This is a genomic window from Buttiauxella noackiae ATCC 51607 (assembly GCF_001654865.1).
In the GTDB taxonomy this organism is placed as follows: domain Bacteria; phylum Pseudomonadota; class Gammaproteobacteria; order Enterobacterales; family Enterobacteriaceae; genus Buttiauxella; species Buttiauxella noackiae.
The window spans coordinates 57,672-115,342 of record NZ_LXEO01000068.1 but is presented as its reverse complement, the minus strand read 5'-3'; the positions used below and the strand labels follow the sequence as shown (position 1 = coordinate 115,342).

44 protein-coding genes and 1 pseudogene are annotated in these 57,671 nt (G+C 51.2%); 22 read left to right on the top strand and 23 right to left on the bottom strand.

Features of this window, described 5'->3' with window-relative positions:
• Nucleotides 1-25: 25 nt before the first annotated feature.
• The 4 genes from map to M979_RS21430 all read left to right on the top strand — a co-directional run bounded on the left by map (nucleotide 26) and on the right by M979_RS21430 (nucleotide 4,924).
• The gene (gene map / locus M979_RS21445) at nucleotides 26-820 is read left to right on the top strand and encodes a type I methionyl aminopeptidase (protein ID WP_064556322.1); all 795 of its coding nucleotides are present in this window, start codon (nucleotides 26-28) and stop codon (nucleotides 818-820) included.
• A 62-nt stretch (nucleotides 821-882) separates the two neighbouring features.
• Nucleotides 883-3,555 (top strand): bifunctional uridylyltransferase/uridylyl-removing protein GlnD, encoded by a 2,673-nt coding sequence (gene glnD, locus M979_RS21440; RefSeq protein ID WP_064556335.1) that lies wholly within the window; start codon nucleotides 883-885, stop codon nucleotides 3,553-3,555.
• A gap of 45 nt (nucleotides 3,556-3,600) precedes the next feature.
• Nucleotides 3,601-4,425 (top strand): 2,3,4,5-tetrahydropyridine-2,6-dicarboxylate N-succinyltransferase, encoded by an 825-nt coding sequence (gene dapD, locus M979_RS21435; protein ID WP_034461055.1) that lies wholly within the window; start codon nucleotides 3,601-3,603, stop codon nucleotides 4,423-4,425.
• Between the two features lie 109 nt (nucleotides 4,426-4,534).
• A complete protein-coding gene (locus M979_RS21430; RefSeq protein WP_034460862.1) occupies nucleotides 4,535-4,924 on the top strand; it encodes a DUF3461 family protein in 390 nt (129 codons plus the stop codon).
• 31 nt (nucleotides 4,925-4,955) lie between these two features.
• Here the strand turns inward: M979_RS21430 and M979_RS21425 are convergent, their stop codons facing one another.
• The 3 genes from M979_RS21425 to dgt all read right to left on the bottom strand — a co-directional run bounded on the left by M979_RS21425 (nucleotide 4,956) and on the right by dgt (nucleotide 9,387).
• Nucleotides 4,956-6,113: a CdaR family transcriptional regulator gene (locus M979_RS21425; RefSeq protein ID WP_064556321.1), complete on the bottom strand. Its 1,158-nt coding sequence runs from the start codon at nucleotides 6,111-6,113 to the stop codon at nucleotides 4,956-4,958.
• A gap of 167 nt (nucleotides 6,114-6,280) precedes the next feature.
• Complete coding sequence (gene degP, locus M979_RS21420; protein ID WP_034460864.1) at nucleotides 6,281-7,729, bottom strand: serine endoprotease DegP; 1,449 nt, start codon at nucleotides 7,727-7,729, stop codon at nucleotides 6,281-6,283.
• A gap of 143 nt (nucleotides 7,730-7,872) precedes the next feature.
• Entirely contained in the window at nucleotides 7,873-9,387 is a 1,515-nt protein-coding gene (dgt, locus tag M979_RS21415; RefSeq protein WP_064556320.1) for a dGTPase, read from the bottom strand.
• Nucleotides 9,388-9,479: 92 nt separating this feature from the next.
• Here dgt and mtnN point away from each other — a divergent pair, with 92 nt between their 5' ends.
• The 3 genes from mtnN to M979_RS21400 are packed head-to-tail and all read left to right on the top strand — an operon-like array spanning nucleotide 9,480 to nucleotide 11,617.
• Nucleotides 9,480-10,178 (top strand): 5'-methylthioadenosine/S-adenosylhomocysteine nucleosidase, encoded by a 699-nt coding sequence (gene mtnN, locus M979_RS21410; protein ID WP_064556319.1) that lies wholly within the window; start codon nucleotides 9,480-9,482, stop codon nucleotides 10,176-10,178.
• The gene (gene btuF, locus M979_RS21405; protein ID WP_064556318.1) at nucleotides 10,171-10,971 is read left to right on the top strand and encodes a vitamin B12 ABC transporter substrate-binding protein BtuF; all 801 of its coding nucleotides are present in this window, start codon (nucleotides 10,171-10,173) and stop codon (nucleotides 10,969-10,971) included. The genes mtnN and btuF overlap by 8 nt, the downstream gene beginning before the upstream one ends.
• 25 nt (nucleotides 10,972-10,996) lie before the next feature.
• Complete coding sequence (locus M979_RS21400) at nucleotides 10,997-11,617, top strand: TRIC cation channel family protein (RefSeq protein WP_034460869.1); 621 nt, start codon at nucleotides 10,997-10,999, stop codon at nucleotides 11,615-11,617.
• A gap of 138 nt (nucleotides 11,618-11,755) precedes the next feature.
• On the opposite strand, the gene erpA is transcribed toward M979_RS21400, so the two are convergent.
• Together erpA and clcA are read right to left on the bottom strand one after the other, a co-directional pair.
• A complete protein-coding gene (erpA, locus tag M979_RS21395; RefSeq protein WP_034460870.1) occupies nucleotides 11,756-12,103 on the bottom strand; it encodes an iron-sulfur cluster insertion protein ErpA in 348 nt (115 codons plus the stop codon).
• 81 nt (nucleotides 12,104-12,184) lie between these two features.
• On the bottom strand, nucleotides 12,185-13,606 hold the full coding sequence (gene clcA, locus M979_RS21390) for a H(+)/Cl(-) exchange transporter ClcA (protein WP_034460871.1): 1,422 nt from the start codon (nucleotides 13,604-13,606) through the stop codon (nucleotides 12,185-12,187).
• Nucleotides 13,607-13,744: 138 nt separating this feature from the next.
• Between clcA and hemL the strand changes: the two genes are divergently transcribed.
• Nucleotides 13,745-15,025: a glutamate-1-semialdehyde 2,1-aminomutase gene (hemL, locus tag M979_RS21385; RefSeq protein WP_064556317.1), complete on the top strand. Its 1,281-nt coding sequence runs from the start codon at nucleotides 13,745-13,747 to the stop codon at nucleotides 15,023-15,025.
• A gap of 87 nt (nucleotides 15,026-15,112) precedes the next feature.
• Here the strand turns inward: hemL and fhuB are convergent, their stop codons facing one another.
• The 6 genes from fhuB to hrpB all read right to left on the bottom strand — a co-directional run bounded on the left by fhuB (nucleotide 15,113) and on the right by hrpB (nucleotide 26,290).
• On the bottom strand, nucleotides 15,113-17,098 hold the full coding sequence (gene fhuB, locus M979_RS21380) for a Fe(3+)-hydroxamate ABC transporter permease FhuB (protein WP_064556316.1): 1,986 nt from the start codon (nucleotides 17,096-17,098) through the stop codon (nucleotides 15,113-15,115).
• Complete coding sequence (gene fhuD / locus M979_RS21375; RefSeq protein WP_064556315.1) at nucleotides 17,095-17,994, bottom strand: Fe(3+)-hydroxamate ABC transporter substrate-binding protein FhuD; 900 nt, start codon at nucleotides 17,992-17,994, stop codon at nucleotides 17,095-17,097. Before fhuD ends, fhuB begins: the two co-directional genes overlap by 4 nt.
• Complete coding sequence (fhuC, locus tag M979_RS21370; RefSeq protein ID WP_034460877.1) at nucleotides 17,994-18,791, bottom strand: Fe3+-hydroxamate ABC transporter ATP-binding protein FhuC; 798 nt, start codon at nucleotides 18,789-18,791, stop codon at nucleotides 17,994-17,996. Before fhuC ends, fhuD begins: the two co-directional genes overlap by 1 nt.
• Before the next feature lie 47 nt (nucleotides 18,792-18,838).
• Nucleotides 18,839-21,010, bottom strand: a complete 2,172-nt coding sequence (fhuA, locus tag M979_RS21365) for a ferrichrome porin FhuA (protein WP_064556314.1) — start codon at nucleotides 21,008-21,010, stop codon at nucleotides 18,839-18,841.
• Nucleotides 21,011-21,222: 212 nt separating this feature from the next.
• A complete protein-coding gene (gene mrcB / locus M979_RS21360; RefSeq protein ID WP_034460881.1) occupies nucleotides 21,223-23,778 on the bottom strand; it encodes a bifunctional glycosyl transferase/transpeptidase in 2,556 nt (851 codons plus the stop codon).
• Nucleotides 23,779-23,857: 79 nt separating this feature from the next.
• Nucleotides 23,858-26,290, bottom strand: coding sequence for an ATP-dependent helicase HrpB (gene hrpB, locus M979_RS21355; protein WP_064556313.1), 2,433 nt, complete (start codon nucleotides 26,288-26,290; stop codon nucleotides 23,858-23,860).
• Nucleotides 26,291-26,362: 72 nt separating this feature from the next.
• On the opposite strand from hrpB, the gene thpR reads away from it, so the two are divergent.
• The 9 genes and pseudogenes from thpR (at nucleotide 26,363) to panD (ending at nucleotide 33,468) form a co-directional block, all read left to right on the top strand.
• Entirely contained in the window at nucleotides 26,363-26,902 is a 540-nt protein-coding gene (gene thpR, locus M979_RS21350) for an RNA 2',3'-cyclic phosphodiesterase (RefSeq protein ID WP_064556312.1), read from the top strand.
• A complete protein-coding gene (sfsA, locus tag M979_RS21345) occupies nucleotides 26,903-27,610 on the top strand; it encodes a DNA/RNA nuclease SfsA (RefSeq protein WP_064556311.1) in 708 nt (235 codons plus the stop codon).
• Between the two features lie 296 nt (nucleotides 27,611-27,906).
• Nucleotides 27,907-28,362, top strand: a complete 456-nt coding sequence (dksA, locus tag M979_RS21340; RefSeq protein WP_034460885.1) for an RNA polymerase-binding protein DksA — start codon at nucleotides 27,907-27,909, stop codon at nucleotides 28,360-28,362.
• 77 nt (nucleotides 28,363-28,439) lie between these two features.
• Nucleotides 28,440-29,335: pseudogene (gluQRS, locus tag M979_RS21335) on the top strand (tRNA glutamyl-Q(34) synthetase GluQRS).
• A gap of 56 nt (nucleotides 29,336-29,391) precedes the next feature.
• Complete coding sequence (gene pcnB / locus M979_RS21330) at nucleotides 29,392-30,789, top strand: polynucleotide adenylyltransferase PcnB (RefSeq protein WP_209439645.1); 1,398 nt, start codon at nucleotides 29,392-29,394, stop codon at nucleotides 30,787-30,789.
• Nucleotides 30,786-31,265: a 2-amino-4-hydroxy-6-hydroxymethyldihydropteridine diphosphokinase gene (gene folK / locus M979_RS21325; protein ID WP_064556309.1), complete on the top strand. Its 480-nt coding sequence runs from the start codon at nucleotides 30,786-30,788 to the stop codon at nucleotides 31,263-31,265. The genes pcnB and folK overlap by 4 nt, the downstream gene beginning before the upstream one ends.
• Nucleotides 31,266-31,331: 66 nt before the next feature.
• On the top strand, nucleotides 31,332-32,126 hold the full coding sequence (gene panB, locus M979_RS21320) for a 3-methyl-2-oxobutanoate hydroxymethyltransferase (RefSeq protein ID WP_034460888.1): 795 nt from the start codon (nucleotides 31,332-31,334) through the stop codon (nucleotides 32,124-32,126).
• Nucleotides 32,127-32,139: 13 nt separating this feature from the next.
• The gene (gene panC, locus M979_RS21315; RefSeq protein WP_064556308.1) at nucleotides 32,140-32,994 is read left to right on the top strand and encodes a pantoate--beta-alanine ligase; all 855 of its coding nucleotides are present in this window, start codon (nucleotides 32,140-32,142) and stop codon (nucleotides 32,992-32,994) included.
• Nucleotides 32,995-33,087: 93 nt separating this feature from the next.
• A complete protein-coding gene (panD, locus tag M979_RS21310; RefSeq protein WP_034460890.1) occupies nucleotides 33,088-33,468 on the top strand; it encodes an aspartate 1-decarboxylase in 381 nt (126 codons plus the stop codon).
• Between the two features lie 53 nt (nucleotides 33,469-33,521).
• Here panD and M979_RS21305 read toward each other — a convergent pair whose 3' ends face one another.
• From M979_RS21305 to M979_RS21290, 4 genes are all read right to left on the bottom strand, one after another.
• Complete coding sequence (locus M979_RS21305) at nucleotides 33,522-34,772, bottom strand: polysaccharide deacetylase family protein (RefSeq protein ID WP_064556307.1); 1,251 nt, start codon at nucleotides 34,770-34,772, stop codon at nucleotides 33,522-33,524.
• A gap of 84 nt (nucleotides 34,773-34,856) precedes the next feature.
• Nucleotides 34,857-35,288, bottom strand: a complete 432-nt coding sequence (locus M979_RS21300; protein WP_064556306.1) for a PTS sugar transporter subunit IIA — start codon at nucleotides 35,286-35,288, stop codon at nucleotides 34,857-34,859.
• A gap of 118 nt (nucleotides 35,289-35,406) precedes the next feature.
• Nucleotides 35,407-36,177: an ABC transporter permease gene (locus tag M979_RS21295; protein ID WP_064556305.1), complete on the bottom strand. Its 771-nt coding sequence runs from the start codon at nucleotides 36,175-36,177 to the stop codon at nucleotides 35,407-35,409.
• A complete protein-coding gene (locus M979_RS21290) occupies nucleotides 36,174-37,100 on the bottom strand; it encodes an ABC transporter ATP-binding protein (protein ID WP_064556304.1) in 927 nt (308 codons plus the stop codon). The genes M979_RS21295 and M979_RS21290 overlap by 4 nt, the downstream gene beginning before the upstream one ends.
• Before the next feature lie 120 nt (nucleotides 37,101-37,220).
• On the opposite strand from M979_RS21290, the gene can reads away from it, so the two are divergent.
• Nucleotides 37,221-37,901 (top strand): carbonate dehydratase, encoded by a 681-nt coding sequence (gene can, locus M979_RS21285; RefSeq protein WP_034460898.1) that lies wholly within the window; start codon nucleotides 37,221-37,223, stop codon nucleotides 37,899-37,901.
• A 55-nt stretch (nucleotides 37,902-37,956) separates the two neighbouring features.
• On the opposite strand, the gene hpt is transcribed toward can, so the two are convergent.
• Entirely contained in the window at nucleotides 37,957-38,493 is a 537-nt protein-coding gene (gene hpt / locus M979_RS21280; RefSeq protein ID WP_034460899.1) for a hypoxanthine phosphoribosyltransferase, read from the bottom strand.
• 160 nt (nucleotides 38,494-38,653) lie between these two features.
• On the opposite strand from hpt, the gene M979_RS21275 reads away from it, so the two are divergent.
• Entirely contained in the window at nucleotides 38,654-41,068 is a 2,415-nt protein-coding gene (locus M979_RS21275; RefSeq protein WP_420535625.1) for a glucose/quinate/shikimate family membrane-bound PQQ-dependent dehydrogenase, read from the top strand.
• 76 nt (nucleotides 41,069-41,144) lie between these two features.
• Here the strand turns inward: M979_RS21275 and cueO are convergent, their stop codons facing one another.
• Nucleotides 41,145-42,722 carry a multicopper oxidase CueO gene (gene cueO / locus M979_RS21270; protein WP_064556302.1) on the bottom strand — a complete coding sequence of 526 codons (1,578 nt, stop codon included), beginning with the start codon at nucleotides 42,720-42,722 and terminating at the stop codon, nucleotides 41,145-41,147.
• Nucleotides 42,723-42,878: 156 nt separating this feature from the next.
• Between cueO and M979_RS21265 the strand changes: the two genes are divergently transcribed.
• On the top strand, nucleotides 42,879-43,226 hold the full coding sequence (locus M979_RS21265) for a YacC family pilotin-like protein (protein WP_034460902.1): 348 nt from the start codon (nucleotides 42,879-42,881) through the stop codon (nucleotides 43,224-43,226).
• 85 nt (nucleotides 43,227-43,311) lie between these two features.
• Here the strand turns inward: M979_RS21265 and yacL are convergent, their stop codons facing one another.
• The 3 genes from yacL to M979_RS21250 form a co-directional block, all read right to left on the bottom strand.
• Nucleotides 43,312-43,677 carry a protein YacL gene (gene yacL, locus M979_RS21260; protein ID WP_034460903.1) on the bottom strand — a complete coding sequence of 122 codons (366 nt, stop codon included), beginning with the start codon at nucleotides 43,675-43,677 and terminating at the stop codon, nucleotides 43,312-43,314.
• 152 nt (nucleotides 43,678-43,829) lie between these two features.
• On the bottom strand, nucleotides 43,830-46,427 hold the full coding sequence (acnB, locus tag M979_RS21255) for a bifunctional aconitate hydratase 2/2-methylisocitrate dehydratase (protein WP_157093285.1): 2,598 nt from the start codon (nucleotides 46,425-46,427) through the stop codon (nucleotides 43,830-43,832).
• A gap of 393 nt (nucleotides 46,428-46,820) precedes the next feature.
• Nucleotides 46,821-48,251 carry a 6-phospho-beta-glucosidase gene (locus tag M979_RS21250; RefSeq protein ID WP_064556300.1) on the bottom strand — a complete coding sequence of 477 codons (1,431 nt, stop codon included), beginning with the start codon at nucleotides 48,249-48,251 and terminating at the stop codon, nucleotides 46,821-46,823.
• 486 nt (nucleotides 48,252-48,737) lie between these two features.
• Between M979_RS21250 and M979_RS21245 the strand changes: the two genes are divergently transcribed.
• Together M979_RS21245 and M979_RS21240 are read left to right on the top strand one after the other, a co-directional pair.
• Complete coding sequence (locus M979_RS21245) at nucleotides 48,738-50,354, top strand: DUF3300 domain-containing protein (protein ID WP_064556299.1); 1,617 nt, start codon at nucleotides 48,738-48,740, stop codon at nucleotides 50,352-50,354.
• Between the two features lie 12 nt (nucleotides 50,355-50,366).
• Complete coding sequence (locus tag M979_RS21240) at nucleotides 50,367-51,215, top strand: DUF2950 domain-containing protein (RefSeq protein ID WP_157093284.1); 849 nt, start codon at nucleotides 50,367-50,369, stop codon at nucleotides 51,213-51,215.
• A 50-nt stretch (nucleotides 51,216-51,265) separates the two neighbouring features.
• Here M979_RS21240 and lpdA read toward each other — a convergent pair whose 3' ends face one another.
• The 3 genes from lpdA to aceE form a co-directional block, all read right to left on the bottom strand.
• Nucleotides 51,266-52,690: a dihydrolipoyl dehydrogenase gene (gene lpdA, locus M979_RS21235; protein WP_034460910.1), complete on the bottom strand. Its 1,425-nt coding sequence runs from the start codon at nucleotides 52,688-52,690 to the stop codon at nucleotides 51,266-51,268.
• 214 nt (nucleotides 52,691-52,904) lie between these two features.
• Complete coding sequence (gene aceF / locus M979_RS21230) at nucleotides 52,905-54,794, bottom strand: pyruvate dehydrogenase complex dihydrolipoyllysine-residue acetyltransferase (RefSeq protein WP_064556297.1); 1,890 nt, start codon at nucleotides 54,792-54,794, stop codon at nucleotides 52,905-52,907.
• 15 nt (nucleotides 54,795-54,809) lie between these two features.
• Nucleotides 54,810-57,473: a pyruvate dehydrogenase (acetyl-transferring), homodimeric type gene (gene aceE / locus M979_RS21225; protein ID WP_064556296.1), complete on the bottom strand. Its 2,664-nt coding sequence runs from the start codon at nucleotides 57,471-57,473 to the stop codon at nucleotides 54,810-54,812.
• Between the last annotated feature and the right edge of the window lie 198 nt (nucleotides 57,474-57,671).

The following is a 57,671-nucleotide window of genomic DNA, read 5'->3' as shown; positions in this document are numbered from 1 at the left end:
ATGACGACACCTGCGGATCGAATTAATGGCTATCTCAATTAAAACACCTGAAGAAATCGAAAAAATGCGCATCGCGGGCCGACTTGCCGCTGAAGTGCTGGAAATGATTGAACCCCATGTACAACCGGGCGTTAGCACTGGTGAACTGGACCGTATTTGTAACGATTACATCGTTAACCAGCAGCAAGCTATTTCCGCGTGCCTGGGTTACCACGGCTTCCCAAAATCAGTGTGTATCTCTATTAACGAAGTGGTCTGCCACGGCATTCCTGATGACGCTAAGATTTTGAAAAATGGCGACATCGTCAACATTGACGTCACTGTCATCAAAGACGAATACCACGGTGACACCTCAAAAATGTTCATCGTCGGTAAACCGACCATTCTGGGTGAGCGCCTGTGCCGTGTTACCCAGGAAAGCCTGTATTTGTCCCTTCGCATGGTAAAACCAGGTATTCGCCTGCGCACTCTGGGTGCTGCAATTCAGAAATTCGTCGAAGCTGAAGGTTTTTCTGTGGTTCGTGAATACTGTGGACACGGTATTGGCCGCGTATTCCACGAAGAACCACAGGTGCTGCATTACGATGCTGATGACGGTGGCGTAGTGCTACAACCGGGCATGACTTTCACCATCGAGCCGATGGTGAACTCTGGCGATTACCGTATTCGTACCATGAAAGACGGTTGGACAGTGAAAACCAAAGATCGCAGCTTGTCTGCACAATACGAGCATACTATTGTGGTGACAGATAACGGCTGCGAGATTCTCACTTTACGCAAGGATGACACCATCCCCGCGGTGATTTCGCATAACGAGTGATATGCCTGGCGAAAGTCAGCAATCGAAGCCGGCTTATGCCGGCTTTTTTTATGGATGGCGACATGACACCGAGCTTACCCGAGCAGTACGCAACCACTGTGCTTCCTGAGATTTCCGGGCAACCTGAGTACCCCGTCAACTGGGCAGATTCAGAGCTTAATTGCGCCGAAATTAAAGCCCGCCTTGACACTTTCCAGCAATGGTTAGGAACAGCATTCGACGACGGTAATTCCGCCGAAAAACTTATCGATGCCCGCACCGAGTTTATCGACCAGTTACTGCAACGGTTATGGGTAAAATACGGTTTCGGTGATGTTACTGAAACCGCACTTGTCGCGGTGGGCGGCTACGGACGCGGAGAACTCCATCCGTTATCTGACATTGATTTGTTGATACTCAGCCGTAAACGTCTGAGCGAACCGCAATCCCAAAAAATCGGTGAACTTCTCACGCTGCTGTGGGACGTAAAGTTAGAAGTCGGGCACAGCGTACGCACGCTTGAAGAGTGCCTGCTTGAAGGTCTGTCTGATTTAACGGTTGCCACCAACCTGATTGAGTCGCGCTTACTGATTGGCGATGTCGCCCTCTTCCTTGAACTGCAAAAACACATTTTCAGTGACGGCTTCTGGCCATCCGCCAAATTCTTTGCTGCAAAAATTGATGAGCAAAATGTTCGTCATCAGCGTTACCACGGCACAAGTTATAACCTCGAGCCAGATATCAAAAGCAGCCCCGGCGGTTTGCGTGACATCCATACTTTGCAATGGGTCGCTCGTCGCCACTTTGGCGCCACATCCATGAGCGAAATGGTCGGTTTTGGTTTTTTAACCGAAGCGGAAAGAAATGAACTGGATGAGTGCCAGCACCTACTGTGGCGTATTCGCTTCGCTTTGCATCTCGAAGTGAATCGCTATGACAACCGTTTGTTATTCGACAGGCAGCTCAGCGTTGCTCAGCGTCTGGATTACAACGGTGAAGGCAACCAGCCAGTCGAACACATGATGAAAGATTTCTATCGTGTGACCCGACGCGTCGGTGAGCTTAACCAAATGCTGTTGCAGCTGTTTGATGAAGCGATTCTTGCGCTAGATGCCAGCGAAAAACCGCGCCCATTGGACGATGACTTCCAGTTACGTGGCACGCTTATCGATCTGCGTGACGAAACGCTATTTATGCGTGAACCGCAGGCCATTTTGCGCATGTTTTACATGATGGTGCGTAACCGTGACATCACCGGAATTTATTCAACCACCTTACGCCATTTGCGCCATGCACGTCGCCATTTAGTACAGCCGCTTTGCTACATTCCAGAAGCGCGCGATCTCTTCCTCACGATATTGCGCCATCCCGGTGCCGTGAGCCGCGCTTTACTGCCAATGCACCGCCACAGTGTGTTGTGGGCGTATATGCCGCAGTGGTCGCATATTGTCGGCCAGATGCAGTTTGACCTGTTCCATGCTTACACGGTCGATGAACACACCATTCGCGTACTGCAAAAACTGGAAAGCTTCGCGAAAGAAGAAACCCGCCCGAAGCACCCACTATGTGTGGATCTCTGGCCCCGTCTGTCGCATCCGGAGCTGATCCTGATTGCAGCCCTGTTCCATGATATCGCCAAAGGTCGTGGCGGGGATCACTCCGTTCTTGGCGCTCAGGACGTCTTAAAATTTGCCGAACTGCACGGCCTGAACTCACGCGAAACACAGCTCGTCGCATGGCTTGTGCGCCAACATTTGTTGATGTCAGTCACCGCGCAGCGCCGTGATATCCAGGACCCGGAAGTCATTAAGCAGTTTGCCGAAGAAGTGCAGACTGAAAACCGCCTGCGTTATCTGGTTTGCCTGACCGTCGCTGATATCTGTGCGACCAACGAAACCTTGTGGAATAGCTGGAAACAGAGCCTGTTGCGTGAGCTCTATTTCGCTACCGAAAAACAGCTGCGCCGCGGAATGCAAAATAGCCCGGATATGCGTGAGCGTGTGCGCCACCACCAGCTTCAGGCGCTGGCGTTGCTGCGTATGGATAATATCAACGAAGAGGCGCTGCATAACATCTGGCGTCGCTGTCGGGCGAACTATTTTGTTCGCCACACCCCAAATCAAATCGCCTGGCATGCGCGCCACTTGCTGAAGCACGACCTCAGCAAGCCGATGATTTTGCTTAGCCCGCAGGCAACACGGGGGGGTACCGAAATCTTCATCTGGAGCCCTGACCGCCCTCACCTGTTTGCCGCCGTTTGTGCCGAGCTGGACAGGCGCAATCTCAGCGTTCATGACGCACAAATATTTACGACGCGCGATGGCATGGCAATGGATACCTTTATTGTGCTGGAGCCGGATGGCAGTCCGCTTTCCGCCGACAGGCATGATCTTATCCGCCACAGCATTGAACAAGCCATTACGCAGACCAGTTGGCAAACACCTCAGCCGCGCCGCCAGTCTGCCAAACTACGTCACTTTACCGTCGATACTGAGGTGAATTTCCTGCCAACGCATACCGACAGAAGAACGTTCCTGGAGCTGATAGCTTTAGATCAGCCAGGTTTACTGGCTCGTGTGGGAGAAGTGTTTGCCGATCTCGGAATTTCGCTTTACGGGGCCAGAATTACGACAATTGGCGAGCGAGTAGAAGATTTATTTATAATAGCCACCGCCGACCGGCGTGCTCTTAATAATGAGTTGCAAGAGGAAGTACAGCAACGGTTGACAGCGGCCCTTAATCCAAACGATAAATAACAGTCTGTTAATTTCGTCACAATCAGGAAAATGTTCACAATGCCAATGCAGCAGCTACAAAATGTAATTGAAACCGCTTTCGAGCGCCGCGCCGAAATCACTCCGGCAAATGCTGATACCGTCACTCGTGAAGCGGTAAACCAGGTCATCTCCCTGCTCGACAGCGGTGCGCTGCGCGTTGCCGAAAAAATTGATGGCCAGTGGGTTACCCACCAATGGCTGAAGAAAGCCGTTCTGCTCTCTTTCCGTATCAATGACAACCAGGTTATTGATGGTGCCGAAAGCCGCTACTTCGATAAAGTGCCGATGAAATTCGCCAACTATGACGAAGCACGCTTCCAGAAAGAAGGCTTCCGCGTTGTGCCACCAGCGGCCGTTCGCCAGGGCGCATACATCGCACGTAACACCGTTCTGATGCCGTCTTACGTCAACATCGGTGCATACGTTGATGAAGGCTCAATGGTTGATACCTGGGCGACTGTTGGTTCTTGTGCGCAGATTGGTAAAAACGTTCACCTGTCTGGTGGCGTCGGCATCGGTGGTGTTCTGGAGCCATTACAGGCTAACCCAACTATCATCGAAGATAACTGCTTCATCGGCGCGCGTTCAGAAGTTGTGGAAGGCGTTATCGTTGAAGAAGGCTCTGTGATTTCTATGGGCGTTTACATCGGCCAAAGCACGCGTATTTATGACCGTGAAACCGGCGAAGTGCATTACGGCCGCGTACCAGCAGGTTCCGTGGTTGTTTCCGGCAACTTGCCATCTAAAGATGGTAAATACAGCCTGTACTGTGCAGTTATCGTGAAAAAAGTCGACGCGAAAACTCGCGGCAAAGTTGGAATCAACGAGCTGCTTCGCACTATCGACTAATAAAATGTGTAAAAGGCGGGCTTACCCGCCTTTTTAACATTTAGGGCTAGCGGAAAAGGATTTTTCCGTTAATTATCTATAGGTTAATGATATCGCAAAAGGTCACACTATGTACGATAACTTGAAAAGTCTGGGTATTACCAATCCTGATGAAATCGATCGTTATAGCCTCCGGCAGGAAGCCAACAACGATATCCTGAAAATCTATTTCCAGAAGGATAAAGGCGAGTTTTTCGCTAAAAGCGTGAAGTTTAAATACCCACGCCAGCGCAAAACTGTCGTTGCCGATGGCGTCGGCCAGGGTTACAAAGAAGTGCAGGAAATCAGCCCGAATCTGCGCTATGTAATTGATGAATTAGATCAACTTTGCCAACGAGATCGCACTGAAGTGGATCTGAAACGCAAAATCCTCGACGATCTTCGCCATCTGGAATCGGTGGTTGCTCATAAGATCAGTGAAATTGAGTCCGATCTTGAAAAGCTAACCCGCGGTAAATAATCCAAAAGGGCCGGAATCTCCGGCCCTTTTCTTATCGTTGCTCATCCAGCTGCAACGCCACATACAGCAACAATCTATCGTCAAAACTCCCTAAATCTAACCCTGTTAATTCCGAAATACGGTTAAGCCGGTATTCGAGCGTATTACGATGAATAAACAATGCTTTAGACGTTGCAAGTGGCTGCACGTTGTGTCGGAACCACGCGCTTAACGTTCGGCGCAACAGTCCGTTGTTATCCATTGATTTCAGGCGAGCTAAAGGGCGTGCCAGTTCATTCGCCTGCCAGCCACCACGCAAACTATCCAGCAGCACCGGCAGCATCAAATCCTGGTAAAAATAGCCCCGACTTTCCGGCATACGCTGTTTGCCGACCATCATGGTAGTGCGAGCGGTTCGGTACGAGCGCGCAATACTTCCAGGGCCAGTAAAATAGTTGCCCAGCGCGACACGGAAGCGTAGTTGACCATTTTCTTTCATGCGGTTGATGAGCTGTTCCACTCGCTTACGGTGGTCTTCTGCATCCCAACGGCCAAAGGGATTTAGCGCAGGCTTCAGCACCACCATCTCCGTTAACGACACAATAGCTATCAAATTATTCCGCTCAGGTGTCGTTAATGCAGTTTGCAGTTGCTGTAACTCTTCCATAGCGCTTTCCACGCCAAGCTGCCCACTATCGACCTCCACCACGGCGACCACACGAGGTTGATTCAGATCGATACCCAAACGTTGTGCCCATTCACTCAACGCAGGTGTCTGTTCTTCGGCCTGAATCAAATTCATCACCAGTTCTTCACGCAGACGTGTGTCCTGGGCCAGCAAGTGCATCAGACGAGATTGTTCAAGCATCATCTCCGCCGTCATACACACCAGCTCACCATATTTACGCAACGAGCCAGGCTCTCCAGTCAGACCGATAACACCGACAATTTCACCTTCGATGCGTAGCGGCAGGTTAATCCCCTGGCGTACACCGTGCAGATGCCGGGCTACGGCATCATCAATATCAACCACACGCCCCTGAGAGAGCACCAGCAATGCACCTTCGTGCAATTCACCAATACGTTCTTTATCACCGCTGCCAATAATTCGACCACGCGCATCCATCACGTTAATGTTGGTATCAATAATGGTCATGGTGCGCGCCACAATGTCCTGCGCCATTTTGGTATCAAGGTGCCAGCCAGCCATGTGTCCTCCTGAGTCGTGCTAATGGCCTAGCATAGGCGAGATAGATCGCCTCAGCATTGTGCGAATGCACAAAGCACAGCTGAAGAGTATGGAGTTGTGGTAAGGCTCACAAAAAAGGGCCGCGATTTGCGGCCCTGATGGTTTAAGGAGAACTTAGTAGCAATTAATTACTGCATCAACAGATAGATGGTGCTGTCGCCACGCTGAATATTAAGCGCCATTACTGACGGCTTGGTGTCCAGAATTTTGCGCAGCTCAGCGATGTTATTAACAACCTGCTGGTTAACACCAATGATAATATCGCCTTTTTTCAGGCCAATACGCGCAGCAGGGCTATTACCTTTAACGTTATTGACGATGACACCCTTCTCATCTTTACCGCTGCGGTTACTCATTTCAGCACCTTCAATACCAGTAAAGATGGTGGCAGAGTCGACCTGAGTCTGGCTGCTTTGTTGCAGTTCCAGATTGACTGAAACGGGTTTGCCATCACGCAACAGGCCAAGTGTCAGTTTACTGCCGACTGGCATAGAGCCCACTTCCGCGCGCAAGGCCGCGAAGCTGCTAATTGCTTTACCGTTCATGGAAACCACAACGTCACCGGCTTTCACCCCCGCTTTCGCAGCAGAAGAGTTCGGCATAACCTGGCTGACAAATGCACCACGTTGCGCATCAACCTTCATCGCTTTTGCCAGTTCAGAGTTCAACTCGGTACCCATGATACCCAGCTCACCACGCTTAACTTGACCATACTGCACCATCTGCGCGGTCAGGTTTTTCACCATGTTGCTTGGGATAGCAAAACCGATACCGATGTTGCCACCGTCTGGTGCCAGAATCGCAGTGTTAATCCCGATCAGTTCACCATTAAGGTTAACCAGCGCACCACCGGAGTTACCACGGTTGATTGCCGCATCGGTCTGGATAAAGTTCTCATAGTTTTCAATGTTCAGGCCACTACGACCCAAGGCTGAAACAATACCGGAGGTCACAGTTTCGCCCAGACCATATGGGTTACCGATAGCCACGGTGTAATCACCAACGCGCAGTGCGTCGGAGTCAGCCATTTTTATTGCAGTCAGATTTTTCGGGTCCTGCAACTGCAACAGTGCGATATCAGAACGTGGATCTTTACCTACCACTTTTGCTTCGAACTTACGTCCATCGCTCAGGGATACCTGGATTTTTGTCGCATTATCAACAACGTGGTTGTTTGTCACCACATAGCCTTTAGCTGCGTCAATAATTACACCAGAACCCAGTGCTGCAAATTTCTGTTGCTGACCGCCGCCCTGAGGGCCTTCTTCACCCGGACCAGCCTGGCAGAATGGAGAGCTCTGGAATGGAGAGCCTTCCTGACAGAACGGTGAATTATCACCAAAGAACTGCTGGAAGTTACGCCCCATACGTGGCGTATTAACCGTAGTGCTACCCTCAACGTTAATACTCACCACGGAAGGCATCACTTTTTCCAGCATTGGCGCAAGACTTGGCATAGGTTGCGCTGCGGTTGCAGGTACAGAAGAAGCGGTCTCTGCCGCAATTGCAGATACAGGACTCAGCGCCATACTCAGGCTAAGAGCCAGCGCGCTCATTGCTAAAGTTGTTTTTTTCATCGATTTCAGTCTCAAGTTAATAAGTCACGCAAAATTGCTGTGTAGGCCAATATAGAGTGACAATTGAGGCGCTAAGTTCCGCCGATAAGTCACTGGAAAAAGTAAAAATTTATTGTCCGTCTTTACAAAACTCAATGAGCAACTTATTCCACCGCCATCAGGCGCCGATACTCATCCCAGGCGAATAAGTCCGTCATTCCACTGATATAATCCTGAATTAGACGACAGCGGTAATAATATTCCCATACCGGGAAATCACTGGCCGACAGCGTCAAATCACTGACTGCCTCAATATACGCAAGCCTATGTTTTGTAGACAATTTGTGGAACAGTCGAGTTTCAATCGGCAGACGACGTAAACTTTCTTTCTCCACCAGTTCAGCAAAATCCTCAACTGATATATTGAGTAATGGACTGTAAATTTCAAGTAAGCCACTGATAACGCGATAACCTTGTAACTCAAGTTGCTCAACTTCTGGGTGACTAAATACATGTTTAAATGCAACCTGCTTATATAGCTCCAGCAGGCGCGCAAAGGGACTGTCATCTTCGAGCAGCGCGTGATTGAACTCACCGCTAAATATATCGCCAAGATTATCGATAAAACGTTGTGCGGCGTAAGGCACCAACTGGTTTAGCGTGTTGACGCGCAGATACATAAAGAACTGATCTTCGGTACTGCGGCGCATCTGATTTGAACGGGATTTATCCCAGGCCTCATCCACCACACGCTCAAAAAGATCGCCTTTGCTATGCTCGCCCCAGGCATCACATAAATGCTGATAAAGTTGTTCAACGCTGAAAATGCGCTTCTCAACCGCATCTTCCAGATCCGCCACACAGTAAGAAATATCGTCCGCAGCTTCCATTATCCATGTCAGTGGGAAACGGCTGTATTCGCCCAGTTCAAGCTCTGTGCGCAAACGGGCAATGTATGACTCTTCAGAAAGATAGAAGCCCGGTTTTTTCATCAGATAAGCGTGGCTTTTTGGCGGCTCGCCAACAAACCACGCCGGGCGCGTATATTTGAGAATGCAACCAACCTGCGCCCAGGTCAGATTCATGCGCAGTAGACTGTGTACCAGACGAATCCCCTGTGCATTACCTTCAAATTGACACAGATCCTGACGAACCTTGCGACGCAAGCCATTCAATTGATCTTCACCTTCACGCAGGCGTAAAGCTTCAACCCGGCAACGATCGTCGCTGCGCGGCTGGCTGCCGGCATCTGTTGGGAATAAACGCTGGCGGAACCAGTCATTAATGGCTGACTCACCAAAATGGCCGAACGGTGGGTTACCGATGTCGTGCATCAGGCACGCCATTTCAACAATGCTTTCAAACGGTCCAGTGAGCCCATGCAAACCATAACGCTCAAGGTCTTGCTGCTCCTTCAGGCGACTGAGCACTTCTTTGGCGATGTAGCGTCCGACTTGCTGAACTTCCATCGAGTGCGTCAAGCGAGTGCGAACAGAGGCGTTACGCTCCAGAGGGAAAACTTGAGTTTTCTGCTGCAATCGGCGAATTGCCGGAGAATTGACTATTCTCCCGCGATCGCTTTCAAAAATACGCTGGATTTCATGTTCATTCTTCAGCCCATCAGGCGAGCGGAAACGGCGGTGCCAGTTAATTTTCTTGCGGAAATCTATCTCACTCATGCCCTCTCCTTCGCCTTTTAACAGCGGATTAATTCCTTGATGCCAGCCATGATAGACTATGAAGGTAATTTAACACTTTAGCGAGAATCACTATGAAAGTAGGCATCATTGGTGCAATGGAAGAAGAAGTTACGCTGCTGCGTGACAAAATTGAAAGCCGTCAGACTCTGAAGCTTGCCGGGTGTGAAATTTACACCGGCACCCTGAATGGCGTGGAAGTCGCTTTGCTGAAATCAGGTATTGGCAAAGTCGCAGCGGCAATGGGTGCAACTCTCCTGCTTGAGCATTGCAAACCAGATGTGGTGATCAACACCGGTTCTGCGGGTGGTCTCGCATCCACACTTAAAGTTGGCGATATCGTGGTTTCTGATGAAGTGCGTTACCACGACGCAGACGTTACCGCTTTTGGCTATGAATATGGTCAATTGCCTGGTTGCCCGGCAGGTTTTGCAGCCGACGCCAAACTGATTGCCGCGGCTGAAGAGTGCATTGCCGAGCTAAACCTGAACGCCGTACGCGGTTTGGTTGTTAGTGGTGATGCCTTTATTAACGGTTCTGTGGCACTGGCAAAAATTCGCCATAACTTCCCACAGGCAGTTGCTGTAGAAATGGAAGCAACAGCCGTTGCGCACGTTTGCCATAACTTCGGTACCCCGTTTGTGGTGGTACGCGCGATTTCTGATGTTGCCGATCAGCAATCCCATCTGAGCTTCGAAGAGTTCTTAGCTGTTGCGGCGAAGCAGTCCACGCTAATGGTTGAAAACCTGGTGCAGAAACTGGCTCGTGGTTAATAAGAACTTTTGGCGCGGTATCACCGCGCTTCTGTGTTGTCTCCCGGCGTGGCTTAATGCCGCGCCGCGGGTTATCTCACTATCGCCAAGCAATACTGAACTGGCATTTGCGGCTGGTATCACGCCAGTAGCGGTCAGCGCCTGGTCAGACTTTCCGGAAGCCGCCAAAAAGCTTGAGCAAGTCTCGAACTGGCAAGGAATGAACCTTGAGCGCATTGTGGCGCTAAAACCTGATGTGGTTCTTGCCTGGCGCGGTGGAAATGCTGAGCGCCAGGTCAATCAACTAAAAGCATTGGGTATTAAAGTTGTCTGGCTTGATCCGGCAACGGTCGAAGGAGTGGTTGCCGCATTGCGTCAATTGAGCCAATACAGCCCGACACCGCAAACTGCCAACAACGCCGCAGATCAACTGGCAAAAGAGTTTGCCGATTTGAAAGCACACTATTCTCAGGGCCCGAAGAAAAAAGTGTTTCTCCAGTTCGGCCAGCAGCCGCTATTTACATCAGGGCGTGGTTCGATTCAGGACGAAATTCTGGGAGTATGTGGTGGGCAAAATATCTTTGCAGATAGCCGGGTTCCCTGGCCGCAGGTGAGTCGTGAGCAGGTGCTAAGCCGCAACCCGCAGGCTATTATTATCACCGGCGATGAAACGAAAATCCCTCCGGTTGAACAATTCTGGAATACCCAGTTAAAAATTCCGGTTATTGCAGTGAATGATGACTGGTTTAGTCGCTCGGGCCCACGTATTATCCTCGCCGCAAAACAGCTCTGTGAGGAGCTGGCAGAAAAATAACCTTTTTTATGAGGATAACACCCACATGCTCGTCTATTGGCTGGACATCATTGGCACAGCCGTCTTTGCAATATCCGGCGTACTGCTGGCAGGTAAACTACGTATGGACCCGTTTGGTGTTCTGGTTCTGGGCGTAGTGACAGCGGTTGGCGGCGGAACAATTCGCGATATGGCGCTGGATAATGGCCCGGTATTTTGGGTTAAAGACCCAACCGACTTAGTGGTCGCAATGGTCACCTGTATGCTGACTATTGTGTTAATTCGACAACCGCGTCGCCTCCCAAAATGGATTTTGCCAGTGCTTGATGCCGTGGGGCTTGCGGTGTTTGTGGGTATTGGGGTGAATAAAGCGTTTCTGGCGGGCACAAGCCCACTGATTGCCATTTGCATGGGCGTGTTGACCGGTGTTGGCGGTGGGATTATTCGTGACGTTCTAGCGCGTGAAATCCCAATGATCCTGCGTACCGAAATCTACGCCACGGCGTGTATTGCAGGTGGCATTGTGCATGCCACAGCGTTCTACACCTTCCACGTTCCACTGGAACAGGCGAGTATGATTGGTATGGTCGTCACCCTCGCAATTCGTCTGGCTGCCATTCGTTGGCATCTCAAATTACCGACATTTGCGCTGGATGACAGGCAATAAACAATAAAAAAGCCGGATGACGCTTTCGCTTATCCGGCCTACACGAACGTTTATAACCCATTATCTAAACGAAATAATTCGAGTTGCAGAAAGGCGAACGGGTTTAGTCATCGCATCTGCAGCTCGAAGTATGAAGGTTTAAACGCTGAACGAAGAACCACACCCACAGGTGCTTTTCGCATTCGGGTTTGTCACTACAAAGCGTGAACCTTCCAGACCTTCAGTATAATCCACCGCGCCGCCAACCAGATATTGAAGGCTCATCGGGTCAACGACCAGAGCAACACCTTGCTTCTCGATAGTCATATCGCCGTCATTAATCTGATCGTCAAAAGTAAAACCATACTGGAAGCCGCTGCAACCACCACCGGTGATGTAAACGCGCAGTTTCAGATTTGGATTTTCCTCATCCGCGATCAGGTTTTTTACTTTATTGGCTGCGGCTTCTGTAAACTGCAACGGCAGCACTGCTACGTCATCACTCATTTTTTGCTCCCAACGAAATAAGATATTGGGTGAAATTTAACCCCAAACTTTGGGCCATTATCTAATACCCGAGTAAATCGTTCAAGTATTCTCCCCGCTCGGGGTCTGTTGTTCTTTAGCCTGCTTTTCGGCTTCCTGTTTGGCAAGTGTGCGCGCAAGAATCGAGGAGTATAGCGGTTTACCGCCGAGGAATTGTGCCAAAAGTGTCGCGCCAAGGCAGGTAATAATCATTGGCAAAATGAGCTGATAATTGTCAGTCATTTCCAGAACCAACACAATCCCCGTCAACGGCGCACGTACCGATGCGGCAAACAACGCGCCCATTCCTGCAATGGCAAACGTCCCAACTTCAAGGTGATAGGCCGGGAACCAGGCCGCACTCGCCATACCAAATGCCGTGCCCAGTAACGTGCCCAACGCCAGCATCGGTGCAAAAATCCCACCTGGTGCGCCGGAAGAAAAACACAGCAGCGTGGTAATCACGCGAGCAATAAAGATAAACAGCAGCATGCCTAACGTGTAATTTCCGGCAGCAGCAATGGGGATCAGGTTAAAACCACCACCCGCTGCTGCAGGTTGGATAAGACCAAGAATCCCGCAAATACCGCCTAACAGGCCGCCAATAATCACCCACTTTTTGAGATTTCCCCCGTGGAAGCGCTGGAACATATCCTGGGTGCGGAACACCATCGCGTTAAAGAACACGCCGACAATACCAAATACCATGCCCAATACCAGGTACAGCCAGAGCGTGTTAACAGGCGCATTAGAAAGTTTCCCGACCTCAATAACAGCGTTCTCACCGTTAAAAATACGGAAAACCACGCTCGACATAATCACACCGATAAACACGGCTTTTATCGAAATCAGGTTATAGCGAAACTGCGGGCGCATCTCTTCAATAATGAACAGAATCCCCGCCAGCGGTGCATTAAACGCAGCGGATAAACCCGCAGCGGCACCGGTCGCTAATAGTGAATGCCGGGCTTCGGCACCCCGTAAACGGAAAATATCCAGCACCATACGCCCGATATTCCCGCCCAGTTGCACCGTTGGCCCTTCACGCCCCAGAACCATACCTGCGCCGAGTGTTCCCATACCACCGATAAATTTAACCGGGATGACACGCCACCAGCGCACCGGGCGCAACTCTTCCAGTGCACCTTCAATTTCAGGGATGCCAGAGCCCCCCGCTTCTGGGGCATAACGGCGCACTAAATAGTAGCCAATCATCGCCAAAACCATTGAACTGATGAATGCCAGCGGCCAGACGATCAGGCTGTAATCGGCCACATGCGCCAGCATCGCCAGACGATTTTGTTGAACCCAGGTGACCGCCTTTTCAAAAGCGACACCTACCAAACCGGCTAACGTCCCTACTATCGCGGCCATGAAAAGAATAGCGACAGGCGTTTTATCCTGTCGAATTAGGCGACGCACCATGTCGCCCCTGCGTAAGCGCACAACCTGTTGTGCTTCAAAAGAGGGGTGGGAGTGATTCATTAGGTTAATCATTTATTGGTAATACAAATCGAGGGGGCATTCTACTCTCTCGACGCATTTGGGCAAAACTTTCATAACTTCGCAAGTTTCCCTTAGAATAGCGTGTTGCCACTATTTCCACGAATCAGGAGCCGATTCATGAGTAAGTCTGAAAACCTGTACGCTGCCGCACGCAAAGTCATCCCTGGCGGCGTAAACTCGCCGGTTCGTGCTTTTACCGGCGTCGGCGGTGTGCCGCTGTTTATCGAACGCGCTGACGGGGCTTACCTGTATGACGCTGATGGCAAAGCCTATATCGATTATGTGGGCTCATGGGGCCCGATGGTTCTCGGCCATAATCACCCAGCCATTCGCAACGCCGTGATTGAAGCGGTTGAACGCGGTCTGAGCTTTGGCGCGCCAACCGAGATGGAAGTGAAAATGGCGGAACTGGTTACCGAACTGGTTCCGACCATGGATATGGTACGTATGGTGAACTCCGGTACCGAAGCCACCATGAGCGCTATTCGTCTGGCCCGTGGTTTCACCGGCCGCGATAAAATCATCAAGTTCGAAGGCTGCTACCACGGCCATGCCGACTGCCTGTTAGTGAAAGCCGGTTCTGGCGCACTGACCCTCGGCCAGCCCAACTCACCGGGCGTCCCGGCAGACTTTGCCAAACACACCCTCACCTGCACTTATAACGATCTCGCGTCCGTTCGCGCAGCGTTTGAGCAGTATCCAGAAGATATCGCCTGCGTCATTGTTGAACCGGTCGCAGGCAACATGAACTGCATTCCACCAAACGATGATTTCCTGCCAGGTTTACGTGCCTTGTGCGACGAGTTTGGCGCACTGTTTATCATCGATGAAGTGATGACGGGCTTCCGTGTTGCTCTGGCGGGCGCGCAGTCTTACTACGGCGTTGAGCCTGATTTAACCTGCCTGGGCAAAATCATCGGTGGTGGTATGCCGGTAGGTGCATTTGGTGGCCGTCGTGAAATCATGGATGCTCTGGCACCAACCGGCCCGGTTTACCAGGCAGGTACGCTTTCCGGTAACCCAATTGCGATGGCAGCAGGTTACGCTTGCCTGACTGAAGTCGCGCAACCAGGCGTTCACCAGACATTGACTGAACTGACCGAAATGCTGGCTGACGGACTGCTTAACGCAGCAGAAGCCGAAAACATTCCTTTGGTCGTGAATAACGTGGGTGGGATGTTTGGTTTGTTCTTCACTGACGCGGAAACGGTAACGTGCTACCAGGACGTGATGGCGTGCGATGTTGAACGCTTCAAGAAGTTCTTCCACCTGATGCTGGAAGAAGGCGTTTACCTGGCACCGTCTGCGTTTGAGGCAGGCTTTATGTCAGTTGCGCATTCTAAGGAAGATATTCAGAAGACTATCGACGCGGCGCGTAGAGTGTTTGCAATGTTGTAATCACTGGTAGTATTGGCGGATGACGCTTCGCTTATCCGCCCTACGCAGCATTTGTAGGGTGGATAAGCGAAGCGTCATCCACCTCAACTAACGACTCTGTTTACGCAGCAAATAGATAAAGTAAGGCGCACCGATAAACGTTGCCAGCAAGCCAGCAGGCACCTGATCCGGGAACAGGATCATTCTTCCACACCAGTCCGCGGCAACCATCAACATCCCACCTAATAACGCCGATATTATCAGCTGCGGCATTGCACGCCGGAAACCAAGCATACGCGCGATATGTGGTGCCATTAAGCCAACAAAACTGAGTGGCCCGACGGTCATCGTTGCCGCAGCGGTTAAGGTTGCAGCCAGCAAAAGCAGCGCAAAACGTGATGGTGTCAGCGCCATGCCGATTGCCCGTGCGGTTGCTCCGCCTAGCGGCAGAATCATTAACCAACGGCGGCAAAGCGGCGTCAGGGCAAATAGAACCACCATCAGAATAAGGGTTCTGACGGCTTGATCGCCGGTAACGTTATAGGTAGAGCCGGAAATCCACGTCAGGATCCCCGCCATACGCGGGTCGCCACTCGCCATCAGAAGCATCAACAACATGGTAAACGCAGTACTCAGTGCCATCCCGGCGAGTAACATGCGTTGCGGAGAAAATCCGCCACGGCTTGCCGTCAACATGATGACCAACAGTGTCACCGCCGCCCCAAGACTGCCTGCAGGGAACAACCAACCGAATGCATTTCCAGGCACGATAAACAGCATCACCACCACACCGAATGCCGCACCAGAGCTGATACCTAAAACTTCGGGGCTTGCCATCGCATTACCGGTCAGACGTTGGATAACGCTGCCCGCAACCGCCAGCATCATACCCGCCGTCAGCGCGGCCAAAACGCGCGGCCAACGCCACTGCAACAGGTCGTGGAATAACGAACCGCTTACCCAGTTCCAGCCATACGCATCGCGCCCAAGCGTTAGCGCACTGACAAGAACTAACGCTAAAACACCGCTTCCGATTAACACCCACCAGCCCAGATGCTGGCGTTCGCTCGGAACATTATCACCCTGGTTCATTGCCGGTGTGCCAACGGTGCGCAGGCGCGGTAGCAGCCAAAGCAGCAAAGGCGCACCTATCAGCGCCGTCACCGTACCGGTCGAAATTTCGCGCCAGGCGGTGGTGAGCCAGATAACGGATTGATCGGACAACCACAAAATTAACGCGCCGATAAACGGAGCAAGGAACAATCGGGCAACCAGACGCCGCGCACCGAGCATTTTCGCCAGCAGTGGCGCAAAAAGTCCGATAAAGCCGATAATCCCAACCGCATTCACCAAAAGCGCACTGATAGCAATCGCCAGTACCAGCGTTGCGAGCCGCACCATTGAAAGCGCCAGACCAAGGTTACGCGCCACGCCATCGTCGAGACCCATCAGCGTAAGCGGGCGCAACAGCAGCAGTGTTAACAGCAAGCCCCCAACCAAACGTGGCCACAGGCCGTTGACGATGTCCCAGTCTTGCTGGTTTAACGAGCCCGTGCTCCACAGGAACATGTTCTGCAATTGATCATGGTGGAAGATAGCCAACAGTTGGTTTACCGCGCCGCAATAAAGGCTAAGCACCAACCCTGCGAGGATCAGCGTGACCGGAGATAACCGCTTACCCCAGGCAACGCCAAACACGAGTAGACCCACAACGCCTGCCCCTACCAGGGCGGCGAACTGTTGTGTGGCAAACCCACCGGGCAATGCCCACAGTGTGGCAACCGTGATACCAAGTTGCGCGCCACTTGCCACACCAAGCGTGGTTGGCTCAGCAAGCGGGTTTCGTAACACCTGCTGGAATAACACACCCACTAATCCAAGCCCTGCCCCAACTAACAAAGAGATGGCAAGGCGCGGCAGCAAACTGTAGTGAAATAACATCTGATTGATGTCATCAATATTGGGCTGCCACCAGGCCGCACTCCACTGCGCAGAAGGCAACTGTGCATTCAGGTTGTGTAGCGTCAGCGCACAGGCAATAACAAACAGCACAGATAAAAGCAGCGCGGGGAGCAAAGCATAACGATGTTTCACGTCTGGCTCCCTATGGCTTTAGCAAGCGTAGTGGTGAAGTTCATGGCGGAAAGTGTCGCGCCATAAAGCCATACTGGCGGCACGCGTTGGAAGCGGTTTTGGCGAACAAAAGGCATTGCATTCCACAACGGCGTTGCGGTTACGCGCGCCATTTCCGCATCGTTATTGTGATCAAAACAGATAACATCGGCGTCTTTGACTTCGGCTAAACGCTCAAGGCCAACCACCGCACTACCCCAAAAATTGGTTTCACCCTGCCAGGCATTTTTCACGCCCAGCAAATCCATCACCTGCTGGAACAGACTGTTTTTGCCAATAACCAGCGCGTGGCGCGAATCTAACAATGTCATCAGCAAAACGGGTTTATCCCCTCGGGAAGCAAAGCGGGGTTTCATCTGCTCGATAAACTGGTCGAATTTCAGCAGGTGGTCGCGAGCTTCCTGCTGCATACCTAATTTGTCACCCAGTTCTGTCAGTGACTGGCGAGCAACGGTCAGCGGTTTGCCGGAGCCATCGTTAAAACTGAACCCTAAACCCGGCGCAATACGGGACATCTTTTCCGGTGACGGGCCGTAGCCCGCGGAATAGAGGATCAGCGACGGTTTTAATTGCGTAAGAAGTTCGAGATTAGGCTCGGTGCGCAAACCGACTTCGATAATGCCTTCCGGCAATTTCGGTTCGCCAACCCAGGCTTTGTAATTGGTGATATCGGCCATTGCATAAGGTGTGATGCCCAGTGCCAGCATCAGCTCCACCGGCAACCATTCCAGAGCAACAATGCGATTAGGATCGATTGAGGCCGCATGTGCATTGCCCATTTTGAGCAATAACGGTGAGAGCGCCAGTGCTGCGAGTAACTGCCGACGACTCAGTAATGGGTTAATCAGCTCACTCATCAGTAGACAAAGCTCACCGGAGCCGCACCCGCAGGATGTGGTAAAATGCCCATCGGGATGCCGTAAATTTTTTCCAGCGTTTCACTTTGCATCAGTTCCGCAGGAGAACCCTGCGCTATCATTTCACCACCGCGCAATGCCACAAGGTGATCGCAGTAGCGAGCAGCCATATTGATATCGTGCAAAACGGCAATTACCGTCAGGCCGCGTTCCTGGCTAAGACGATGAATAAGCGCCAGCACGTCAACCTGATGAGCAATATCCAGCGCAGATGTTGGTTCATCTAACAGTAAGCAACGGCTATCTTGCGCCACCAGCATGGCTATCCACGCGCGCTGACGTTCACCACCAGAAAGGCTGTCTACCAGACGATGAGCAAAAGGTTTCAGTCCGACTAGCGAGATGGCCTCGTCAACCAGTTCCCTGTCCGCCACGCCAAAACGGCCCAGCGCGCCATGCCACGGATAGCGGCCAATTGCCACTAGCTCGCGTACCGTCATCCCTTCAGCCGCCGGGAGTTGCTGTGGTAAATACGCGACTTTGCGCGCAAATTCCTTACTGCTCCAGCTATCCAATGGTTGATCGTTGAGACTGATTTCCCCATCAGAGGACTTCTGATGGCGGCCAAGCATTTTCAGCAGTGTCGATTTGCCCGAGCCGTTGTGTCCAATCAGGCCGGTGACTTTTCCGACAGGAAAGGTGATCGACAGAGGATGGAGAAGCGTGCGACCGGGTACGCGGAAGGTAACGTCAGTGAGGCTAAACGTGGTATCGGGATGAAGGTGTTTGTCCTGCATGATAGCCATCTTTGTTGATGGGCACGGCGAACCGTGCCCGAATGCACTTAGAAGCGGAATGTTGCAGTCGCAACAACCTGACGCTCAGCGCCCCAGAAGCAACCGTAGGTCTGGAAGCAGCTAGCAACGTATTCACGATCGAGCAGGTTATTCACGTTTAGAGCCACACTTGATCCATTCATGCCGAAACGGCCCAGGTCATATTTGACCACTGCATCCAGTATCGCCGCACTACCCACTTCGAAGGTGTTCGCTGGGTCACCGTAGCTCTTACCAAGGAAGCGACCGCCAGAGCCCAGAGTCAGGCCAGTCAGCGCGCCTTCGTTGAAGGTGTAATCACCCCACAAAGAAGCCATGTGTTTTGGTACAGATTCAGGCGTGTTGCCTTGCAGCGTGCTGTCTTTGGTGTATTCAGCATCGGTATAGGTATAAGACGCCGTGACGTTAATGTTGGCATTAACGGCAGCTTTCGCCTCAAGTTCCACACCGCGTGAACGGATTTCGCCGCCCTGAACGGATGCAAAGCCGTGTGAGGTATCTGGGTCAGACATCAGGTTGTCAGTCTTGGTCAACTGATAAACAGCTCCCGTAATGACAACAGGCATCTCTTTCGGCACATACTTCACGCCTGCTTCGTACTGACGGCCCTTAGATGGCTTAAAGGTGTTGCCGTAGTAGTCCGCGCCAGAGTTCGGCTCAAAGGATTCGCTGTAGCTGATATACGGTGACACGCCGTTGTCGAACAGATAGTTCAGACCCGCACGACCAGTAAACTGATCGTCGCTACGCTCGGTGTAGTTGTTCGCCTGGTAAGCTCGCGTGGACTGTTTCAGCCAGTCGTAACGGCCACCCATTGTCAGAACAAACTTGTTCCACTCAGCTTGATCCTGAATGTAAAGCCCCGTCTGTTTCTGTTTGTTTTGCTGATACGGAGACGCATCGCCAAAATCAAAGTTTTCATACACTGGGTTATACAAATCAATCGGCGGCGCACTACCAAAGGTGGCATTAACGTCGTTACGCATCTGCTGGAAATCAACACCCGTCAACAGAGTATGTTGTACAGCAGTTGTTTCAAACTTGCTTTGTAGCTGAGTATCCACCGCAAAGTTGTGCAGTTTTTCGTTATCAACCACGGTACCGCGATTGAGCATGTGGCCGGTTGAATCAACACCTACGCCGTAAACGCTTCTCTGGTTCGTTTTGGATTCAACATAACGCAGGTTCTGACGCACGGTGAAAGTGTCGTTAAACTCATGGTCAAAGCTGTAACCGACCATTTTATGGGACAACGAGTAGGTGTTATTAGGCGCGCCTTCGTTGAAATCAGTCGGCAAACGAGAGCCATTGGGCAGCGGCTCAACGGTGCCTTCTTTCGGCAGCCAACCGTAATAACCCGTTTCAGGGCTATCTTGCAGGTTCGCTAAGAAAGTGAAGTTGGTCTTGTCGTCAGGACGCCATGAGAACGATGGAGCAATCGCATAACGTTTCTGTTTAGAGAACTGCTGCTGGTCGTCGTTAGAGCGAGCAACACCGGTCAGGCGGTAGGAATAAACGCCAGCGTCATCCAGCGCATCGCTGAAATCGAAACCGGTTTGCCACAGGTTGTCAGTACCCATTTTGAACTGCACTTCTTTCAGCGGTTCAGTTGTTGGGCGCTTACTCACCATAGAGATGATGCCACCAGGGCTACTTTTTCCATACAGAACGGAAGTTGGGCCGCGCATTAACTCCACACGCTCCAGCATGTACGGGTCGATGATCACTTCGTTATAGAAATCGCCCTGAAGTTTCAGGCCATCGAGGTAGTTGTTCTGGTTAACAGAACCGAAACCACGAATTTTAACCGCATCATAAGTACTAGAAGCGCCGCGGGTCGCCACGGTGATACCAGGCGAATAGCCCAGCGCTTCTTTCACGGATGAAGGTTGGTGAGTATCCATCTCTTCACGAGTCACAACTGAAATAGACTGTGGAGTCTTCTCAATCGGCGTATCAGTTTTCGTTGCGGTAGCTGTGCGTTTCGCCGCAATCGTTGGGGACGGGCCCCACGCGCTTTCGTCAGCAGTGCTGGCAGAAACCGTGATAGTGTCTTCTTTGGTGGTTGTGTTGTCTGCTGCAAAGCTTGATGCACTCACGCCACTGACGGCGGCAGCAACAAAGAATGCAAGTTTACGGATTGAGGTGTTGACTGGTTGTCCAGTTCTTAAACGCGCCATTGGTTTTTCTCTGATGAAGTAGTGACGAATGATAACGTAAACGATAATTATTATTAGCCGCAGAATAATAGTCGAAACGGAAAGCGCATAGCAAGCGGATCACACCCATGAAAAGTGCGAGGGAATAATAATTAACCAGAGTAATTGCATGGATTTAACAAAAAAGAAAAGCCCCCGTTACAAACGGAGGCTTTAGTAGAAAACAGCGCGAATTATTTACTGCCGAACATGTCCTTTATCCAACCGGCAACACCATCACTACTTTGCTCTTGCTGCTGCTGCGGTTGTTGTTGTTGCTGCTGTTGCGGCTGCTGGGTCTGTGGCGGCTGCGACTGGCTAAACGGATTATTAGTCTGCTCAGCCTGTTGGCTTTGCTGGCACAATCCGTCTGGATTCGTCGTCCAAACGGGCAGCACACGATCTCCCCCCCCGCCACACTGGAAGTAACCCGCACTATCAACGCCCATATCAACGATATCTTCCGGTGGATTGAGCACCAGTGGAATTGGCGTCTGGTTAGCCAGATAACGTTGGTAAAGCGACATTGCCCCGCTTGCACCGTACAGTTTGGTCGGCTGGTTGTTGTCACGCCCAACCCATGTAATGGCCACTTCTTTGCCATCAATGCCCGCAAACCAGGTATCGACGTTATCGTTGGTGGTACCCGTTTTACCTGCTAAGTGCAGGTTTGGATATTTGCCACCTAACGCGCGACCAGTACCGCGAGCCATAACTTGCTGCATGGTAAACAGCGTCATATATGCGGCCTGTGGAGGTACAGCTTGCTCCGCCTGTGGGAAGCTTTGGTACAGTACGGTGCCATCTTCAGCAATAACCGAACGCAATGCAGAAAGCGTTGCCCGGTTGCCGCCGCTGGCGATGGTCTGGAATGCCTGAGCCACTTCAATTGGCGTCAGGTTAAGCGCACCGAGCAACATCGCAGGAACCGGATGCAACTGGTTTTCCGGCACGCCGAGTTTTATCCAGGTGTCGGTGACTGCTGGCAAGCCCAGCGCCATACCGAGATTAACGGTTGGCACGTTCATTGAGCGCGTCAGCGCATCCACCAGCATCACCTTGCCACTTTCACTGTAGCGACGGTCATCGTTCTGCGGCGACCATACTTGCCCGTTCGGCTGTTTCAGCGCGATTGGCGCATCGGCAATCCAGGTATTCAGGCGGTAAGCGTCCGGCTGGCTCAACGCTGTCAGATAGGTCGCCGGTTTCGCCAGAGAACCGATAGAACGGCGTGCCTGCATCGCGCGGTTGAAGCCCGCAAACTGTGTTTCTGCTCCGCCAACCATCGCACGAACTTCACCGGTTGAACGGTCAACAATCACCATTGCCGCTTCCAGATCTTTGAGCTTACGGGAGGCCCGCAGAACCGGAACTCCTTCACTCACCGCTTTTTCTGCCGCATCCTGGGAAACGGAGTCGAAAGTGGTGAAGATCTTCACGCCGGAGAGGTCTTTAACTTTGTCGCCGAGTTTGGTCTGAAGCTCATTACGTACCATCTGCATAAATGCAGGCTGCGGTGAAATAACACCACCACGCGGTTGCACACCCAGAGGGCGCGCGCTCAGCATATCGTAAAGCTCCTGATCGATAACTTTCTGCTCTTGCAGCAAGCGTAAGACGAGGTTACGACGTTCCAGCGCCAGTTTTGGGTTACGCCATGGGTTGTAGATCGACGCACCTTTCACCATGCCCACCAGCAATGCTTGCTGATCGAGGCTCAGTTCTTCTACCGGGCGGCCAAAGTAGTACAGGCTCGCCAGTGGGAAACCACGAATTTCATTATCGCCGCTCTGGCCGAGGTACACCTCGTTCAGATACAGCTCAAGAATGCGATCTTTGCCGTAACGCGCATCCATGATCAGCGCCATGTACGCTTCGTTCGCTTTACGCCAGTAAGAACGCTCGCTCGACAAGAACAGGTTTTTGACCAACTGTTGCGTCAGCGTACTTGCACCCTGCACGGTACGGCCAGCTGTCAGGTTCGCCAGCACCGCACGGCCAATGGAGAAGAAGCTAATCCCATCATGCTCGTAGAAATGGCGGTCTTCTGTTGCGATCAACGTGTCAACCAACAGCTCCGGGAAACCGGTGCGCGGCACAAACAGGCGCTGTTCACCGTTCGGTGAAGACAGCATGGTGATCAAGCGTGGATCCAGACGGAAGAAACCGAAGCTGCGGTTGTTATCCATGTTCTGGATAGATTCCAGATGGTCGCCATCAAAATTCAGACGTGCGCGGATCTGCCCTTCTTTGCTGTCAGGGAAATCAAACGGACGACGGATCATCTCAATGCTGTTGCCCTGTACCGTAAACTCACCAGGGCGCGTCATCTTAGTCACCTGGCGGTACTGTGTCGCTTCCAGCAGGTTAACCATCTCTTTTTTGCTGTACGGCATGTCTGGCTCAAGGTTCACCATGCGACCATACACTGCCGCCGGGAGCTGCCAGACTTTCCCATCAATACGGGTACGGATCTTCTGATCCAGGTAGACACCGTAAATCACAAACAGCACAGCAAAGACAACAAACAGTTTTACCATGAACCAGAACCAACGGCGCTTTTTACGTGGCGGACGACCATTGCCACTGCCTTTTCCTTTACGTGGCGGCATCGGTTCCTCGTCTTCATAATCATCATCGTAATCCGCGTCATATTCCTCTTCACGGACACGACGACGGCTTACTTTCTCTTTCACAGGACGTGAAGGTTTTCCTTTACGTCCAATCGGTTCGCGGTCATTCCCCGCCATTGCTTTCTCCACCAAAAATAAGGCGCACGGCCTGATTCTCCTCATCTCAACTCAAGTCGAAAGAGGAAATCTCTCAAAGTTATTGGTACTTTTTGGTACGCCGCGTAGGCAGCGCATCTGCTGGCGAGTCCGGCCAGACGTGTTTTGGATAACGTCCTTTCATCTCTTTTTGCACTTCCCGATACGCACCATTCCAGAAAGCGGTTAAATCACGCGTTATCTGCAAAGGGCGTTGTGCCGGGGAGAGCAACTCCAGAACCAGTGGCACACGGCCTTCGGCAATCACCGGAGTTTGAGCTTTACCAAACATTTCTTGCATACGAACAGCAAGAACGGGCGGGTTTTCATCATCATAGCGAATGGCTATCTGGCTTCCAGTCGGCACAGTGTAATGAGTTGGCAGCGCACTATCCAGACGTACTCGCGCGTTCCAGTCGATCAGGTTCTGTAACGCCCGTGTGACATCAATGTTTTTTAACGCCCGCCACGAGTGTACACCATGCAGTTCAGGTAATAACCAGCGGTCTAAATCGCGCAGCAACGCCTCGTCTGACACGTCTGGCCATTTAAGTTCTGGCAACCATTTTGCTGCACATACCAGGCGTGTTCTTAACTGCTGCGCATGTGCCGACCAGTTCAGCACCGACAGGCCTTTTTCACGAATACCATTAAGCATTGCCTGGTGGAGCTCATCTTCAGAAGGTTTCGCCAGTGGCTGGACTTTCAACACTAATTTGCCAATTTGGGTGCGACGAAACGCTTTTAAAGTCCCTTGCGTTTCATCCCACTCCACGGTGTCACTTTCGGTCAGCAACGCCGGGCACTGTAGCGTTAGCGACTCAATATCCAGCGGGATAGCCTGCAGGATACGTGCATCAGGTGTATTGCTACCCTGCAATAATAGAGGTGCTAACAACCATTCGTAGCGCGTAAGCGGATCATCCTGGTTAAGCATCGCGCCCATGCCGTTAGCTAACTGGTAGCGACCATCCTGACCACGACGGCGGGCAATCCTGTCAGGGAAAGATTGTGCCATCAATGATGCAGCAAGATTAAAATCCACCTCTCCACCATGGCTGTTAAGACGCTTCAGAAGCTGAGAACTCCGCTGCTGCCAATTGTCCTGACGTCTGCTAAATGCGTTACGCAAATCGCAGTCCTGGCCGCGTGGTGGCTCTTCAAGAATCGCGACAAGCCGCGATGCCGTCGCCTGTTGGTCAGCATCTTTAGCGTTAACCAACATCGCGGCCAGGCGCGGTTCGTTACCCAGATTCGCCATTTTCTGGCCTACGGGCGTGAGTTTATTTTGTTCATCCAGGGCATTGAGCTGGCGCAATAAGGTTCGCGCAGCCGCTAAATTGACGACGGGCGGTGCATCAAGCCAGGTCAACTGACCCGGTTCCTGGCAACCCCATTGCATTAAATCAAGCAGCAAACCAGAGAGGTCGCTTTGCAGGATTTCCGGTTCACTTTGCAAGCTCGCGCGTTCTGCCTGCTCGGCACTGGTTAAGTGCAGACAAATACCCGGCTCCAGACGCCCCGCTCGCCCGGCGCGTTGAATCATCGAAGCCTGGCTAATTCGCTGTGTGATAAGCCTTGTGAGCCCAGTACGAACATCAAAGCGTGCGACGCGTTCCTGCGCGCAATCCACCACCAGGCGAATGCCTTCAATCGTCAGGCTGGTTTCGGCAATATTGGTCGCCAGCACCACTTTACGCGAACCGTTTGCTGCCGGAAGAATCGCTTTGCGCTGTTCGCTTAAAGGCAGTGCACCATATAGCGGGCAAAGCTGGACATCACTTGTGACACGCTCTTGTAACTGTTGCAGAACACGCTGAATTTCACTGACACCCGGTAAAAACAGCAGCAGCGAACCCGACTCTTCTCGCAGCAAATTGGCTACGGCAATGGCAACCGCTTCATCAAAGCGTTGATGGGTAGAAAGCGGGTTGTAGCGGCGTTCAACAGGAAATGCTCGCCCTTCAGAGCTGATTACAGGTGCCTGCGGTAAACATTGCTGAAGGCGCGCATTATCAAGCGTTGCAGACATAACCAGTAATTTGAGATCGTCGCGTAGCCCCTGCTGCACATCAAGCAACAATGCCAGCGCCAGATCGGCTTGCAGGCTACGTTCATGGAATTCATCGAGGATCACCAACGCAACACCTGAAAGCTCAGGATCGTGCTGAATCATGCGCGTCAAAATACCTTCGGTTACCACTTCAAGCTGCGTATTTGGCCCAACACAGGTTTCAGCACGCATTCGGTAACCAACTGTTTCACCGGGTTTTTCACCGAGTAATTCTGCGAGGCGCTGCGCAACGTTTCGTGCCGCCAGGCGACGTGGTTCCAGCAGTAGAATGCGACCGCCTAAGTTTGCCTGCCGTAAAATTTGCAACGGAAGCCAAGTCGATTTACCCGCCCCCGTTGGGGCGCTCAGTAAAACCTGTGGCGCATTTTGCAAGGCGTTAAGAATATCGGGTAGCACTGCGGCAACCGGTAATGACGGCACAAAGGGCTCCAAACGGGTATGATGCGAAGTTCGCTATTGTAGCATCAAGCCAATTCATAACGAGAGACCACTATGGCTGAAACTCGCCGTCTGTTTTTTGCCCTCGAATTGCCAGCCGAGGTACAAAAACAGATTATCCAGTGGCGCGCCACTCAGTTTCCTGAAGATTCCGGGCGTCCGGTCGCTGCTGCCAACTTGCATCTGACTCTCGCCTTTTTAGGCGATATCAGTATTGAAAAGCAAAAAGCACTCAGCGTGCTCGCCGGGAGGATCCGCCAAAGCGGTTTTACCCTGACAATTGATGATGCAGGGCAGTGGTTGCGATCAAACGTGGTGTGGATTGGCCCCCGACATGCACCTCTGGGGCTGATTCAGTTAGCAAATATGTTGCGTGCCCAGGCAGCTCGTAGCGGCTGCTACCAAAGCCCGCAGCCATTTCACCCACATATCACGCTTTATCGGAACACACCGCGTGCGGTTGCCATCCCGCCACCTGGTTTTCGCTGGCAATACAAAGTTGAAGACTTCGTATTATATGAATCAATTTTCAAGCAAGGGCGAACGCGTTACCTGGAGCTACAGCGCTGGTCATTAAGCAATAAGGAAGAGTAAATGGAGTTTAGCCCCCCACTACAACAAGCCACACTCATCAAACGCTATAAACGCTTTCTGGCTGATGTGGTCACTCCGTCTGGTGAAGAGTTAACGCTCCATTGCCCAAACACCGGCGCAATGACCGGATGTGCAACCCCTGGCGATACAGTGTGGTATTCCACATCAGATAGCCCGACTCGAAAATATCCCCACACCTGGGAAATAACCCAGACACAAAACGACGAATTTATTTGCGTTAATACGCTGCGTGCGAACACGGTAGTGAAAGAAGCATTAGTGTCAGAAACTATTGCGGAAATAATGGGTTACACCACCATTAAAAGTGAAGTCAAATACGGAGCTGAGCGCAGCCGCATTGATTTTATGTTGCAGGCAGATTGCAAGGTTAACTGCTATATTGAAGTAAAATCAGTGACGTTATCACAACAAGGTTGTGGATATTTCCCGGACGCAGTAAGCCTGCGAGGACAAAAGCATTTGCGGGAATTGATGAGCGTGGTTTTGCAAGGTGAGCGAGCGGTGCTGTTGTTTGCGGTACTACATTCTTCCATCACTCAAGTTTCCCCGGCTCGCCACATTGATGCGAAGTACGCTGAGCTGTTATACGAAGCGCAGCAGTGCGGTGTTGAGATTATTGCTTATAAGGCTGAACTTTCTGCCCGTGGGCTTACTCTAATTTCGCCGTTGCCTGTTTGTTTAATTTAAGAGTACCCACAATAATTCGAGTTGCATCGCGGCGGCAAGTGAATGAGCCCCGATGAACTTACTGAAGTAAGTGATTCGGGCGAGTAAGCGCCGCCAACAAAGATGCAGCCTGAAGTATAAAAGGTATTAACGTTTGTCTGTTTTGTGTGCTGGCGGTTCGCGTAAATACGCTTTTCTTCACAGGCTTGTCAAGAGAGGAATTTATATAATTGCCATCCTGAAAAGCATCTGCTATTTATAGCGGCCTGATTTTCCCCCGAACAGGGGACCGATAGTGCGTGTTAAGGAGAAACAACATGCAAGAAGGGCAAAAGCGTAAAACATCGTCCCTGAGTATCCTCGCCATCGCTGGGGTGGAGCCATATCAGGAGAAAGCGGGCGAAGAGTATATGAACGAAGCCCAGCTGTCGCACTTCAAGCTTATTCTTGAAGCCTGGCGTAGCCAACTTATGGATGAAGTTGATCGCACGGTGACGCATATGCAGGATGAAGCAGCAAACTTCCCGGATCCGGTAGACCGTGCAGCCCAGGAAGAAGAGTTCAGCCTCGAACTGCGTAACCGTGACAGGGAACGTAAACTGATCAAGAAAATCGAGAAGACACTCAAGAAAGTAGAAGACGAAGACTTCGGTTTCTGCGAGTCCTGTGGTGTTGAAATCGGCATCCGCCGTCTCGAAGCTCGCCCGACAGCTGATTTGTGCATTGACTGTAAAACGTTGGCAGAAATTCGCGAAAAACAAATGGCCGGTTAACGGCTCGCAATTTCAGATTACTCATAATGGCGGGATACTCTCCCGCCTTATTTATTTCTGGCCTACCGCAGCAAATCATGAACACACCCCACTACATTGGGCGCTTTGCCCCCTCGCCTTCGGGTGAACTCCACTTCGGCTCGTTAATTGCCGCACTCGGCAGCTACCTGCAAGCACGCTCAAAACACGGCCAATGGCTGGTGCGTATTGAAGATATCGACCCACCACGTGAAGTACCGGGCGCCGCTGCTACTATATTGCGGCAGCTAGAGCATTACGGGTTGGAGTGGGATGGCGAAGTTTTATGGCAATCCCAACGACACGAAGCCTACCGCGAAGCACTCTCATGGTTACATCAGCAAGGGTTGAGTTATTACTGCACCTGCACACGTAGACGGATTCAGCAAATTGGCGGTTTTTACGATGGCCATTGCCGCACGTTAAACCATGGTCCTAATAATGCCGCGTTACGTTTTATGCAACATCACCCGGTATTAAGTTTTGAAGATAAACTTCATGGGACGTTAATCGCCGACGAACAACTGGCTCGTGAAGATTTCATCATTCACCGCCGGGATGGGTTATTTGCCTATAATCTTGCTGTGGTAGTGGATGATAATTATCAAGGTGTAAGCGAAATTGTACGTGGCGCAGATTTAATTGAGCCAACGGTAAGACAAATTTCACTGTATCAACAATTTGGATGGACGGTGCCTGATTACGTACATTTGCCCTTAGTGCTCAATGAGAATGGGGCAAAGCTTTCTAAGCAGAATCACGCGCCAGCCCTACCGCAAGGCGATCCACGTCCAGTTATTCATGCAGCGCTGGCATTTTTGAATCAACCAGAAATTGACCATTGGCAAGATTTGACGCTCAACGAGTTACTCCGTCAGGCGGTGCAAACCTGGTCGCTTGAGGCTATTGAACCAGGCTCGGCGTGAATACGTCATTCTCAAATGCCACGCACTGAGCTATGATTAGCCGCTGTTTTTTTTGTCCCTATGATTGACACTGCCGAGGTGTACTATTTTTACCCGAGTCGCTAATTTTTGCCGCAAGGTGCTTAACCGCGATGACGTCGTGGTCGAGGAGAGTGAAGATCTCCCGCAAATCACGGTAATTCCGCGTGACCAGCACGCTCTGTCCCGCAAAGATATCAGTGAAAATGCCCTCAAGGTGCTCTATCGTCTGAACAAAGCAGGCTACGAGGCTTACCTCGTGGGTGGCGGTGTCCGTGACCTTTTGCTCGGCAAACAGCCGAAAGACTTTGATGTCACGACCAGTGCTACGCCGGATCAAGTGCGTAAACTGTTCCGCAACTGTCGTCTGGTGGGCCGTCGCTTCCGTCTGGCACATGTGATGTTTGGGCCGGAAATCATTGAAGTTGCTACTTTCCGTGGTCACCATGAAGAGCAGAAGTCTGACAAACAGACTTCACAGACCGGTCAAAACGGTATGTTGCTTCGTGACAACATCTTCGGTTCTATCGAAGAAGATGCACAGCGCCGCGATTTCACCATCAACAGCCTCTATTACAGCGTGGCGGATTTCTCGGTTCGCGATTATGTCGGTGGCCTGAATGATTTACGCAATGGCGTTATCCGTCTGATTGGCGATCCTGAAACGCGCTACCGTGAAGACCCTGTCCGCATGCTTCGTGCAGTGCGCTTTGCCGCCAAGCTGAATATGACGATTAGCCCGGAAACTGGCGAACCTATTCCGCGCTTAGCAACCTTGATTAATGATGTACCGCCTGCTCGTTTGTTTGAAGAGTCACTGAAACTTCTGCAAGCTGGCCACGGTTATCCAACTTACGAATTACTGCGCGAATATCAGCTGTTCCAGCCGTTATTCCCGACCATCACCCGCTACTTTACCGAGCAGGGTGACAGCCCGATGGAACGAATGATCGTTCAGGTGCTGAAGAATACCGATAACCGCATTCAGAACGATATGCGTGTTAATCCGGCCTTCTTGTTCTCGGCCATATTCTGGTATCCGCAACTTGAGATGGCCCAAAAGCTCACTCAGGAAAGCGGCCTTGCCTATATGGACGCTTTTGCACTTGCGATGAACGAAGTGCTGGATGAAGCTTGCCGTGCGCTGGCGATTCCAAAACGCATCACCACGCTTGTGCGTGATATCTGGGGCCTGCAGCTTCGCCTGTCACGCCGCCAGGGCAAACGCGCATGGAAGCTGATGGAGCATCCTAAATTCCGCGCTGCCTACGATCTACTGGCACTGCGTGCGGAAGTGGAAAATAACCAGGAATTACTGCGCCTGACCAAATGGTGGGGTGAGTTCCAGGTTGCAGCTCCACCTGCACAGAAAGATATGCTCGATGTGTTAGGCGATGAGCCAACAGTACGCCGCCGCCATCGTCGCCCACGCAAGCGTGCACCACGTAGCGGTGGAAGTGCATGACGCTTGCGTACATCGCACTCGGCAGCAACCTGGCGTCTCCGCTTGAGCAAGTGACTCATGCGCTGGACGCCATAGCAACCATTCCGCAAAGCCGGGTGGTTGCAATCTCTTCGTACTACCGAACAAAGCCACTCGGCCCACAAGACCAACCTGATTACCTGAATGCCGCTGTTGCCCTGGAAACCGCACTGTCTCCCGAAGCATTACTATCCCATACTCAACGTATTGAGTTGGAGCATGGTCGCGTGCGTAAAGCTGAACGCTGGGGGCCGCGCACACTTGATCTCGACATTATGCTATTCGGTAATCTGACTGTCGCAACACCAACGCTTATCGTGCCGCATTATGATATGAAGAATCGTGCTTTTATGTTGGTTCCGCTGCTGGAAATTGCCCCCGACTGCACCTTCCCGGACGGCAAGCGCGCCGCTGAAATTTTAGATACTCTCTCCCAGGATGGGATTACGTTTTGGTAACCACGGACGTGTTCTGTTTGCTAATGTAACGATTTCACCTCTCATTCTTATTTCTCTGGGATTGCCATGAAACCAATCACCATGTCTCAGTTGCGCCAGTGGAAACAGGCTCAACGCAAATTCGCAACCATCACCTCTTATGATTTCAGCTTTGCAAAACTGTTTGCCGATGAAGGCATCGGTGTGATGCTGGTTGGTGATTCATTAGGGATGACCGTCCAGGGCCACGATTCCACTTTGCCCGTTACCGTGGAAGATATTGCCTACCACACTCGCGCGGTACGTCGTGGTGCTCCAAACTGCCTTCTGCTTGCTGACCTGCCTTTTATGGCATATGCCACGCCTGAACAGGCGTTTGCCAATTCAGCCATTGTTATGCGCGCCGGTGCTAATATGGTCAAAATCGAAGGCGGGCGCTGGTTGGTTGAAACCGTCAAAATGCTGACTGAACGAGCCGTTCCGGTTTGCGGGCATTTGGGCCTGACGCCGCAATCCGTCAATATCTTCGGCGGGTACAAAGTCCAGGGGCGCGACGAGCAAGCCGCGCAAACGCTGTTTGATGATGCAGTAGCGCTCGAAGCAGCAGGCGCGCAGTTGTTAGTGCTGGAATGTGTGCCGGTCGCGCTGGCAAAACGCATCACCGAAGCGCTAAGCATTCCAGTCATCGGTATTGGCGCGGGTAATGTCACTGATGGACAGATTCTGGTTATGCACGATGCCTTTGGTATCACCGGGGGCCATATCCCTAAATTTGCCAAAAACTTCCTTACAGGAAACGGCGACATGCGCGCCGCAGTACGCCAGTACATAGCTGAAGTTGAATCAGGCGCCTACCCAGGTGAAGAACATAGTTTCCACTGACAGGAGAAGGGTTGTGTTGATTATCGAAACGATACCGCTGTTACGCCAGCAAATCCGCCGCTGGCGCCAGGAAGGTAAACGCATCGCACTGGTGCCGACCATGGGCAACCTGCACGACGGCCATATGAAACTGGTCGATGATGCGAAAAGCCGTGCGGATGTGGTGGTTACCACCATTTTTGTGAACCCGATGCAGTTTGACCGTCCGGATGATTTAACTCGCTATCCCCGCACCTTGCAGGAAGATTGCGAGAAACTAAACCGCCGCAAAGTGGATTTGGTATTTGCCCCTGCCCCAGCCGATATTTATCCACAAGGTCTGGACTCACAGACCTTTGTTGAAGTCCCGGGGCTTTCTACCATGCTCGAAGGCGCAAGTCGCCCAGGGCATTTCCGTGGCGTCTCTACCATTGTCAGCAAGCTCTTTAACATGGTGCAACCTGATATCGCCTGCTTCGGTGAGAAGGACTTCCAGCAGGTCGCCGTGATCCGCAAGATGGTGGCGGATATGGGCTATGACATCGAAATTATCGGCGTGCCGACGGTTCGCGCGAAAGATGGCCTGGCACTGAGCTCACGCAATGGCTATCTAACCGCAGAACAGCGCAAAATCGCTCCTGGCCTGCATAAAGTGATGCAGTCTTTGGCGGATAAACTGCGGTCTGGTGAGCGTGATACCGAAGAAATGTTGGCTATTGCCGCCACCGAACTGAATGAAAAAGGTTTTCGTTCTGACGACCTGCAAATCCGCGATGCCGATACCTTGTCAGAGCTGAACGTTGAGAGTAAACGTGCCGTGGTATTAATGGCCGCATGGCTTGGCCAGGCGCGCTTGATTGATAATATTCAGGTTGATCTGGCGCAGTAGACAGCATTCATAAATCGGGCAATACTGCCCGCTTATATTCATAGAGCTGATGAAATCAGTTCTATTCGGACCCCGTAATTAAGGTTTAATTTTATGATACGCACCATGCTGCAAGGCAAACTTCACCGTGTCAAAGTGACGCAGGCGGATTTGCATTATGAAGGCTCCTGCGCCATCGATCAGGACTTCCTTGAGGCGGCAGGCATTCTGGAATATGAAGCCATTGATATTTATAACGTCACCAACGGTAAGCGTTTTTCAACTTACGCCATCGCTGGCGAACGTGGTTCAAAAATCATTTCGGTGAATGGTGCCGCAGCGCATTGTGCTGATGTGGGCGACATTATGATTATTGCCACTTATGTGACTATGCCAGATGAGCAGGCACGCACCTGGCAGCCGAAAGTCGCCTATTTCGATGGCGATAACGAAATGAAACGTCTCGCGAAAGCCGTACCGGTTCAGGTTGCATAACAACCTCCGTACGAATGAAAAAGACCTGCTTTGTTAAGCAGGTCTTTTTTTATCTAAGGTTTGGTCTGATTGCTAATTAGCCGTGACATCGTTTCTAGCGAGTCAGTTCTCAGTATATAAAGCCGTTTTAGCAAAAACGGATTATCCCCCGGCTTCACTTTCCCACGCACTGTCGTCACAGCCATATGGAACCCCGCATCGTTAGCAGCTGTCACCGCCTTATCGTTGTAACCGCCGAACGGATACGAAAGATATAAAACATGCGGATTAAACTGCGCAAGCGCGCGGCGCGAGTGCTCAAAATCGAGCAAGATATTACGATAGGTGCGGCGTAAAAGTGTCGGCTGACGATTAGCATCAACGCGATGCAAGAAATGGGTATGCGACTGGATATCAAACACATCCTGGCTGGCCTGTAATTCCGAGATACTCATAAATTGCAGCGTTTTCGGGTTCCAGGTTTGCGGATGCGCCTTAATGCGCGAAGAAATAATAAAGGAAGTCGCTTTGAAGCCGTACTCTTTAAGAATCGGATAAGCGTAGCGATAAACCGATTTCAGGCCATCGTCAAAGGTAATCACTACCGCCCGCGCAGGCAGGTTCATACGGTTACGTACGTAGCCTTCAAGCTGATACATCGTCAGCGTGGTGTAGCCCGTATCGCGCAACCACGTCATTTGGTTGCTGAATGCGACCACCGAAGTAGTTGTTGAAGTATGGCGAAAGCGAGTGTTCTCTTCATCACGCAAAATATGATGGTAGGTGAGTACGGGAATACCATTGTCCTGCTGCGCATCGAGACTGCTGACATATCCAAGACGATTGCCAATACGAATTTGATACCAGGTTTGGTTTAAGCGGTCTTTCAGACTGGCAATTATCGGGTAACGTAAATTATCGGCTAATGTACCAAACGTGGCGCTTCGGGTATCCGGTTCGTTATACACAGCAACATCACGGAAAGTGACTAAATTCTGGTTGCTCAGCGGTTTATTCAGATCACCCAGCCGGTCTTCAATTCGTTGCTTACCCACAACCGGTTCAAGATGCGCTTTATCAATAAATCCGGTGCCAAAACCAAAGTTAAATTCGTAGTAGTCTGCCGCAATTGGCACGACAGCCAGAATCTGCCCTTCCTGAACAGTGCCAACAGAGATGACTTTATCCCCCACTTGCGCCCAGATATCAGCATCTTCAGTGGTTTGCATATATTGCGCAGGGGTGTGATTGCTGCTGAGCAGACTGGCATTAGCACTACTGCCACAAATCAGCATCAGCACGGCAAAGAAAAGGCGAATTAGCATAACGGATTTGATAGCACTGAGTGTCTCAAAGGCCCAAAGAAGGCGTCATTCTAACAAAAGCACACCCAATACCAATCTTTCAAATCAATATTGGTGGAGTAACACAAATGGCGGATTTTTTTGTTGTTGATGCCAGAGGCTGGTGATGTCATCGCCGCCCTGCTCAACAATGCGGTCACGGAACTCTTCACTGGTCAGCGTTTCTCGGTGCATACGCATCGCGAATAGCACAGGTAGCGTGACGCCAGAGATCACTTCACAATGGGAATGTTGGTGGCTCATGAGTGCAGCCGTACGATATGGTGCAGCCCCGGTTTTATCGGTCAGAAAGACCACTCCATCCCCAGAATCGCAATTGTACAATGCATCACACATCATACGGCTTAGCATATTGGTGCTAAGACCATTCCAATAATTAACCGCGCAACATTGCGGTTGCGGCCCAAAACGTCGCTCGATTGCATCCAGCATATCCTGAGCGTAATAGTCATGACCGGCAATAACCCAACCTAACATGGCGTTCTCCTTTTCGCAGAGCGCAAGTGTGCCAGAGCGAAAAATCTGCCACGTGATGCTAATCAAAACGAAGTAAGAAAACTCTGAGTAACCTCCCCTTTCGGGGAGGTTAGCGGAATTAGCTGCGCAGACCGCGGCCACGTTGAATCAGATACCAGCACAGGATATAGAAGGTGGCGATAAAGCCCACCAGCACTGTGACAGTAAACAGCAATGGTACGTCGTTGATACCGAGGAAACCGTAACGGAAGCCACTGATCATATACACCACCGGGTTCAGGTGGGACAGAGCCTGCCAGAATGGTGGCAACAGCGTCAGGGAGTAGAACACGCCGCCTAAATAGGTCAGCGGAGTCAGCACAAAGGTTGGTATCAGGCTGATGTCATCAAAGGTTTTAGCAAACACGGCATTGAGTAAACCCGCTAGCGAGAACAGGATTGCAGTCAACAGCAGCGTTAGGGCGACAAACAGCCACGAGTGAACCTGGAAAGGCACGAAGAACAGCGATACCGCCGTCACCAGAATCCCAACACACAGACCGCGCGCTACGCCACCGCCAACATAGCCAGCAATGATAATGTGCGTCGGCACTGGTGCCACCAGCAGCTCTTCAATGTTGCGCTGGAACTTCGCGCTGAAGAACGAAGAGGCCACGTTAGCGTAAGAGTTAGTAATAACCGCCATCATGATCAGGCCCGGCACAATGAACTGCATATAGGTGAAACCATGCATTGAGCCAATCTGTGAGCCAATCAAATTACCGAAAATAATAAAATACAGGGTCATGGTAATGACCGGCGGTACCAAAGTTTGGATCCAGATACGCGTGAAACGGTGGATTTCTTTCGTCCAGATACTTTTTAGCGCCACCCAATAGAGATGCATCATGCCTTTTCTCCTTTCGGGCCATTTACCAGCGTGACGAACAACTCCTCAAGACGGTTAGCTTTGTTACGCATACTTAATACCTGAACCCCTTGCGAGCTTAACTGACTGAAGACACTATTTATTCCTTGCTCACGCAGCACTTCCACTTCCAGAGTGGAAGTATCCACCAGCCGATATTGGTAACCATCAAGCTTCGGTAATGGGCTTTTCGGCGCTAAATCGAGAATAAAAGTTTCTGACTTCAGTTTCGAAAGTAGTGATTTCATCGAGGTATTTTCGACTAACTCACCATTTTGAATGATGCCAATATTGCGGCACAGCATTTCTGCTTCTTCAAGGTAGTGAGTGGTCAGAATAATAGTGGTGCCTTTATCGTTCAGATCCTTCAGGAATCCCCACATTGAGCGGCGCAACTCAATGTCGACACCGGCTGTTGGTTCATCAAGAATCAGCAACTTTGGCTCATGCATTAAGGCACGAGCAATCATCAGACGGCGTTTCATACCACCCGATAACATACGTGCACGTTCGTTGCGTTTTTCCCACAAATCGAGCTGTTTAAGGTACTTTTCGCTACGCGCAATAGCTTCGCTTTTTTCAACGCCATAGTATCCCGCCTGATGCACAACGATTTGCTGTACGGTCTCAAATGGGTTGAAGTTAAACTCCTGCGGCACCAAACCAAGCTGGCGTTTAGCATTCACAATGTCTTTTTGCAGGTCATAACCAAACACACGTACCCGACCAGAGGTTTTATTTACCAGCGAGCTGATAATACCGATGGTAGTAGATTTCCCTGCGCCATTGGGCCCCAGCAGAGCGTAGAAGTCCCCTGCCTCAACACGAAGATCTACGCCACGCAGTGCCTGAACACCACCGGGATAGGTTTTCGTTAACTGTTCCAGTTCTAATGCAATGGTCATTATTTGCGATTACCTTGTTCGGTACAAAAAAGTTAAGCTGTTTAAAAATTATTTCAGTTGCACAATCAGTTGCCCTATATTACCTCAACGCACTTCATCCGTTACAGGTTGTTAACCTCCATGAAAGACATTGATACCCTCATTAGTAATAACCAGGTCTGGTCAAAACTGATGGAGGACGAAGACCCAGGCTTTTTCGAACGTTTGTCTCAAGCCCAAAAGCCTCGCTTCTTATGGATTGGCTGTTCTGATAGTCGCGTACCTGCTGAACGTCTGACTGGCCTTGAGCCTGGCGAATTGTTCGTTCACCGTAACGTGGCAAACCTGGTAATTCATACGGATTTAAATTGCCTTTCTGTTGTGCAGTACGCGGTAGATGTCCTGGAAGTTGAACACATCATCATTTGCGGTCACTACGGATGCGGTGGTGTACAAGCGGCGGTTGAGAACCCAGATTTAGGGCTGATAAACAACTGGCTACTGCACATCCGCGATATCTGGTTCAAGCATAGTTCGCTACTGGGAGAACTCCCACCAGAGCAACGTCTGGATACGCTTTGTGAGCTCAATGTGATGGAACAGGTTTATAACCTTGGCCATTCCACCATCATGCAGTCAGCGTGGAAACGCAGTCAGAAAGTGACAGTGCATGGCTGGGCTTACGGTATTCACGATGGACGCCTGCGTGATCTGGAAGTAACGGCCACTAGCCGCGAATCTCTTGAGCAAGGCTATCGCAGCGGGATTTCGAATCTCCAGAACTCCCATCGCAGCCACAAGAATAGAACACCTTCGCAGTAATACAGATAGCAAAAAGGGCCTTAAAGGCCCTTTTTTAATGGATGTAGCCGCAGACTTATTCGTCCAGCAGAACCACTTTACCAACGTATGGCAGGTGGCGATAACGCTGCGCGTAGTCAATACCGTAACCCACCACGAACTCGTCAGGAATGGCGAAACCAACCCACTCAACGTTCACGTCCACTTCGCGACGCTCTGGTTTATCCAGCAGCGTACAAATAGCCAATGACTTTGGTTCACGCAGACTAAGAATCTCACGCACTTTGCTCAGCGTATTACCGGAGTCGATAATATCTTCGACGATCAGCACGTCTTTGCCGCGGATATCCTCATCGAGATCTTTGAGGATTTTCACATCGCGGGTGGTGGACATGCCGCTGCCATAACTGGATGCGGTCATAAAATCGACTTCGTGGGGCACTTGCACTTCACGGCAGAGGTCTGCCATGAACATAAATGAGCCACGCAGCAAGCCAACCAGCACCATATCACTACCGCTATCACGATAATGTTCAGTGATCTCACGACCCAATTCAGCGATACGGGCTTTGATCTCCGCTTCGGGGATCATCACTTCAACAGTATGTTTCATAGTTATAACCATATGATTTAAAAATAAATCATTCGATGTTGGTTAGATTTAAGCCAACACAAAATATTCAGGCCAGCAGTATAACAGCAAAACCCATTCCCGTGCCCAATTGGTAAAAAAGCCATTTATGTGATGAATATCACACTTGTTAATAACTATAATGAATTGCTATCAAACTTTTAAGAGCGTGATAATTGTGAAAACAAATAACTCAGGTTCGCGAGTCATCGCAACCTTAACAGTCCTGTTTGCAGTACTAACTGGGCTGTATTTATTCATTGGCGGGATATGGTTAGTGGCAATTGGTGGGTCCTGGTACTACCCAATTGCAGGGGTGGTGATGTTAATCACCGCATGGTTACTTTGGCAACGCAAAGCTCTTGCGCTGTGGCTTTATGCTGCACTACTGCTTTGCACCGTAGCATGGGGCGTTTGGGAAGTCGGTTTCGATTTCTGGGCATTAACCCCACGTTTAGACGTCCTGTTCTTCTTCGGCGTATGGCTGCTACTGCCATTTGTGTATCGTCATCTTATTTTACCGTCTGCGGGTGCAGCTCCCGCACTGGGTGCCGTGCTTGCCATTACCGTGGTTGCACTGGCCTGGGCGGTATTTAACGATCCACAAGAAATCAACGGCACGTTAAGTGCGGATGCGCAGACGCCTGCGGCGGCAAGCTCTACCATTCCTGATGCCGACTGGCCAGCATATGGCCGTAATCAGGAAGGCCAGCGCTACTCTCCTTTAAAACAGATCAACGATAAAAACGTTGGCCAGCTTAAAGAAGCGTGGAGTTTCCAGACTGGCGATGTGAAACGCCCAACCGATCCGGGTGAAATCACTAACGAAGTCACTCCGATTAAAATCCGCGACACGCTTTACTTATGTACCGCACACCAGCAACTGTTTGCGCTGGATGCGACTACCGGTAAACAGAAGTGGAAATTCGACCCGCGTATGGATACGAACCCTTCGTTCCAGCACGTGACTTGCCGTGGTGTTTCTTACCACGAAGCTACAGCGGATAACGCAGCTCCTGATGTCGTTTCTGATTGTCCACGTCGTATCATTCTTCCTGTGAATGATGGACGCCTGTTTGCCATTAATGCCGATAACGGCAAGCTTTGCGAAAGCTTTGCTAACAAAGGCATCCTGAATCTGCAAACCAACATGCCGGTCACAACACCTGGTATGTACGAACCCACTTCACCACCGATTATCACCGATAAAGTTATCGTGATTGCCGGTGCGGTCACCGATAACTACTCCACTCGCGAGCCGTCTGGTGTTATCCGCGGCTTTGATGTAAACAGCGGTAAATTGCTGTGGGCATTCGATCCGGGTGCTAAAGATCCCAACACCATTCCTGGTGATGAGCATCACTACACTATTAACTCACCGAACTCCTGGGCACCAGCGGCCTATGACGCGAAGTTAGATTTGGTGTACCTGCCGATGGGTGTGACCACACCAGATATTTGGGGCGGTAACCGCACGCCGGAGCAAGAGCGTTATGCCAGCAGCATCGTGGCACTAAACGCAACTACCGGGAAACTGGCCTGGTCATATCAAACGGTTCACCACGACCTGTGGGATATGGATATGCCATCACAGCCAACGCTTGCGGACATTACCGTTAAAGGCGAAACCGTTCCGGTTATCTATGCGCCTGCGAAAACCGGTAACATCTTTGTGCTCGACCGCCGTGACGGCAAACTGGTGGTTCCTGCTCCGGAAAAACCTGTTCCGCAAGGTGCAGCAAAAGGTGATTACGTGACGCCAACTCAGCCGTTCTCGGATTTGAGTTTCCGTCCGAAGAAAGACCTGAGCGGTGCGGATATGTGGGGAGCGACACTTTATGACCAAATGGTTTGTCGCATCATCTTCCATAAACTGCGTTATGAAGGCATTTTCACACCACCGTCTGAGCAAGGCACGCTTGTGTTCCCGGGTAACCTGGGGATGTTCGAGTGGGGCGGCATTTCCGTTGACCCTAACCGCCAGGTGGCGATTGCCAACCCAATGGCACTGCCGTTTGTATCTAAACTGATGCCACGTGGCCCAGGCAATCCAATGGAGCCGCCGAAAGATGCTAAAGGCTCAGGCACCGAAACCGGCATTCAGCCACAGTATGGCGTGCCGTACGGCGTGACGCTTAACCCGTTCCTCTCTCCGTTTGGCTTACCGTGTAAACAGCCTGCATGGGGCTATATCTCTGCGGTAGATTTGAAAACCAACGAAGTGGTATGGAAAAAACGTATCGGTACCGTGCGCGACAGCTCACCGCTTCCGCTGCCGTTTAAAATGGGGATGCCAATGCTGGGTGGCCCAATTTCTACCGCTGGGAACGTGCTGTTTATTGGTGCAACCGCAGATAACTACCTGCGTGCTTATAACATGAGCAATGGTGAGAAACTGTGGGAAGCGCGTTTGCCAGCCGGTGGCCAGGCAACGCCAATGACCTATGAAGCGAATGGTAAACAATACGTCGTGATTTCAGCTGGTGGTCATGGCTCGTTTGGCACGAAGATGGGCGATTATATTGTCGCTTACGCTTTGCCGGACGACGCTAAGTAAAAAACTGTCGGATGGCGTAGCGCTTATCCGACCGACAAAACTGGCGGATGAACAGACTTCTGTTCATCCGCCTTTTTTACGCCACCGTAAACCCAAGCATCATGCCTGTGTCTTCATGCTCCAGTAAATGGCAATGCGCCATATACGCCTGCTCTTTAGAAGCCGCATGATCGAACTTCACCAGCACTTCACTGCGCCCACCTTCTACTCGAACCGTGTCTTTCCAGCCCTGACGATGGGCTGCTACCGGTTGGCCATTTTCACTCAGGATGCGGAACTGCGTGCCGTGAATATGGAATGGGTGAAGCATCATGTCGCCCTCACCGGAAATCGTCCATTTCTCGTATTTGCCCTTTTCGGCAGCAAACGCTGGCGTGTTCATATCAAATGCTTTGCCGTTAATCTTGTTGGCATTATGGAAATCGAAGCCCTGCTTACCGTGGTTCATTGCGCCATGGTTCATCTTCCCATGATCCATCTGGCCCATATTCCCCATATTGCCATGCCCGGCCATGTTCATACCCGCCATTGCCTGCTGACCATATTTGTCCATCAGCGCCTGCATCCCCATCATATCCAGCATCGGGTCCATCATCAGTTGCAGCCAGCGTTCGGTAATGCCTTCAATATTTGGCAGAGCCGGTACGTTAACCAGTTTGTCTGGCATTTCGCCCGATGCCGCAATAATCAGTGGCTGAATACGCACCACTGGCTGGGGTTTGTCGAAAGGCTCAACCGTCATACCCATTTGTTTGACTGGCAGCGTGACGATATCAAACGCTTTCCCATCACTCGTATCCACCAGCACTTCGAAACGCTCGCCCATCAGCATAGGGAGTTCGGTTACTTTGACTGGCTCCGCAAGTAAGCCACCATCACTGGCAATCACGTACAGCGGGCGGTTATCGCTGGCCGCAATATTGAGCGAGCGCGCGTTACAACCATTGAGTAAACGCAAACGCAGCCATCCACGCGGGTTAGCATGTTGAGGATAAACCGCGCCATTGCATAATAGAGTGTCACCAAACCAGCCTACCGCGGCACTCATCATGTCTAGCTGATAATCAATTTGCCCATCGGCAGCAAAGCGTTTGTCCTGGATAATCAGCGGAACATCATCGATGCCCCACTGCTTTGGTAAGCGTAACGCACGACTTTCTTTATCATCGATTAACACCAACCCAGCGAGCCCCATTGCAACCTGATGGCCTGTTTTTCCATGCTGATGTGGGTGGAACCAACAAGTTGCAGCGCGTTGTTGCGGCGTAAATTTCACAGAGCGTTTACCACCTGCGGCAATCACGCCTTGTGGCCCACCGTCAACATCACCGGGAACTTCTAAACCATGCCAGTGAACCGTGGTTTCTTCTGCGAGGTTATTATTAATCTCAACGGTAACCTCTTCGCCCTGAGTCAGTTGCAAAGCAGGTCCTAGCAAGTTGCCGTTATAGCCCCAGGTAGTGGCAGTTTTTCCATTGAATGTGCTTTTGCCCGCTTGCACTGCTAAACGAATGCTATTCTTTGCATCAGGGGCGAGAATTCCGGGGATCGGTAATGCGGGTCTATCAGCAGCCAGTGCCGCTTTACTCCAAAGCGGTAAGGCGCTAAATGCACTAATGGCAGCAGAATATTTTATAAAATCACGGCGATGCATATTCAATTCCTTTCTTTAGCAGGCATGTGAATGAGCATAAACCCTGCCCCAAGGGGAAGGTCAAGTTTTACCCAGCGTATGGCGCTGCGAATAAATCTCGTCGCACCTTATTTAACTGTGTTAACGTTTCGTATCTGATGAAAAGTGGTAGATGTGATGAAGATGGGAGTTAGGGCATTAATGCTGGGGTTATTGCTGGCTTTTTCCACCAGCAGCCAGGCACTTAGCGAGTCTGAAGCAGAAGATATGGCCGATCTTACTGCGGTATTTGTGTTTCTGAAAAATGATTGTGGCTACCAAAACCTGCCTAACGGACAAATTCGTCGCGCACTGGTGTTTTTTGCCCAGCAAAACCAGTGGGATTTGAGCAACTACGATACTTTCAACATGAAATCACTCGGGGAAGATAGCTACCGTGATTTGAGCGGTATTGCGATTCCTACCGCAAACAAATGTAAAGCATTGGCCCGTGACTCGTTGAGCTTGCTCGCCTACGTGAAATAGTCGGAACTTCCACAACCCTTTGCGGAAAGTGATGCCGTCCCAAAAGTCTTCCCGCAGGCTTTTGGGACACTGCTTTGAAAATAAGTTATCGGTTCTGCGCCACAAATTCCCGGTAAGCATTAATGACGAGCATAAAGTCCTCAACGCCACAGAAAGACAAACTCTCTTCGTCGTAGTAGTTCATCCCTTCTTCCATTTCATCACCTGAAATTTCCAGCTGATTGGCGCGAATCATCACTTCTTCACCATCGAGCAACACTGTGTATTCATGCCCGACACGTTGCCACTGCCGTTCACTACCTTTTACTGAATTTGCCGCTTCTTCTACTTCATCAAGCAAGCCGAGATTATCTTTCACTTCTTCGTTAAACCAATGGCCCACCACTTCATGACCCATCGACATACGCACTTTCACCAAACCGGTGACATCACGCAAAAATTCATATTCCATGGTGTTTTCCTCTACCCTGCCCGGGGAAATACAGTACCCCTTAGCGTATAAGGTAATTATCGCAGCAAAGTCGGCGAAAAACAGCGTTCAGGCCCGCGCGGGACAAATAAAAAGGGAGGCCTAAGCCTCCCTTGTCGCAGATTGGGGAAATGTTATACCGCAGTCTGGAAAATCACACCGTCAGCTTTCTCGGTATATTGAGAAAGCTTGTCGAAGTTCAGGTAACGATAGGTATCAACAGCAGTCTTATCAACCTGTGCCATAAAGGTCTGGTATTCGTCAGGCGTTGGCAGTTTGCCCAGCAGTGATGCCACTGCGGCCAGTTCTGCGGAAGCCAGGAATACGTTCGCACCAGTGCCTAAACGGTTAGGGAAGTTACGGGTAGACGTTGAAACCACGGTGGAACCGTCGGCCACACGCGCCTGGTTACCCATACACAGTGAACAGCCTGGGATTTCGATACGCGCACCGCTCTTACCAAATACGCTGTAGTAGCCTTCTTCAGTCAACTGAGCGGCATCCATACGCGTTGGTGGCGCAACCCATAAACGAGTAGGCAACTGGCCTTTGTGGCTATCAAGCAGTTTACCCGCCGCGCGGAAGTGGCCGATGTTGGTCATGCAGGAACCGATAAACACTTCATCGATTTTCTCGCCAGCCACATCAGACAGCAGACGCGCATCGTCCGGATCGTTTGGCGCACAAAGGATTGGCTCTTTAATGTCGTTCAGATCGATTTCGATGATCTCGGCGTATTCTGCATCAGCATCAGCTTCCATCAACTGAGGATCGGCCAACCATTTTTCCATGCCCTGGATACGGCGCTCAAGGGTGCGACGATCGCCGTAACCTTCTGCGATCATCCACTTCAGCAGCACAATGTTAGAGCTCAGGTACTCTTCGATTGGCTCGCGATCTAACTTGATGGTGCAACCAGCAGCTGAACGCTCAGCGGAAGCATCGGTCAGCTCAAATGCCTGTTCTACTTTCAGCGTTGGCAAGCCTTCGATTTCCAGGATACGGCCAGAGAAGATGTTTTTCTTACCTTTCTTCTCAACGGTCAGCAGACCCTGTTTGATCGCATACAGCGGGATGGCGTGAACCAGGTCGCGCAGAGTGATACCCGGCTGCATTTTGCCTTTGAAGCGCACCAGCACAGACTCAGGCATATCCAGCGGCATTACGCCGGTTGCCGCAGCAAACGCGACCAAACCAGAACCTGCAGGGAAGGAGATCCCGATTGGGAAACGGGTGTGGGAGTCACCACCAGTACCCACGGTATCAGGCAGCAACATACGGTTCAGCCAGGAGTGGATAACGCCATCGCCCGGACGCAGCGACACGCCGCCACGGTTCATGATGAAGTCAGGCAGCGTATGGTGAGTATTCACGTCCACCGGTTTCGGATACGCGGCGGTGTGGCAGAAGGACTGCATCACCAAATCTGCCGAGAAGCCCAGACACGCCAGGTCTTTCAGTTCGTCACGGGTCATTGGACCGGTGGTGTCCTGAGAACCAACAGACGTCATTTTTGGTTCGCAGTACTGGTTCGGACGAATGCCTTCAACGCCACAGGCACGGCCAACCATTTTCTGCGCCAGAGAGAAGCCGCGAGTGCTCGCCGCAACATCTTTCGCCTGCACAAACACTTCGCTACGCGGCAGATCCAAAGCTTCGCGCGCTTTGGTTGTCAGGCCACGACCGATGATCAACGGAATACGGCCACCAGCACGAACTTCGTCCAGCAACACGTCAGTTTTCAGCTCAAAGTTTGCGATAACTTCGTTGGTTTCGTGGTTACGCACTTCGCCTTTATATGGGTAGATGTCGATGACATCGCCCATGTGCAGATCGTTTACGTCTACTTCGATTGGCAGCGCACCGGCATCTTCCATCGTGTTGAAGAAGATTGGCGCGATTTTGCCACCGAGCACCACACCGCCGCCGCGCTTGTTCGGCACATTCGGGATGTCGTCGCCCATGAACCACAGCACGGAGTTAGTCGCAGATTTACGCGAAGAACCGGTACCTACAACATCGCCCACATAAGCCAGTGGGAAACCTTTTTTGTTCAGCGCTTCGATCTGTTTGATCGGGCCAATACTGCCAGGTTGATCCGGCTCGATACCTTCGCGGGCGTTTTTCAGCATCGCCAGCGCATGCAGAGGGATGTCCGGGCGTGACCAGGCATCTGGAGCTGGAGACAAGTCATCGGTATTCGTTTCGCCGGTGACTTTAAATACGGTAACAGTGATTTTCTCCGCCAATTTAGGGCGGCTCAGGAACCACTCGGCATCCGCCCAGGATTGCAGAACTTTTTGGGCGTGAACGTTACCGGCTTTTGCTTTCTCTTCCACATCGTAGAAGTTATCAAACATCAGCAGCGTGTGGGAAAGCGCTTTAGCGGCAATTGGTGCCAGCTTTTCGTTATCCAGCGCGTCAATCAGTGGATGAATGTTGTAGCCGCCTTGCATGGTGCCAAGCAGTTCTACAGCTTTCTCAGGGGAGATTAACGGGGAAGTGGCATCACCTTTAGTGATGGCAGCCAGAAAACCGGCTTTAACGTAGGCGGCTTCATCAACGCCTGGCGGAACACGATTAGTAATAAGATCTAAAAGGAATTCTTCTTCACCCGCTGGCGGGGATTTCAGCAGCTCGACCAGTGCGGCCATTTGGGATGCTTCTAAAGGTTTTGGAACAATCCCATCTGCAGCACGTTCGGCTACGTGCTTACGGTATTCTTCTAGCACGACGGTTCTCCTCGCTCTCATTGTCATTTCGGTTCCGGCTATTCTCTTCACGCTCCTGTGAGACAGCAGTTTGTAGGGTAAATGCCCGGTACCGCGACGGGCAGCATAGCAGGATTTTCAGGGAGGGTGAATGTGTTTACAAAAAAGCAACATTAAATACTTGCTGAATCGTTAAGGGCAAAACATTACTTTTCGATATGGCCTTCTGGCTTCGTTTTGGGCAGTGGCGAGGCGGCTTTTTCATGTTGCATCTGTGAGTTAATGTCGGGAGGTACAGGCGCTTTCCCGACCTACGATACGGGCTTTGTAGAGTGGATAAGCTGCAGCGTCATCCACCAATTTGAAGTGATGTTGTCGGATGTCGCTAATGCTAATCCGACCAACAAAAGACGATTAAAGCTTCTCACCATTCGAAGCAATCACGTCTTTATACCAGGCGAAAGATTTCTTCCGGCTGCGGTTCAGGGTTCCTTTACCTTCGTTATCTTTATCTACGTAGATAAGGCCATAACGTTTTTTCATCTCGCCCGTGCCCGCAGAAACCAGGTCGATGCATCCCCATGGGGTATAACCCATCAGGTCAACGCCGTCTTCCACAACCGCTTTTTTCATCTCGCGGATATGAGCAGACATATAGTCGATGCGGTATTGGTCATCCACCACGCCATCGCTTCCCTGAACATCAATCGCGCCAAAACCATTTTCAACGATAAACAGCGGCAGCTGGTAATGATCCCAGAACCAGTTCAGTGAGTAGCGAAGTCCTACCGGATCTATCTGCCAGCCCCAGTCCGATTTCTGGACATACGGGTTAGAGACCAGACTTTTAGATTCATCATAATCCAGTTGCGGATTATCGTCCGTGGCTTTGGTGGCAAACGACATGTAGTAGCTAAAGCCGATGTAATCGACACAGCCCTGCTCTAGTGCAACGAGATCTTCACCGGTAATATCCAGCTTGAAGTCACGGCGTTCAAAGTAATTCAGCAGATGTTTAGGATACGTGCCGCGCACGTGAACATCGGTAAACCAGTATCGACGGTGCATGGCATTCATCGCCATCATCACATCGTTTGGCGCACAACTCAGCGGGTAGATTGGGCACATGGCGATCATGCAGCCGACCAGCAGATCTGGATTGATCTCACGCGCAGCACGCACTGCCAGCGCGCTGGCGACCAGTTCGTAGTGTGCAGCCTGGAACATCACCGGCTCGCGATCTTCGCCCGGTTCATACTTCAGACCGGAGTTGGTAAACGGGGCAAAATCTTCGTGGAAATTAGCCTGATTGTTGATCTCGTTAAAGGTCATCCAGTACTTCACTTTGTGCTGGTAACGCGTGAAGACCACTTTGGCAAAACGCACGAAGAAGTCGATAAGCTTACGATTGCGCCAGCCGCCGTATTCGGTAACCAAATGGTAAGGCATCTCGAAATGCGACAGCGTAATCACCGGCTCGATACCGTGCTTCAGGCATTCGTCGAACAGATCGTCGTAAAATTGCAGACCCGCTTCGTTCGGCTCCAGCTCATCTCCAAGCGGGAAAATGCGCGTCCAGGCGATGGAAGTGCGGAAACATTTAAAACCCATCTCGGCAAACAGTTGGATGTCTTCTTTATAGCGATGGTAAAAATCTATCGCATCATGGTTCGGATAGTTTTTCCCCGGCAACACACCGTCAGTAATTTTGCGTGGAACACCATGAGCACCCGCGGTCATAACATCGGCAACGCTAATCCCCTTACCACCTTCTTTCCAGCCGCCTTCCAACTGATGAGCCGCAACCGCACCGCCCCATAGAAATCCATCTTTAAATCCGGACATATTTTTTCCCTCAATTAGAGATCGCGAATGTGCGACCGGTATTGCTGACTGAAATGGTAGACCGAATCATCATGGCAAATACTTTAGTCTGGTCACATGGCGAAGATATCTACCGCTATGAGAGCTGTGCGCATAGCCATTTCAACGGCCATGGTGTTGCTATTTTCCCAAGACAGATTTGGCTGAAGGGTGGAGAATTAAGCGGGTTTCCGAAGATATCATGAAGTAACACAGGGCCTGGATTCGCAAATACCTAAGCCTTTTTCTATGCCATCGCCTACAAAAATTGCTGGGGGTTGCATTTTCTCGACGCACATTCAGCGCGGCTCGAAATAATATTTCACGCTTTCAAACGACATTTACGGCAAGAATCACCGTTTAAGTCAAAAATTAAACTATCAGCGCTCTATACTCGCCGCGATAAAGCCGCCATTCGGCACTGCTCTTTAGTCCAGGGGTATCCTTCTGAATACCAGGAGAAGTTAAATGAAGTTGCCATTCAAGCCTCATGTTCTTGCCCTCATATGCAGCGCCGGCATTTTCGCGGCATCTGGTGTGCTGTACGTTAAAAGCCAGACAGCCGAACCTGTCCCCGCAGCACCTGTTACGCAGCCTGCTCCTGTAGCAACGCCTGCGCCTACCGCGGCAGCCCCTGTCGCTACAGCCGCCACCTCGACGTTTACCACCGCACAGATCGACCAGTGGGTTGCCCCCATAGCGCTGTATCCAGATTCACTGATGTCACAAGTGTTGATGGCTGCGACTTACCCCGCAAACGTTGTTCAGGCGGTGCAATGGTCGCGTGATAACCCGACGCTACAAGGCGATGCCGCGATTCAGGCCGTGTCGAATCAACCGTGGGATCCGAGCGTTAAATCCCTCGTCGCCTTCCCGCAATTAATGGCGCTGATGGGTGAAAACCCTGAGTGGGTGCAAAATCTTGGCGATGCATTTTTAGCGCAACCAAAAGATGTCATGGATTCAGTGCAGAAATTGCGTTTGCTGGCGCAGCAAACCGGCTCCTTAAAATCCACACCTCAGCAGACCGTGACCACGGCGCCTGTAACCGTAAACCAGAATACAACGGTAGCCGCACCTGCCAGCACCAGCTCGTCTTCATCGAAAACCGTAGCCGCGGCACCTGCGCAAACGGTGATTAAAATCGAGCCCACCGATCCGCAAGTGGTATATGTGCCGAGTTACAATCCATCTACGGTTTATGGCACCTGGCCGAACACCGCGTATCCACCGGTTTATCTCCCGCCGCCTCCGGGAGAACAGTTCGCCAATAGTTTTGTGAATGGCCTCGGTTTCAGCCTTGGGGTTGCCACGACTTACGCGCTATTCAGTAATGTCGACTGGGATCACGATGACGACGATTACCATCATGATGGCGGCTATCACGGCGGCGGTAACAACAACATTAATATTAACAACGTGAATAACTTCAACCATATTTCTGGGCAGAATCTCCAGAAAAACAATGTCGCCTGGCAGCATAATCCAGCCTACCGTAACGGTGTTCCTTACCACGACAACAACGTTGCTCAGCGCTATCACCAGACCAATGTCCCGGGCGGCCTGAGCGCCACGCAAAACGCCCCGGTCAATCGTGATGCTCAACGGCAAGCGGCAGCGACACAGTTACAGCAGAACAAAGGGAGAATTGACGCAGCGGCACCTCAACTGGCTACACGTGATGCCCAACGCCAGGCTTCATCTAAACAGCTCAATCAGATCGCCCAACGTAATAACTACCGTGGCTATGATTCGCAAAATACCGATGCCCGTCGAAGTGCGGCGAAAAGCCAGCTAAACAATTCGGGTCAGCAGCAGCAACGCAGAGAGACGGCAAAAAATCAGATCAACCATCCAACGGCACAACAGCAACAGCGCCGGGAGGCGCGCCAGCAAGATCCCCAACGACAGCAGCAGCGGGTGCAATCGGCACGTTCCAACGCGTTAAGCGGGAATGACAGCCGTTCTCCTTCCTGGCAGGCACAAAACCAGCGTGGGCAGCAAAGTCTTCATCGCTCATCGGTCAATCGTGAGCCACGCGCTGCGGCTCGTGGTTCTGAACATCGTGAATTTCATCGTCGCTAACGGGGAGGCATCATGAAAAATCGTATGAAGTTAAGTGCACTTGTAATGCTTATGCTGCCTGCCTTTGTTCAGGCACAGCAACAATTCACCACGCCGGAGCTTGCGGCCAGCTCATTTGCCAATGCCGTGATAAGCCAGGATGAAGCCACGTTAACCGAAGTGCTGGGCGATAACTGGCGTCACTATCTGCCGGATGAAAAAGCCGACCCGGAAGCTGTCGCCCGTTTTATCCGTGACTGGAAAGTGAGTCATAACATCGAGGAAAAAGGCGATGTCGCGCATCTGAACGTCGGGCAGGAAAACTGGCAGTTGCCTATTCCGATGGTGAAATCTGAGGCAGGCTGGCATTTCGATATGGAGCGTGCAGCGGATGAAATTCTTACGCGTACCATTGGCCTGAATGAGCTTTCCGCGATTCAGGCAATCCATGCTTACGTTGACGCCCAGCAGGATTACTATCAGTTAGATAAACAGTACGCACAAAAATTTGCCAGCAGCGAAGGCAAGAAAGATGGCTTGTACTGGCCCGCATCTCCTGGTGAAGCGCCTAGCCCACTCGGCCCAGGCTTCAGTCCGGTGCAACCGGGAATGGGTTATCACGGCTATCACTTCCGCATTCTTACAGCCCAGGGAGCAAAAGCACCAGGCGGCGAAAAGAGCTATATCAGTGACGGGAAAATGGTGGAAGGCTTTGCGTTAGTCGCCTGGCCTGTCGAATATGGCGAAACAGGGGTGACCACCTTTATGGTGAATAATCAGGGAGTGGTGTATCAGAAAGATTTGGGCGAGCAGACGGCTGAAAAAGTGAAAGAGATAACACAATTCAACCCGGATGAAAGCTGGCAGCAAGAGCAGCAATAATCCAATAAAAAAAAGCGGCCTAAGCCGCTTTTTTCTTAACCATCAAACGATTACTTCTTTTTCGCTTTCGGGTTTGGCAGGTCAGTGATGCTACCTTCGAAGATCTCAGCAGCCAGGCCTACGGACTCATGCAGAGTCGGGTGCGCGTGGATGGTGAGCGCGATGTCTTCTGCGTCACAACCCATTTCGATAGCCAGACCGATTTCACCCAACAGCTCGCCGCCGTTAGTTCCGACAATCGCACCACCGATAACACGGTGAGTTTCTTTGTCGAAAATCAGTTTGGTCATACCGTCTGCACAATCGGAAGCGATAGCACGGCCAGAAGCAGCCCACGGGAAGGTGGCGGTTTCGTAGCTGATGCCTTTTTCTTTCGCTTCTTTCTCGGTCAAACCAACCCATGCAACTTCTGGTTCGGTATACGCGATTGAAGGAATCACTTTCGGGTCGAAGTAGTGCTTCATGCCGGCGATAACTTCAGCGGCAACGTGGCCTTCGTGAACACCTTTGTGAGCAAGCATTGGCTGGCCAACGATGTCGCCGATAGCATAGATGTGCGGCACGTTAGTGCGCATCTGCTTGTCGGTACGAATGAAACCGCGATCGTCAACTTCAACGCCAGCAGCGCCTGCATCGAGCAGCTTACCGTTAGGTACGCGGCCGATGGCAACCAGAACTGCGTCGTAACGCTGTGGTTCTGCTGGGGCTTTTTTGCCTTCCATTGTGACGTAGATGCCATCTTCTTTGGCTTCAACGGCAGTCACTTTGGTTTCCAGCATCAGGTTGAATTGCTTGCTGATACGCTTGGTGAAGACTTTCACCACGTCTTTGTCGGCAGCCGGGATAACCTGGTCAAACATTTCAACCACGTCAATCTCTGAACCCAGCGCATGGTACACAGTACCCATTTCCAGACCGATGATACCGCCGCCCATAACCAACATGCGTTTTGGTACAGCTTTCAATTCCAGTGCGTCGGTAGAATCCCATACGCGTGGATCTTCATGCGGAATGAATGGCAGCTGAATCGGACGAGAACCCGCCGCGATGATTGCGTTATCGAAGGTGATGGTGGTTGGACCATTTTCGCCTTCAACAACCAGGGTGTTAGCACCGGTAAATTTACCCAGGCCAGTCACCACTTTAACTTTACGACCTTTCGCCATACCAGACAGGCCACCAGTCAACTGGTTGATAACCTTTTCTTTCCAGGTACGAATTTTGTCGATGTCAGTTTTCGGCTCGCCGAAAACGATACCGTGCTCAGCCAAAGCTTTCGCTTCTTCGATAACTTTAGCAACGTGCAACAGGGCTTTAGAAGGGATACAGCCAACGTTCAGACAAACACCACCGAGGGTGCTGTAACGTTCAACAATAATGGTTTCCAGACCTAAATCAGCGCAACGGAAGGCAGCAGAATAACCTGCGGGACCTGCCCCAAGTACCACGACCTGAGTTTTGATTTCAGTACTCATCATGACCTCTTAATTTATTTCCGGCGGGTCTGACGTCATTTTTATGTCTTAACGCCCATCATCCACCGGGACGTTCTATCCGCCCGCAGTTTACAAAATTGTTAACAAATTTGAAACAACAAACGGCAAACGATTTGTATTTTTGCACCTGAGAATCTCAAACAGCATCATGAGATTACCAGAAAAAAGCCGACCGTTTGGCCGGCTTTTTGGCTTACATCACCAGGCGGCGAATATCGGCCAGCATGTTGTTGATGATGGTGATGAAGCGAGCCCCATCAGCACCATCAATCACGCGGTGGTCGAAGGACAGAGACATCGGCATCATCAGACGCGGAGTGAACTCTTTACCGTTCCAGACTGGCTCAATAGCAGACTTAGAGACACCCAGGATGGCCACTTCAGGCGCGTTAACAATTGGCGCGAAGTGGGTCGTCCCGATACCGCCAAGGCTTGAGATGGTGAAGCAACCGCCCTGCATTTCGCCAGCAGTCAGCTTGCCATCACGAGCTTTCTTAGAGATAGCCATCAGTTCGCGAGACAGCTCGCTGATGCTTTTCTTGTTCACGTCTTTAAAGACAGGAACAACCAGGCCGTTTGGCGTATCAACCGCAACACCGATGTTGATGTATTTTTTCAGCGTCAGCTTCTGGCCATCTTCGGACAGAGAGCTGTTGAAGCGTGGCATTTGCTCAAGAGCAGCAGCAACGGCTTTCATGATGAACACCACAGGGGTGAACTTCACGTCAAGCTTGCGTTTAGCAGCTTCGTCGTTCTGCTGTTTGCGGAACGCTTCCAGATCGGTGATATCAGTTTTGTCGAAGTGCGTAACGTGCGGGATCATCACCCAGTTACGGCTCAGGTTCGCACCAGAGATTTTCTGGATACGGCCCAATTCAACTTCTTCGATTTCGCCGAACTTGCTGAAATCAACTTTCGGCCATGGCAGCATGCCAGGCAGACCGCCGCCGGTTGCAGCAGCAGGGGCAGATTCAGCGCGTTTAACTGCGTCTTTCACGTAAGCCTGAACGTCTTCGCGCAGGATACGACCTTTACGGCCAGTCCCTTTCACTTTCGCCAGGTTTACGCCAAATTCGCGCGCCAGGCGGCGGATCAGCGGAGTTGCATGAACGTAAGCGTCGTTTTCAGCAAATTCAGTTTTGCCTTCGGCTTTAGCTGGCGCCGCAGCTGGTTTCTGAGCTGCCGCTGCAGGAGCCGGGGCCGCTGCTTCTTGCTTAGCTGCTGGAGCCGTAGGTGCTGCGCCTTCCACTTCAAAGACCATAATCAAAGAACCGGTAGACACTTTGTCGCCAGTATTGATTTTGATTTCTTTAACCACACCCGCGAACGGAGCCGGGACTTCCATAGAGGCTTTGTCGCCTTCTACGGTGATCAGTGATTGTTCAGCGGCAACTTTGTCGCCCACTTTAACCATCACTTCAGTCACTTCAACTTCATCACCGCCGATGTCTGGCACGTTAACTTCTTTAGAGCCGGAAGCGGCTGGTGCGGCTTGTGCCGGAGCTGCTTCAGCTTTAGTTTCTGTAGCAGCAGGTGCAGCACCCGCCACTTCGAAGACCATGATCAGAGAACCGGTAGACACTTTGTCGCCAGTGTTGATTTTGATCTCTTTTACAACGCCTGCGAACGGTGCCGGGACTTCCATAGAAGCTTTGTCACCTTCAACGGTGATGAGACTTTGCTCTGCTTCTACTTTGTCGCCAACTTTAACCATAATCTCGGTAACTTCTACTTCGTCACCGCCGATATCTGGCACGTTCACTTCTTTTGCTGCCGCAGCTTGCGGAGCGGCCGCTGGCGCTGCTTCTTTCTTCTCTTCAGCCGGAGCTGGTGCAGCTTGCGCTGCACCTTCGGCGGATTCGAAAATCATAACCAGTTTGCCGGTTTCAACTTTGTCACCTACCGCAACTTTGATCTCTTTGACCACACCTGCTTGCGGAGAAGGGACTTCCATTGAAGCCTTATCACCTTCCACGGAGATGATGGACTGGTCAACTTCAACCTTATCGCCCACTTTCACCATGATTTCGGTGACTTCAACTTCGTCTGCACCAATGTCCGGTACGTTGATTTCGATAGCCATTTTATTCTTTACCTCTTATGCCAGACGCGGGTTGACTTTATCTGCATCGATGTTGAATTTGGTGATAGCGTCAGCCACCACTTTCTTATCGATTTCGCCACGTTTAGCCAGTTCGCCAAGTGCTGCAACAACCACATAAGATGCATCCACTTCGAAGTGATGACGCAGGTTTTCGCGGCTGTCTGAACGACCGAAGCCATCAGTACCCAGTACGCGGTAATCGCTTGCCGGGATGAAGTTACGGATCTGCTCAGCGAACAGTTTCATATAGTCAGTAGACGCCACAGCAGGTGCATCACTCAGAATCTGAGCAACGTACGGTACGCGTGGTTCTTCAGTTGGGTGCAGCATGTTCCAACGCTCACAGTCCTGACCATCACGAGCCAGTTCGGTGAAGGACGTTACGCTGAACACATCAGAGCCAACGCCGTAATCTTTAGCAAGGATCTGTGCCGCTTCACGTACGTGACGCAGGATAGAGCCAGAGCCCATCAGCTGAACTTTACCTTTGGTTCCTTCAACTGTTTCCAGTTTGTAGATACCTTTACGGATGCCTTCTTCCGCGCCTTCTGGCATGGCTGGCATGTGGTAGTTTTCGTTCAGCGTAGTGATGTAGTAGTAAATGTTCTCTTGTGCTTCACCGTACATACGCACCAGACCGTCATGCATGATGACAGCAACTTCGTAAGCGTAAGCCGGGTCGTAAGAGATACAGTTCGGGATAGTCAGAGACTGAATATGGCTGTGGCCATCTTCGTGCTGCAGACCTTCGCCGTTAAGCGTTGTACGACCAGAAGTCCCGCCGACCAGGAAGCCACGTGCCTGTTGGTCACCCGCTGCCCAGCACAGGTCGCCAATACGTTGGAAACCGAACATGGAGTAGTAGATGTAGAACGGGATCATTGGCAGATCGTTGGTGCTGTAAGAGGTTGCAGCAGCCAGCCAGGAAGAACCTGCGCCCAGCTCGTTAATACCTTCTTGCAGGATCTGACCTTTCTCGTCTTCTTTGTAATAAGCAACCTGCTCACGGTCCTGCGGGGTGTACTGCTGGCCGTTCGGGCTGTAAATACCGATCTGACGGAACAGACCTTCCATACCGAAAGTACGCGCTTCATCAGCAATGATTGGAACCAGACGGTCTTTGATAGACGGGTTCTTCAGCATTACGTTCAGAGCACGAACGAAAGCGATAGTGGTGGAGATTTCTTTGTTCTGCTCTTCTAACAGAGAACTGAAGTCAGCCAAGGTAGGCAGTTCCAGTTTCTCGGTGAATTTTGGCAGACGCGTCGGCAGATAGCCGTTCAGTTTCTCACGCTGGCCATGCAGATATTTGTACTCTTCGCTGCCTTCTTCAAACTTAATGTAAGGCAGTTTTTCGATTTCAGCATCGGTCACCGGCACATTGAAACGGTCGCGGACATAACGCACGCCGTCCATGTTCATTTTCTTAACCTGGTGGGCGATGTTTTTACCTTCGGCAGTTTCACCCATGCCATAACCTTTAACGGTATGAGCAAGGATAACAGTTGCTTTGCCTTTGGTTTCTTGTGCATTGCGCAGTGCAGCGTAGATTTTCTTAGGATCGTGGCCGCCACGGTTCAGAGCCCAAATCTCGTCGTCGGACATATCTTTAACCAGTGCAGCAGTTTCTGGATATTTGCCGAAGAAGTGCTCACGCACATATGCGCCGTTTTTGGATTTGAAGGTCTGGTAGTCACCATCAACGGTTTCGCCCATCAGCTGCAGCAGTTTACCGCTGGTATCTTTACGCAGCAGTTCGTCCCAACGAGAACCCCAAATCACTTTGATAACGTTCCAGCCAGCACCCGCGAAGATACCTTCCAGTTCGTTAATGATTTTGCCGTTACCGGTTACCGGGCCATCAAGACGCTGCAAGTTACAGTTAATGATGAAGCACAGGTTGTCCAGTTTTTCACGGGTTGCGATAGTGATCGCACCTTTGGATTCTGGCTCATCCATCTCACCGTCGCCCAGGAATGCGTAAACGCGCTGTGCGGAGGTGTCTTTCAGACCACGGTGTTCCAGGTATTTCTGGAACTTAGCCTGATAGATAGCACCGATTGGACCCAGCCCCATAGATACGGTCGGGAACTGCCAGAATTCAGGCATTAATTTAGGGTGCGGGTAAGAGGACAGACCATTACCGTGAACTTCCTGACGGAAATTGTTCATCTGGTCTTCAGTCAGGCGGCCTTCAAGGAAAGCACGTGCGTAAACGCCTGGGGAGATGTGGCCCTGGAAGTACACCAGATCGCCGCCATCTTTCGCATTGCGCGCGCGGAAGAAGTGGTTGAAACACACGTCATACACGGTTGCAGAAGACTGGAAAGAAGACATATGGCCGCCCAGATCGAGGTCTTTTTTAGACGCTCGCAGGACTGTCATGATGGCGTTCCAACGGATAGCAGAACGAATACGGCGTTCCAGCTCCAGATTCCCCGGGTATTCCGGTTCATCTTCAACGGCGATGGAGTTTACGTACTGACGGGCAGCAGAACCTTCTGCAACTTTTACTCCGCCTTTACGGGCTTCGCTCAGTAACTGATCGATCAGGTACTGTGCGCGCTCAACACCTTCTTCACGGATGACCGATTCGATCGCCTGTTGCCAGTCGCGAGTTTCGATCGGATCCACGTCATTTGGGAAACGTTCTGACATGGGTGGTATTCCTTATCTGTGTCTAATACGTTGATTATCTGGAACCTGTCCCATTGTGCTTTTTGCCCTTCATATTTCGGGTTGTCTCTTTGTTGGCTGCGCTTCCTCATCCCACTCACATAGTTAGCTATGCTCCTGAGGATTCGCGCGCTTGCCGCCGCGATACACCCTGAACTATTTGGGCAACACAAAGCACAA

What these genes read in the sequence shown, in the direction of transcription:
- map (WP_064556322.1), top strand. Translation starts at nt 26, where the DNA reads ATGGCTATCTCAATTAAAACACCTGAAGAAATCGAAAAAATGCGCATC.
- glnD (WP_064556335.1), top strand. Translation starts at nt 883, where the DNA reads ATGACACCGAGCTTACCCGAGCAGTACGCAACCACTGTGCTTCCTGAG.
- dapD (WP_034461055.1), top strand. Translation starts at nt 3,601, where the DNA reads ATGCAGCAGCTACAAAATGTAATTGAAACCGCTTTCGAGCGCCGCGCC.
- M979_RS21430 (WP_034460862.1), top strand. Translation starts at nt 4,535, where the DNA reads ATGTACGATAACTTGAAAAGTCTGGGTATTACCAATCCTGATGAAATC.
- M979_RS21425 (WP_064556321.1), bottom strand. Translation starts at nt 6,113, where the DNA reads ATGGCTGGCTGGCACCTTGATACCAAAATGGCGCAGGACATTGTGGCG.
- degP (WP_034460864.1), bottom strand. Translation starts at nt 7,729, where the DNA reads ATGAAAAAAACAACTTTAGCAATGAGCGCGCTGGCTCTTAGCCTGAGT.
- dgt (WP_064556320.1), bottom strand. Translation starts at nt 9,387, where the DNA reads ATGAGTGAGATAGATTTCCGCAAGAAAATTAACTGGCACCGCCGTTTC.
- mtnN (WP_064556319.1), top strand. Translation starts at nt 9,480, where the DNA reads ATGAAAGTAGGCATCATTGGTGCAATGGAAGAAGAAGTTACGCTGCTG.
- M979_RS21400 (WP_034460869.1), top strand. Translation starts at nt 10,997, where the DNA reads ATGCTCGTCTATTGGCTGGACATCATTGGCACAGCCGTCTTTGCAATA.
- erpA (WP_034460870.1), bottom strand. Translation starts at nt 12,103, where the DNA reads ATGAGTGATGACGTAGCAGTGCTGCCGTTGCAGTTTACAGAAGCCGCA.
- clcA (WP_034460871.1), bottom strand. Translation starts at nt 13,606, where the DNA reads ATGAATCACTCCCACCCCTCTTTTGAAGCACAACAGGTTGTGCGCTTA.
- hemL (WP_064556317.1), top strand. Translation starts at nt 13,745, where the DNA reads ATGAGTAAGTCTGAAAACCTGTACGCTGCCGCACGCAAAGTCATCCCT.
- fhuD (WP_064556315.1), bottom strand. Translation starts at nt 17,994, where the DNA reads ATGAGTGAGCTGATTAACCCATTACTGAGTCGTCGGCAGTTACTCGCA.
- fhuC (WP_034460877.1), bottom strand. Translation starts at nt 18,791, where the DNA reads ATGCAGGACAAACACCTTCATCCCGATACCACGTTTAGCCTCACTGAC.
- fhuA (WP_064556314.1), bottom strand. Translation starts at nt 21,010, where the DNA reads ATGGCGCGTTTAAGAACTGGACAACCAGTCAACACCTCAATCCGTAAA.
- mrcB (WP_034460881.1), bottom strand. Translation starts at nt 23,778, where the DNA reads ATGGCGGGGAATGACCGCGAACCGATTGGACGTAAAGGAAAACCTTCA.
- thpR (WP_064556312.1), top strand. Translation starts at nt 26,363, where the DNA reads ATGGCTGAAACTCGCCGTCTGTTTTTTGCCCTCGAATTGCCAGCCGAG.
- sfsA (WP_064556311.1), top strand. Translation starts at nt 26,903, where the DNA reads ATGGAGTTTAGCCCCCCACTACAACAAGCCACACTCATCAAACGCTAT.
- dksA (WP_034460885.1), top strand. Translation starts at nt 27,907, where the DNA reads ATGCAAGAAGGGCAAAAGCGTAAAACATCGTCCCTGAGTATCCTCGCC.
- folK (WP_064556309.1), top strand. Translation starts at nt 30,786, where the DNA reads ATGACGCTTGCGTACATCGCACTCGGCAGCAACCTGGCGTCTCCGCTT.
- panB (WP_034460888.1), top strand. Translation starts at nt 31,332, where the DNA reads ATGAAACCAATCACCATGTCTCAGTTGCGCCAGTGGAAACAGGCTCAA.
- panD (WP_034460890.1), top strand. Translation starts at nt 33,088, where the DNA reads ATGATACGCACCATGCTGCAAGGCAAACTTCACCGTGTCAAAGTGACG.
- M979_RS21305 (WP_064556307.1), bottom strand. Translation starts at nt 34,772, where the DNA reads ATGCTAATTCGCCTTTTCTTTGCCGTGCTGATGCTGATTTGTGGCAGT.
- M979_RS21300 (WP_064556306.1), bottom strand. Translation starts at nt 35,288, where the DNA reads ATGTTAGGTTGGGTTATTGCCGGTCATGACTATTACGCTCAGGATATG.
- M979_RS21295 (WP_064556305.1), bottom strand. Translation starts at nt 36,177, where the DNA reads ATGATGCATCTCTATTGGGTGGCGCTAAAAAGTATCTGGACGAAAGAA.
- M979_RS21290 (WP_064556304.1), bottom strand. Translation starts at nt 37,100, where the DNA reads ATGACCATTGCATTAGAACTGGAACAGTTAACGAAAACCTATCCCGGT.
- can (WP_034460898.1), top strand. Translation starts at nt 37,221, where the DNA reads ATGAAAGACATTGATACCCTCATTAGTAATAACCAGGTCTGGTCAAAA.
- hpt (WP_034460899.1), bottom strand. Translation starts at nt 38,493, where the DNA reads ATGAAACATACTGTTGAAGTGATGATCCCCGAAGCGGAGATCAAAGCC.
- M979_RS21275 (WP_420535625.1), top strand. Translation starts at nt 38,654, where the DNA reads ATGAATTGCTATCAAACTTTTAAGAGCGTGATAATTGTGAAAACAAAT.
- cueO (WP_064556302.1), bottom strand. Translation starts at nt 42,722, where the DNA reads ATGCATCGCCGTGATTTTATAAAATATTCTGCTGCCATTAGTGCATTT.
- M979_RS21265 (WP_034460902.1), top strand. Translation starts at nt 42,879, where the DNA reads ATGAAGATGGGAGTTAGGGCATTAATGCTGGGGTTATTGCTGGCTTTT.
- yacL (WP_034460903.1), bottom strand. Translation starts at nt 43,677, where the DNA reads ATGGAATATGAATTTTTGCGTGATGTCACCGGTTTGGTGAAAGTGCGT.
- M979_RS21250 (WP_064556300.1), bottom strand. Translation starts at nt 48,251, where the DNA reads ATGTCCGGATTTAAAGATGGATTTCTATGGGGCGGTGCGGTTGCGGCT.
- M979_RS21245 (WP_064556299.1), top strand. Translation starts at nt 48,738, where the DNA reads ATGAAGTTGCCATTCAAGCCTCATGTTCTTGCCCTCATATGCAGCGCC.
- M979_RS21240 (WP_157093284.1), top strand. Translation starts at nt 50,367, where the DNA reads ATGAAAAATCGTATGAAGTTAAGTGCACTTGTAATGCTTATGCTGCCT.
- lpdA (WP_034460910.1), bottom strand. Translation starts at nt 52,690, where the DNA reads ATGAGTACTGAAATCAAAACTCAGGTCGTGGTACTTGGGGCAGGTCCC.
- aceF (WP_064556297.1), bottom strand. Translation starts at nt 54,794, where the DNA reads ATGGCTATCGAAATCAACGTACCGGACATTGGTGCAGACGAAGTTGAA.
- aceE (WP_064556296.1), bottom strand. Translation starts at nt 57,473, where the DNA reads ATGTCAGAACGTTTCCCAAATGACGTGGATCCGATCGAAACTCGCGAC.